The following is a 57671-nucleotide window of genomic DNA, read 5'->3' on the forward strand; positions in this document are numbered from 1 at the left end:
CAACGCCAAGTCGATGACTTGGCGTTACGCCTGAAAAAGGCAATAGAATTACGCAGCAGCGTTACCGTTTTATCTGGTGACAATAGCGAGGTGGTCCCACGCCTTCCCATACCGAACAGGACCGTGAAACGCCTTAGCGCCGATGATAGTGTGGCATTCGCCATGTGAAAGTAGGACATCGCCAGATTCCCCCATAAAAAGCCCCAGGCATCAGCCTGGGGCTTTTTTGCTTATCTCTCTCCCAAGCATGTCCCGCTGTTGTGTCATTTTCCAGTCAGCTTCATGACAGTTATTTGCGATTAAAATTAAATGTACTAGGCTGACTTGTCATTTTCAGACAGCGCTTGTTCGCTATCCGACTACGTTTGCGCGTGACAGACAACGCAATGTTGCCAAGCTGCAAAGCCTTATCTATGCGATTGGGGTGATTTTCGTCCGGATGGAATGCGAACTCATGGCCTGGCCTGCTATCGTTTTGGTAGTGTTTGGGCGCTAAAGAATATTTTATATTGTCGAACAAAACGGGATGTCCTTGTATACAATAGACGGCTTACCCGGACGCGAGGCCGGGGCTGCAAACAATATTCGGAGAAACCCATGCAATTTGAAGCTTTTGCTCATCATCAAACCGCTTTGCGCGATGCGATCACCGCCGCCTACCGGCGCGACGAACGCGAATGCGTGCAGGCCTTGCTGGCGCAGGCGGCGATGAGTCCGGAACAGGTGAAGTCGGTGCAGCAGCTAGCCAGCCGCTTGGTGACCGAGGTGCGCCGCGAGCGCACCCGCTCCAGCGGCGTCGATGCGCTGATGCATGAGTTCTCTCTGGACAGCAGCGAAGGCATCGCCCTGATGTGTCTGGCGGAGGCGCTGCTGCGCATCCCCGACCGCGTAACCGCGGACAAGCTGATTCGCGACAAGATTTCCCGCGGCGACTGGAAGGCCCACCTGGGTAACAGCTCGTCGCTGTTCGTCAACGCCGCCGCCTGGGGCCTGCTGGTGACCGGCAAGCTGGTTTCCTCGCACAGCGCCTCCGGCCTGTCGGCCGCGATGACCCGGCTGATCGCCAAGGGCGGCGAGCCGCTGATCCGCAAGGGCGTCGACATGGCGATGCGGATGCTGGGCAAGCAGTTCGTCACCGGTGAAACCATTGAGGAGGCGCTGGCCAACGGCCGCGAGCGCGAGGCGCGCGGCTATCGTTTCAGCTACGACATGCTGGGCGAAGCGGCGATGACCGAAGCCGACGCGCAGCGCTATCTGAAAGACTACGTCACCGCCATCCACGCGATCGGCAAGGAGTCGAACGGCCGCGGCATCTATGAGGGCCCGGGCATTTCGGTGAAGCTGTCTGCCATCCACCCGCGCTACGCCCGTCTGAAGCATGAGCGGATGATGAGCGAACTGCTGCCGCGCCTGAAGGATTTGTTCCTGCTGGCCAAGCAGTACAATATCGGCCTGAATATCGACGCCGAAGAAGCCGATCGCCTGGAAATTTCGATGGACCTGGTGGAGGCGCTGGCCAACGATCCGGATCTGAACGGCTTCGAAGGCATAGGCATCGTGGTGCAGGCCTATCAGAAGCGCTGTCCTTATGTCATCGACTTCCTGATCGACCTGGCGCGCCGCACCAGCCACCGCTTCATGGTGCGGCTGGTGAAAGGCGCCTATTGGGACGCCGAGATCAAGCGCGCCCAGGTGGATGGCCTGCCAGGCTACCCGGTGTATACCCGCAAGGTGTACACCGATGTGTCCTACCTCGCCTGCGCCAAAAAACTGCTGGCCGCGCAGGACGCCATCTACCCGCAATTCGCCACCCACAACGCCTACAGCCTGGCGGCGATCTATGACCTGGCCACCGGGCTGGATTATGAATTCCAGTGCCTGCACGGCATGGGGGAAACGCTGTATGACCAAGTGGTGGGCAAGGACAAGCTGGGCAAGGCCTGCCGCATCTACGCGCCGGTGGGTTCGCATGAAACCCTGCTGGCCTACCTGGTGCGCCGCCTGCTGGAAAACGGCGCCAACTCCTCCTTCGTCAACCGCATCGTCGACGAAGCGGTGTCCATCGCCGAACTGGTGACCGACCCGGTGGCCGAAGCGGCCCGCCATGCCGGCGCGCCGCACGGCAAGATCGCGCTGCCGGCCGAGCTGTACGGCAATGGCCGCCGCAACTCCAAGGGCCTGGACCTGTCCAGCGAGCACGTGCTGGCTACCCTGCAGCTGGGCCTGCAGGCGTCCGAGCAGCAACGCTGGGCGGCTTTCCCGATGCTGGGCGACGGCGATGTCAGCGACGGCCAGTTGCTGGAGGTGCGCAATCCGGCCAATCACGCCGACATCGTCGGCAAGGTGATAGAGGCCAGCCCCGCCGATGTGGAGCGCGCGCTGACGCAATCGGCCGGCTACGCCGCCGCCTGGGCCGCCACGCCGGTGGCGGAGCGCGCCGCCTGCCTGAACCGCATGGCCGACCTGATGGAAGCCAATATGCCGGCGCTGATGGGCCTGGCGGTGCGCGAAGCCGGCAAGACGCTGAACAACGCCATCGCCGAAGTGCGCGAGGCGGTGGACTTCTGCCGCTACTACGCCGCGCAGATCGCCGCCGAATTCGACAACGCCAGCCATCAGCCGCTGGGCCCGGTGGTGTGCATCAGCCCGTGGAATTTCCCGCTGGCCATCTTCATCGGCGAAGTGGCCGCGTCGCTGGCCGCCGGCAACACCGTGCTGGCCAAACCGGCCGAGCAGACCAGCCTGATCGCTGCTTACGCCGTGCGCCTGCTGCACGAAGCCGGCGTGCCGCGCGCCGCGCTGCAGTTCCTGCCGGGCCGCGGCGAGGTGGTGGGCGCGGCGCTGACCGGCGACGCGCGCATCCAGGGCGTGATCTTCACCGGCTCCACCGAAGTGGCGCAGATCATCAACCGCACGCTTGCCAAGCGCAGCGACGACACCGTGCTGGTGGCGGAAACCGGCGGCATGAACGCGATGATAGTCGACAGCTCGGCGCTGCCGGAACAGGTGGTGACCGACGTGTTGAGCTCGGCCTTCGACTCCGCCGGCCAGCGTTGCTCGGCGCTGCGCGTGCTCTACCTGCAGCACGACATCGCCGACAAGGTGGTCAAGATGATCAAGGGCGCGATGGACGAGTTGACGGTGGGCAACCCGGCCAAGCTCACCACCGATGTCGGACCGGTGATCGACGCGGAGGCGCAGGCCGGCTTGCTGGCCCATATCGAAAAGATGAAGAAGTCCGCGAGGGCGGTGCATCAGACCAGGCTGTCCAGCGAGTGCGAGCAGGGCACTTATGTCGCGCCGACGCTGTTCGAGATCGACAATCTGTCCGAACTGAAGCGCGAGGTGTTCGGCCCGGTGCTGCACGTGCTGCGCTTCGCCGCCAGCGATCTGGACCAGGTGGTGGCCGAGATCAACGCCACCGGCTACGGCCTGACCCACGGCATTCATAGCCGCATCGACGAAACCATCGCCGACATCTGCGGCAAGATCAAGGCCGGCAACGTCTACGTCAACCGCAATATCGTCGGCGCGGTGGTCGGCGTGCAGCCGTTCGGTGGCGAGGGCAAGTCCGGCACCGGCCCCAAGGCGGGCGGTCCGTATTACTTGTATCGCTTGAGCCGCGCCGCCTGGCAGCCGAAGCTGGCCGCCGTTAACGCTGCCGTCGAGCTGCCGGCGCTGGAGGCGTTGGCCGCCGCCGCCAAGGCGCAGGGGCTGGCGTTGGATGGCGCTATCGCCGCGGCGCGCAAGGAAAGCCCATTGGCGCACAGCGTGGCGCTGCCGGGGCCGACCGGCGAGAACAACACGCTGGGCTTCGCCGGCCGCGGCCGCATCGGCTGCGTGGCGGACGACGCGCAAGCACTGGCTGAACAGCTGGCCGCGGTGTTCGCCGCCGGCAACCGCGCGGTATTGGCCAAGGACGGCGCCGGCGCCAAGCTGGCTGCGCAATTGGGTAGCCATGTCGAACTGGCGGCGGACGTGCTGGCCGCCGACGTGGACGCGGTGCTGTTCGCCGGCTCTGGCGCGGAGGAGGCGCGCCGCCGCCTAGCCGCCCGCGACGGCGCGCTGGCGCAACTGATCCTGCGCGACGCGCATGGCTATAATATTCACCGGCTGGTGGTGGAGCGCGCGCTCAGCGTCAACACCACGGCGGCGGGCGGCAACGCCAGCCTGATGAGCATGAGCGAATAATCAACTTGCCAGGCTCCGGCCGCGTTGAAATAATGCGGCCAGAGTTTTTACTTTAAGAGCAAGACTGGAGCCGGCCTGCTGGCTGGTTGTGTTGAAGCAAGAGAGGAACTGAAGAGATGCAAGTATCCAAGCTGTCTACCCTGACTCTGGCGGTTGCCGCCGCTGTCGCCCTGTCCGCCTGCGGCAAGAAGGAAGAAGCCGCTCCGGCAGGCGCCGCTTCGGCTCCGGCCCAGGCGAGCGCTGGCGGCGACGTGGTCAAGATCGGCTTCGCCGCCCCCTTGACCGGTCCGCAATCGCACTACGGCGAGGAATACAAGAACGGCGTGACCCTGGCGATCGAAGACGCCAACGCCGAGAAGCCGACCATCGCCGGCAAGCCGGTCACCTTCGAACTGGACGCCCAGGACGATCAGGCCGATCCGAAAACCGCCACCCAGCTGGCGCAGAAGTTCGTCGACGAGAAAGTCGCCGGCATCGTCGGCCACTTCAACTCCGGCACTTCGATCCCGGCCTCCAAGATCTACTCCGACGCCGGCATCCCGATGATCGCGATGGCGACTTCGCCGGTATTCACCGCGCAAGGCTTCAAGAACACCTTCCGTTCGATGACCTCCGACACCCAGCAGGGCGGCGTGATGGGCAAGTTCGTGGTGCAGAACCTGAAGGCGAAGAAGATCGTCATCGTCGACGACCGCACCGCCTACGGCCAGGGCCTGGCTGACGAATTCGAGAAGTCCGCCCGCGCGGCCGGCGGCGAAGTGGTGAAGCGCGAGTTCACCAATGACAAGGCCACCGACTTCACCGCCATCCTGACCAGCATCAAGGGCGCGAACCCGGATGCGGTGTTCTACGGCGGCGCCGACGCGCAGTCCGCCCCGATGACCAAGCAGATGAAGCGCCTGGGCATCAAGGCGCCGCTGATCTCCGGCGAAATGACCAAGACCCCGACTTTCCTGCAACTGGCAGGCAAGGAAGCCGACGGCACCATCGCCTCGCTGGCCGGCCTGCCGCTGGAGCAGATGCCGGGCGGCAAGGACTACGAATCGCGCTACAAGGCCCGTTTCAAGTCCGATGTGGCCACCTACTCGCCGTACGGCTACGACGCCGCGCGCACGCTGATCCAGGCGATGAAGGACGCCAATTCGGCCGATCCCAAGGTCTACATGCCGGTGCTGGCCAAGATCACCCACAAGGGCGTGACTTCCAGCAACTGGACCTATGACGACAAGGGCGACCTGAAAGACGGCGGCATCACCGTTTACAAGGTGGAAAACGGCCAGTGGAAAGTGCTGGAAACCGTCGGCGGCGGCGTGGCCAAGGACGCATCCGCAGCCAAGTAAGCCAGCTTTCTCCATGACGAACGGCGCGGACTTCCGCGCCGTTTTTGTTTGCGCGCACAAACGGCCAGACGCGCGCTAATATCGACTACGACAATTTCAATGGGAGAGGCGAATGAAACGGACAAGCATGGAAACGCCGCCGCCATCGCCCTGTATCGGCATCTGCCGCCTGGACGAGAGCGGGCAGGTGTGCGTCGGCTGCCGCCGCACGCTGGACGAGATCGCCGGCTGGTCCAGCTATGGCAAGGAAGAGAAGGAGCGGGTCTGGCAGCGCCTGTTGGCCTTGCCTGTGCCGGTGCAGGCCAAGACCTGCGCCCGTTGCGGCGGTGGCTTCACCTGCGGGGCGGGCGGCGAGGCGGGCGGCTGCTGGTGCGCGGATCTGCCGCGGCGCTTGTCGCCAAGCGCGGCGGACAGCGACTGCCTGTGCCCGGCGTGTCTGCAGCGGCAACTGCGCGTCGAGAATTGAAGCCGCCGGGCGTCCGGCGGCGGGATGGCGCATGCTCGCCGGAGGGGGCCGCAGGTTTTGCCGCGTGGTCGTGACGCCGCTTTCTTCATCCGGACGATAAAGATAGTCTGGCCTATCACGCCTATGCTCATGTGCTATTCTGGCGGTGGATCATATCGTCGGCCAACGCGCCGCTTCCCTTCATGCCCGCCATCATCCGCCAAGCCCTTCCTTCCGATCTGGAAACCATAGTCCTGCTGCGCATGCGGCTGTTCGACGACGCGGCCGCGCTCAACGGCGTCGGCCCCGACGAAACCATCCGCGCCGCCACCATCGCGTATTTCCGCCAGGCGCTGCAAGGCGGCGATTGCGTCACCTGGGTGGCGGAGGAGGCCGGCCAGGTGGTCGCCATCGGTTCGCTGGCGGTGTTCGCTCGGCCGCCTTATCCGGGCAATGCCGCCGGGCGGGACGCGTATTTGCTGAATATGTACACGCTGCCGGATCATCGCGGCCAGGGCCATGCGCGGGCGATCGTGCGCAGCGCGCTGGCGCTGGCGCAGCGGCGGGGTTACGGCAAGGTCTGGCTGCATGCGACGGAGGCGGGGCGGCCGCTGTATCGGCAGGAAGGCTTTCTCGCGTCCGCCGATTACATGGAGTGGGCGGCGGGCTAAGCGCCGCTTCCGGTTTGACTGACGGCGGATTGGCCGCCGCTTTGCTGCGAGGAGGGCTTATGTTCGAGCAGGATGTGGTGCGTTACCAGGTGGAAGATGGCATTGGCCGGATCACGCTGAACCGGCCCGACTGCCTGAACGCGATGAACCGCCCGCTGCTGCGCCAGCTGCTGGCGGCGCTGGAGCTGGCCGCGGTGGATGAATCGGCGCGGGCACTGATCCTTTGCGGCAGCGGCCGGGTGTTTTCCGCCGGCGCGGACATCCGCTTTCTCAGCCAGGCTTCGGCGGCCGAGGTGAGGGAGCTGGCGCGGCTGGCGGTGGCTGTGACAAGCAGGATAGAGGCGCTTGGCAAGCCGGTGCTGGCCGCGATCAACGGCGACGCGCTGGGCGGCGGCCTGGAAATCGCCGAAGCCTGCATGTTGCGTCTGGCCGCGCCGCATGCCCGTTTCGGCCACCCGGAAGTGAGGATAGGCGCGGTGGCCGGTTTCGGCGGCACCACGCGGCTGCCCAGGCTGATAGGCAAGGGCAGAGCGGCGGAGCTGCTGCTGACCGGCAGGCTGATCGATGCCGAGGAGGCGTGCCGGCTGGGCCTGATCAATCGGGTGGTGGCCGCCGCAGATTTGCTGGCGGAATCGGAGGCTTTGCTGCGCGAGGTGATGGCGCAGTCACCGGTGGCGGTGCGGCTCACCTGGGAGGCGTTGCACCGCGGCCTTAGCCTGACGGAAGACGAGGCGGCGCGGCTGGGGGCCGATTATTTCGGCCTGGCGGCGCAGAGCGAGGATTTCCGCATCGGCACCCGCGCTTTTCTCGACAAGCAGGCGCCGCATTTCAAAGGACGCTGATCCGGAGGGTAGGCTTATGAAGCCGCGCATCACTTTGCTGACGCTGGGGGTGGACGATCTGCAGCGCGCGCTGCGTTTTTACCGCGACGGTTTGGGGCTGGCAAGCGAGGGCATAGTCGGCGCCGAGTTCGAGCACGGCGCCGTCGCCTTTTTCGAACTGGAAGGCGGTTTGAAGCTGGCGTTGTACCCGCGCGCCAGCCTGGCGCATGACGCGGGCCTGCCTGAGCCGCGGGCCGCCGCCGCCGGCGTGTCGATCGGCCACAATGTTTCCTCCCGGGGGCAGGTAGATGAAACGATGGCGCAGGCGGCGCGCGCCGGCGGCACCATCGTCAAGCCGGCCATGGACACGTTCTGGGGCGGCTATGCCGGCTATTTCCAGGATCCGGACGGCTATCTGTGGGAGGTGGCCTGGAATCCGCAGTGGGAGGTTCGGGATTGACGACGCGCGGGGAGGGCGGGACTGGCCTGCGCTCCCGGGCAGCGGCTTACTTGTCCCAGATATTGCCCAGCGTGCGGATGGCGGCGTCCATCTGGTCGGCCATTTTGGCGTGGTCGGATAAGTTGGGGTGCCAGTTGCAGCCGGTCAGCTCTATGTTTTGCCAGTCCACGTAGGCCACCGTCGTCCCTTGCTGTCTTTCCTCGTCGGCGATGCGGCTGACCAGCGGCCGCATCCGGTCGGCTGGCCAGAGATAAGTGGCGGCCAGCAGGAAGGCGGGGTTGTCGTAGCGCTGCTTCAGGCGGGCGATCAGGCCGTGATAGGCCTGGACGTAGTCGTCGGCCAACTGCTGCTGGCTGCGCTTTTCTCCAGGGCCGACATCGGTGCCGAAATCATTGACGCCGAGCGCGATCACCACCAGCTGCGGCCGCCAGTTGTCGCGATGCTCGGCGTTGTTGCCTGGCGCGCTGGCCGGCAGGTTCTGCAACAGCCGCGGATGATAGCTGCGGTAGTCGACTTCCGGCATATTGCCGCCCCAGTTGCGCACCATGCCCATGCCGGACATGCCGTCGTTCTGAATTTGCGCGCCGTGGCGTTTGCCGAGATAAGCGGCGAAGCTCTGGCTGGCGTCGCTGCGCTCGACGATTTGCTGATCGGTGCAGTCGCGGGTGGTGGACAGGTTGCCGTAGGCCACGGTCCAGGAATCGCCGATGAATTCAATCTGGCGGCGCGGCTTGGGCGGCTGCTCCAGCACTTGGCCCTGGCGCAGCGAAAATCCTTTGAACCAGCCGGGATTGTCCGGAGACTGGGTCAGCTTGAACAGGCGCACGATGTGCGGGCGGCGGTCCGGCAGGTCTTGCCAGAGCGTGCGCTCGCCGGCGGCCGGGCCGATTTTTTGCACCGCCTTGCCATCCACTTCCAGCGCATAGTAGTTGACCGCGTCGTCCAGCGTGACGCCCACCGCCTGGGCGGCGACGCGGACCTGCCAGTTGACGCCGGGCCAGGTGGCCTGCCAGCCGTCGGCGTGGCGGACTTGCCGCCCTTCGGCTTGCACCGCCCAGCGCGGCACCGTCGCATCGGCATGCGCCAGATGGCCGATGGCCAGCAGCCATAGCGCCGCCATTGTTTTTGCAGTTTTCATCGTCTTCTCCATTTAAATGCCATTTGAATTATTGTGCGGTATTAAATAAATTCAATGGATATTTTCATGGGGCGATGGCTGCAATGGCGGGCGCGCTCAGGCCTGGCCGGGCCAGCGGTCGTCGTAGACCAGGTCGGCCAGGTTTTGCCGGCGGGCCCAGTTTTCCTGCTCCAGCATCGGCTTCTCGTAAAACGCCTCGACATGGCCGATGCACAGTATCGCCACCGGCCGCGCGCCGGCGGGTATGGCCAGCAGCGCGGCCAGCTTGGCCGGATCGAAGATGGATACCCAGCCCAGGCCCAGGCCTTCGGCGCGGGCGGCCAGCCACATGTTCTGGATCGCGCAGGCCACCGAGGCCAGGTCCATCTCAGGCAGCGTGCGGCGGCCGAACACGTGCCGCTCGCGGCCGTCCATCAGCGCCGCCACCAGCACTTCGCCGCAATCCAGCAGGCCTTCCACCTTCAGTTTCATGAACTCGTCTTCGCGCTCGCCCAGCGCGCGGGCGGTCTGGATGCGCTCTTGCTCCACCAGCGCGTGCAGCTGGCCGCGCAGTTCGGCGCTGCGGATGCGGATGAAGCGCCACGGCTGCATGAAGCCGACGCTGGGCGCGAAGTGGGCGGCGGCCAACAGCCGCCGCATGGTTTCGGAATCGATCGGGTCCGGCAGGAAGTGGCGCATGTCGCGGCGTTCGCGGATAGCGCGGTAGATGGCGTCGATGTCGGCTTGCGGATAACGGTTCATGACAGGAACAGGCTCGCGGTGGCAAGGGGATTGGACGGAAAGTAGGCGTGGAAATAGCTGGCCAGCAGGCTGCCGCGGCGATACAGCGCCTCGCCCTGGCCGGCGCCGCTGGCGCGCTCGGCGCGGGCGATTGGCTCCAGAGCCGTTTCCAGCCGGGTGTAGTGGAAGGTATGGCCGCGCAGCGCGCCGCCGGGGAAGTCCATTTGCTGCAGGCCCAACCCGCACAGCCGCGCTTGCAGCGTGGCGTGGCCGGGCAGCAGCCCCAGCATCGCCGCGTTGTCGTTATCGCGGTTGGTCAGCCTGTCCAGCAGGTAGAGCATGCCGCCGCACTCAGCGTACAGCGGCTTGCCGGCTTCGACGTGTCCATGCAGATCCGCTTTCAGCGCCGTGTTGGCGGACAGCGTTTCAAGATGCAGCTCCGGGTAGCCGCCGGGCAGGTAGACGGCGTCGCAGTCCGGCAGCGCGGCGTCGGCCAGCGGCGAGAAGAAGGCCAGTTCGGCGCCCAGCTGGCGCAGCGTTTCCAGATTGGCTGGATAGACGAAGGCGAAGGCGGCGTCGCGGGCGATGGCGATGCGCTTGCCCGCCAGCTGCCTGGGCACGGCAGGCTGCGCGATGGCGGGAAAGGCGGCTGGCGGCGGCAGCGCGGCCAAGGCGGTGCCCGCGATCTGCGCCGCCGAACGCTCCAGCCTGGCGTCCAGATCGGCGATCTCCTGCGCCTGCACCAGGCCCAGGTGGCGTTCCGGCAGCCGCGCCGCCTCGTCGCGGCGCAGCGCGGCCAGCAGCGGCAGATGGACGGGCAACTGCTGGGCCAGCATTTCGGCATGGCGCTCGCTGGCGACGTGGTTGGCGACCAAACCGTGCAAGACCAGGCCGGGACGGAAGCTGGCCAAGCCGTGGGCGACGGCGGCGAAGGTCTGCGCCATGCCGGCGGCGTCTATCACCGCGACCAGCGGCACGCCCAGCAACTCGGCCAGGTCGGCGCTGCTGGGGGTGCCGTCGAACAGGCCCATGCTGCCCTCGATCAGGATCAGGTCCGCTTCCGCCGCGGCCTGATGCAGCCGGGCGCGGCAGTCGTCCTCGCCGTTCATCCACAGGTCCAGGCCGTAGACGGTGTGGCCGCTGGCCTGCTCCAGGATGTAGGGGTCGAGAAAGTCCGGGCCGGTCTTGAACACCCGCACCCGGCGGCCCTGCTTGCGGTGATGCCGCGCCAGCGCCGCCGTCAGCGTGGTCTTGCCCTGGTGCGAGGCGGGAGCGGTGAGAAACAGCGCCGGGCAGTGGCGGGTTTCCATCTCAGAATTCCACGCCCTGTTGCGCCTTGATGCCCTGTTCGCGGTAGGGGTGTTTGACCAGCCGCATTTCGGTCACCAGGTCCGCCGCTTCGATCAGCGCTTCCGGCGCGTGGCGGCCGGTGACCACCACGTGCAGGTCGGCCGGGCGGGCGGCGAAGGCGGCCAGCACTTCGTCCAGCGGCAGGTATTCGTATTTCAGCACCACGTTCAGTTCGTCCAGGATCACCATATCGTATTCGCCGCTGGCCAGCATGCGGCAGGCTTCGTCCCAGCCCTTGCGTGCGGTGGCGATGTCGGCGTCGCGGTTCTGGGTGTTCCAGGTATAGCCTTCGCCCATGGTGTGGAAGTCGCAGTTGGGAAAGCCGCCCAGCAGGTCGCGCTCGGCGGTGTGCAGCGCGCCCTTGATGAACTGCACCACGCCCAGCTGCATGCCGTGGCCGACGGTGCGCAGCCCCATGCCGAAGGCGGCGCTGCTTTTGCCCTTGCCGGTGCCGGTGTGGACGATGAGCAGGCCTTTTTCCTTGGTGGCGGCGGCTTTTTTCTTTTCAAAGCCCGCCTTGCGCTTCTCGGCCATGCGTTGGTGGGATGCCGGATCGGTTTTCATGTTTGGCTCCTTGAGGGAATGGCGAAGCGGCGGCTCAGCGCGCGCGCATCAGCCAGATGAAGAAGGCGCCGCCTATCGCCGCGGTGCCGACGCCTACCGGGATGTCCTCCGGCGCGATCAGCGTGCGCGCGGCGGCGTCCACCCAGATCAGGAAAATGGCGCCGGACAGCGCGCACACCGGCAGCAGCCGGCGGTGGTCGGCGCCGACGAAGCGGCGGGCGATGTGCGGAATCATCAGGCCGACGAAGCCTATCGCGCCGCTGACCGCCACCATCACGCCGGTCATCAGCGAGGAGACGGCGAACACCGCCAGGCGCAGCCGCGACACCTGTATGCCCAGCGTGACGGCGGTCTGTTCGCCCGCCATCAGCGCATTGAGCGGGCGGCCCAGCGCGGCCAGCGCCAACAGGCCGGAACCCAGCGCCAGCGCCGGCACCGGCAGCAGTTCCCAGCGCGCCTGGCCCAGGCCGCCCAGCATCCAGAACAACACCGACGAGGTGGAGCGGTGGTCGCCCAGGTAGATCAGCAGATTGGCCAGCGCCATCATGAAGAAGGACACCGCCACGCCGGCCAGCAGCAGTCGTTCGGCCTGCAGCCGGCGCTGGCGCAGCGCGACCGCCATCACCAGCGCGGTGCTGAGCAGCGCGCCGGCGAAAGCCGCCAGCGGCAAGGTGAGGCTGCCGGCCAGGTTGCCGGTGAACAGCAGCACCGACACCGCGCCCAGCGTGGCGCCGGAGCTGACGCCCAGCAGGTGCGGGTCGGCCAGCTTGTTGCGGGTGGCCGCCTGCAGCACCGCGCCCACCAGCGCGAGGCCGGCGCCGACCAGGCCGCCCAGCAGCACCCGCGGCAGCCGCAGCTGCCAGACGATCAGGTCTTGGCCGGGCTGCCAGGCGGGGGCGACCGGCGCGCCCAGCTGATGCAGCAGGATGGACCAGCTATCGGCCAGGCCGACCGGCGCGGGGCCCAGGCCCACGGTCAGCAGCACCGAGGCGGCCAGCGCCGCCAGCAGCGCCAGAAGAATGGGCGGCAGCGGCGCCGGGCCGCGCGCGAAGGCGGGCGCGCTCACCGGGCGAAGGCCTGCGGATGCAGGCCGCGCGCCAGCGCCACCACCGCGTCGGCATTGGCGATGCCAGGCGTCGCGCTGTCATAGGGCAGCACGATGAAGCGCTGGTTCTTCACGCCGTCCAGCTTGCCCAGCGCCGGGTGGTTGCGCAGGAAGGCGATCTTCTGCTGCGCGGTCACCTTGCCGTAGTCGATGATGACGATGGCCTGCGGGTTGCGGGCGATCACCGTTTCCCAATTCACCCGGGTCCAGCTGGCGTCGACGTCGTCCAGGATGTTGCGGCCGCCGGCGGCCTGGATCAGCGCGTTGGGCATCGCCAGACGGCCGGCGCTGAAGGGGCGGTCTTCGCCGCTGTCGTAGACGAAGACCGACGGCGTGGCCTGGCGCTTGGCGACGCGGGCGGACGCGCTGTCCACTTTGGCGCGCATCTCGGCGATGACTTTTTGCGCGCGCGGCTCCACGTCGAAGATGCGGCCGAGGTTGCCGATGTCGCGGTAGACGTCGGCAAGGCTGGCCGCCGGGCGCTTCATCACGTGGGCGCAGGATTCGCTCAATTCATAGACATTGATGCCCAAGGGCGCCAGCGAAGCCGGCGTCACCGGGCCGCCGACACGCATGCCGTAATCCCAGCCGGCGAAGAAGAAGTCGGCGCGGCGCGCCAGCAAGGCCTCGGCCGACGGGTAGTCGCCGGCCAGCTCCGGCAACGCGCCCAGCGCCTGCTTCAATGGGGCATTCAATTTGTTCCAGGCGCTGATGCCGCTATAGCCGGCCATGCGTTTTTGCAGGCCCAGCGCCACCATCATCTCGGTCATGTTGATGTCGTGGCTGACCGCGCGTTCGGGCGCGCGCTGGAAAGTCACCTGGCGGTTGCAGCTCTGGACGGTCAGCGGGTAATGGCCGGCGTGCGCCTGGACGGCGGACAGGGCGGCGAGGCCGGCGGCCAGCAGCAGGGGAAAGTCAAATCTCATGGCTATGCTCTTCGGTGATCAGGGTGATGCGGGGGTGGCCGGCCAGCGGGTGCGCGTCTATCAGCGCCCGCACGCCGAATACCTCGCGCAGCAGGTCGGCAGTCAGGACTTCGGCCGGACTGCCGCTGGCGACGATGCGGCCCTCTTGCAGCGCGTACAGGCGGTCGCAGAAGGCGGCCGCCAGGTTGAGGTCGTGCAGGGTGGCGACGGCGGCGATGCCCAGCCGGCGCACCAGGCGCAGCAGCGACAGCTGGTGGCGCAGGTCGAGGTGATTGGTCGGCTCGTCCAGGATCAGCAGTTCCGGCTGTTGCGCCAGCGCCCGCGCCAGCAGCGCGCGCTGCTTCTCGCCGCCGGACAGCGTGGCGAAGGACTGGTGTTGCCGCTCCAGCAGCCCCACCTGGCGCAAGGCGTCGTCGACGATGTCGGCATCGTCCGCTGGCGCGCCGCGCAGCAGCGACTGGTGCGGGATGCGGCCCATCTCCGCGGCCTCGCGCACGGTCAGGCCGAAGTCCTCCGGGAACTCCTGCAGCACCACCGCCACGCGGCGGGCGAAGGCGGCGGCGGACTGGCGCCAGATGTCGGCGCCGTCCAGCCTGGCCTCGCCGGCCAGCGGCTGGTTGAAGCGGAAGGCGCAGCGCAGCGTGCTGGTCTTGCCGCTGCCGTTGGGGCCGATGACGCCGACGAACTCGCCGGGCCGGACGGTGAGCGCGATGCCGCGCAGCAGCCGCTCTTCCGGCGCGCAGCGCGGATCGGGCGACCAGTCCAGGCCGCATAGTTCCAATGCGCTCACCGCCTAGCTCCAGTGCGCGCCGGTGATGTCGCGCAGCAAGGCCACCACGCGCGGGCGGCTGGGGTGGTAGCCGATGAACACCAGCTGCGCCTGGCGTGGCGCGGCCAGCGCCTCGTCGCGGCTCAGTTCGATGCGCTTGCGCACGCCTTGGGCCAGCAGCCGGCCGGGGCCGTCGGCGCAGGCGGCGAAGCCCTTGATGCGCAGCAGCGGCTCCTCGCGGGCGATGGCCTCCAGCGCCGCGGCCAGCTTGTCGGCATGCTGCGGCTCCTTGCTGCGTATCATGAACGATTGCCAGCCTGGGTCCTGCTCGTGGAAATGCTTGTGGGTGGACAGGCCGTGGCTGTGCGCGGCCTGGCCGCCGTGGCTGTGGCCATCGAGCAAAGTTTGGTTGGCCAGCGGCCGCATCGCCAGCCCCGGCATGCTGGCCACCGGGCCGTAATGGCGGTGCGCGGCCGGCGCGGCCTCGTGCAGATGCAGGCCCAGCGTCAGCCGGGTGTCCAGCCTGGCTTGATAGGCCAGTTCGATGAAGCGGATCGACGGCGCCTGCCGGCGCACGGTTTCCTCCGCCGCCAGCAGTTCATCTGCGGACAGCGCGTCTATCTTGTTCAGCACCACGATGTCGGCGTGGCCCAGCTGCTGGTCGAACAGTTCCGCCACCGCGTCGGCCTCGCCGCCGTTGCCGGCCGGGGAGAAGTGGCCGGCCAGCAGCAGCGGGGTGTCGACCACCGCCAGCGTCGCGTCCAGCACGAAATAGGGCGCCAGCGCCTCGCTTTGCAGCTGCGCCATCACCGCGCTGGGCAGCGCGAGGCCGGAGGTTTCGATCAGCACGTGGTCGATCTGCTGGCGGCGCTGCCACAGCGCCAGCATGGTGGGCAGGAAGTCGGCGTCGTCGTCGTAGGCGACCAGGCCATTGGCGAGGTCGTGGATTTCCACGCCGCCGGCGTCGGCGTCGCGCAGCAGCCCGCCGTCTATCGACACCTCGCCGAACTCGTTGACGAGTATCGCCAGCCGGCGTTGCTTGTTGTTTTCCAGCAGCTTGGACAGCAGCGTGGTCTTGCCGGCGCCGAGGAAACCGGTCAGCACGGTGACGGGAAGGCGCGGCGCGCTCATGCCTGGCCTCCCTGCGGCAGGACCGCCAGCACGGACTCGAAATCGTCGAAAGATTGCGGGTAGTCCAGTTGCGGCCGGTCGATGACGATGAACGGGATGCCCAGCGCCGCCGCGGCCGCGGCCTTGGCGTCGAAACCGCCGGCCTCGCCGCCGTCCTTGCTGATCACGCAGTCGATTCCCCAGTCGCGCCACAGCGCCTCGTTGGCGGCCTGCGAGAACGGGCCTTGCATCGCGCAGATGCGCGAACGCGGGAGTCCTAAGTCCAGCGCCCGCTGCAGGTGCTGCGGGTCCGGCGCCAGCCGCACGAACCATTGATGTTTGTGCTCCGCGTCGGCGGAGAGGAAGCGGTGCAGCTCCTTGCTGCCGGTGGCGAGAAATATGCGGTGTCCTTTCGCCATCGCCATTCTGGCGGCTGCATCGCTGTCGGCGCAGCGGATCACCGGATGCGCGCTGCCGCTGGCCGGCCGTTCGTAGCGCAGATAGGGCAGGGCCAGTTCCTCGGCCAGCGCCATCAGCTGCTGCGACATCTCGCTGGCGTAGGGGTGGGTGGCGTCGACGATGGCCGAAGCCCTGCTGCCGGACAGCAGCTCGCGGCGGCGCTCCACGCCCAGCCGGCCGCTGACGGTGGCGACGCCGGGCACGGCCTGCTGCGCTTGCTCGTTGCCGTAATCGCTGGCGCTGCTGACCACCACCGCGCGGCCGGTTTCGGCGATGGCGCGCGACAGCGCGTTGCCGTCGCTGGTGCCGGAAAACACCCAGGCGGCGCCGGCGGGCAGCGCGTCGGCCTTCACCGTGTCGCTGGTGTTGTCCCAGTTGAAGTAGCCGCGCGGGGTGAACATCCAGTTGCGCTTGCGGCGGGTGAAGCGGTTGCCGATGACGATGCTGGTCAGCATGTCGAAGCGGCGGGTGCGCAGCTCGGCCAGGGTGACGATTTCCACCGCCTGGTCTTCGCGGTAGGCGTTGCGGACGATGCCGCACAATGTCTCAGGCTTTTTGTGCTCCAGCATGATGTCCAGGATGCGGTAGACGCCCTCCTGGCGCTGGCGGCTTTGCACGTTGTAGAACACCACCGCCAGGTCTGCCTGGGCGATGTGGCGGGCGCGGGTTTCGATCCACTCCCACGGGCACAGCAGGTCGGACAGGCTCAGCGTGGCGAAGTCGTGCGACAGCGGCGCGCCGAGCAGCGACGCGCAGGAGTTGGCCGAGGTGATGCCGGGGATCAGCTGCACGTCGAAGCTATCGTCCTCGCGCATGTCTTCGTAGGCCAGCGTGGCCATCGCGTAGACGCCGATGTCGCCGCTGGACAGCAAGGCCACGGTCTTGCCGGCGCGGGCTTCGTCCAGGGCCAGCTGCGCGCGTTCGCGCTCCTGGGTCAGCGGCAGCGTGCGGATGTCCTTGCCGGCGATCCATGGTTGCACCCAGGTCAGGTAGAGGTCGTAGGAGACGATCACGTCGCTCGCGGCCAGCGCCTGGCGGGCAAGGTCGGGGATCAGTTCGGCGCGGCCGGGGCCGACCGAGACGAGGTAGAGTTTGCCGGTCATGGATGTGTTCTCTTAATTTTGCATTCTGTAATTGTTTTGGCGCTGTTGATGTGTGGTTCCGCCCGGTGGGCGGGTAAGGGGGCTGCGCGGCCAGCGCCCTTACAACCCCAGGCCGCCCCTGCGTCGCGCGAATTTCCGGCAAACATCAGGCTGGCAAGGCGCTGCCGAACTCGCCGCGCGCTAGCGTCGCACGGCTCAAACAAGCGGCAGCTTAAAACCTTGCCAGCCTGATTTTTACCGGCGCGCGCCAAAGGGGAGTGGGGGTGCGCCACCGACATTTCATCCTTTGCTAGGATTGCTACCGTTGCATTTATTTGTGACGCATGAATAGATAAGCGCTGGGTTTGCCCATGTGGACTGCGCCATTGATAACCTTCTGGTTGCGCAAAACATTGACGATACGCCGAGTCGTCCCCTTCGGGACGCGCCGGGAAAAACGCGGTCGGCAAGGTTTTAAGCCGCCGTCTGTTTGAGCCGCGCGACGCTAGCGCGCGGCGACGTTCGGCGGTGCCTTGCCGACCGCGTTTTTCCTGGGGGTTCGCGGCACGTAGGGGCGGCCTGGGGGCTGCAAGGGGGGCTGGCCGCGCAGCCCCCCTTGCCCCTGGCGGTGGAACTGCCCCTAAATGATGCCTGCAAAGCAGGCACAGCTTGTTTTTTGAACTCAAACAATTGGCCCATCCTCCACTACCGCCACCGTCACCCCATCCAATGCCATCTTGGGCACGATCAACCTCCCCCGCGGGCTGGCGATCAGCGCGCACGGCTCGCACACGCCGTCGACGCCGACGTTCCGCCGAACCCAGTCCGACGGCGCGCCGGTCCAGCCGCGGGCGGCGACGTCTTCGCGGGCGATGACGCGCAGCGGCAGCGCGTGGTGGGCGCAGAATGCCAACAAGCCGGCTTCGTCGGCCTTCAGGTCTATGGTCGCCACTTCGCGCACGTCGGACAGCGGCCGGCCGGCCAAGGCTTGCGATACCGCTTGTTCGATGGCTTCGGCGCTTTTGCCGCGGCGGCAGCCGATGCCCAGCGTCAGCGGCTTGATCGCTTCTGTCGCGGTGGTGACGGCCGGGATGGCGCCGGTCAGCCGCGCCGCTTCGTAGGCAAGGTCATTCGCTCCGCCTTCGTGGCCGGACAATAGCGGGATGGCGAAGCGGGCGGCTTCGTCCATCACCACCACTGCCGGGTCGCTGTATTTGCTTTGCGGCAGGCCATCCAGATAGCGGACGGCGATGCCGCTGGCCATCACCAGCACCCAGTGGCTGTGCAGGTGGAAGGCGGCGCGAAATTGCTCGCGGCCGCTGGCATCCGCATCCAGCCACGGCTGGTATAGCTTGGCGTCTAGCGCCGATGCCAGCTTTTGGCCCAAGGGCAGCGCCTCGGCACGCACCAGCCACACGGCGCGGCTCATGCCTGGTTTTCTTTCCGCAGGCTGGCCCGCTTGGTCTTGCGTTCGTCGCCGTCGCGGAAGATGTGGGTGAAGCCGGCCGCGTACAGGCTGGATTCGACGCCGCCTTCGCGCGACAGCGCCTCGCCCACCAACAGCAGCGTGGTCAGCAGCCAGTCTTTCTGCTTCACCTCGGACAGCATCTTGCCCAGCGTGGAGCGGTGGACGGATTGGTCCGGCCAGCTGGCGCGGCGCACCAGCGCCACCGGGGTGCTGGGCGGGTAGTGCAGCGACAGGTCGGCGACGGTCTGTTTCAGCCGCTGGCCGGATAGGAAGATGCACATCGTCGCGCGGTGGGCGGCGAAGCTGGCGATGGACTCGGTCTCCGGCACCGCGCTGGCGCGGCCGCTGGTGCGGGTGAGGATGATGGATTGCGACACCTCGGGCCGGGTCAATTCGCTGCCCAATGCGGCGGCGGCGGCGGTGAACGAGGACACGCCGGGGACGACCTCATATTTGATGCCCAGCGCTTCCAGCCGGCACATCTGTTCGTTGGTGGCACCGTAGATGGCCGGGTCGCCGGAGTGCAGCCGCGCCACGTCTTTGTCCTCGGCTTGGGCGCGGCGGTACAGCGCTTCCTGCTGGTCCAGGTTCAGCTCGGCGGTGTCGTGGATTTCGGCGTCCGGGCGGCAGTGGCTCAGCATCTCGGCCGGCACCAGCGAGCCGGCGTACAGCACCATGGGCACCGCGCCCAGCAGGCGGCTGCCGCGCAGCGTGATCAGGTCGGCGGCGCCGGGGCCGGCGCCGATGAAATACACTTTCATGAATGGCGTCTTTCTCTGGCTGTCTTGCGGATCAGCATGGTGGCGAGGTAGCCGCTGGCGTCGGCCGTCAATTGCGAGGCGTCGGCGCACAGCACTTCGCCGGGCAGGCCGATGCGGCGGGCGAAGGCGCACAGCTGGGCGATGCCCATATCGTTCAATAGCGCCAGCACGTCCGGCAGCCGTTTGCCTATCTTCATCAGCACCACGATGTCGTGGCTGTCGATATCGGCTTGCAGCTCGGCCATGTCGTCGGGGCAGGGCAGGATCAGGATGCGTTCCTTGCCTTCGCCCAGCGGCCAGGACAAGGCCGACGCGGTGGCGGCGAAGCTGGTGACACCGGGGAAGGTCTGCGTCTCCAGCTGCGGCAGCATTTCGCGCAGCGCCGCCAGCAGGTAGCCATAGGTGGAGTAAGTCATCGAGTCGCCTATGGTCAGGTAGGCGACGTTCCGGCCGGTTTTCAGTTCGGCGGCCAGTCGCTCGGCCAGCGCGCCGTAATGGCGCGACAGCGCGCCGCGGTCCGGATTCATTTCGAACTCGATTTCGCGGAAGCGGCTCTCGTCCAATTCCAGCCCGGCCAGGCATAGTCGGGCGACAGACGTGTCGCTGGACGTCGCGCGCGGCAGGTAGACGATGTCGGCCTCGCGCAGCGCGGCCAGCGCCGCCACCGGAATCAGCCCGGCCGGGCCGGGGCCCACGCCTATGCCTATGAGCGTGCCCAGCTTCATGCGGCTTCTCCCAGCGGGGTGCCGTCCATGCTAAAGAGGCGCACCGCCACTTGCCGCACGCTGGGCACCTTGGCCGCCATCCGCGCCGCGGTGCGGCGTTCTATTTCCATCCAGTAGCCGCGCGCGTCCGGCTGGCTGCTCATGATCTGCACTACGTTCTCCACGGTATTCGCTTGTTTGATTTGCGCCACCAGTTCGGGCGCATGGCCCAGGTCGGCTGCTACGTCGGCGACGGCGTCCATCGCCATGCCGCTCTTGCCGGAATGGGTGTCCCATACGCCGTCCAACAGCTTGGCGATCTTGCCCGGGTGGCCCAGCACCCACAGCGTGTCCAGGATGCGGCCCTGCTCGATCAGCACCGATTCGGCGAAGTCCAGCGAGTCGCCGACGAAGTTGGCGATCTGGACAACCTGTTTCTTGGCTAGCCCCAGCCTGTCGGCGGCGTAGCCGCGGCCTATCTTGCCGGGGGTGAAGGCGATGGCAGTCGGCAGCTCGCCCAGCGCCACCCGCACATAAACCTCGATCGACGCGATCCACGCCGCCTGCGACATCGGCTCGACGATGCCGCTGGTGCCCAGGATCGAGATGCCGCCGACGATGCCCAGCATCGGGTTGAAGGTGCGCTTGGCGATCTTGTCGCCGTCGACGCAGCCTATCGCCAGGTCGATGCCGGGGTCGGGCCGGCCGGCCAGCGCTTCATCCACCGCCATCCGCATCATCTGCCGCGGCACCGGGTTGATCGCCGGCTCGCCGGGCGGGATGCGCAGGCCGGGCTGGGTGACCATGCCGACGCCGGGCGCGGCCAGGAAACGCAGCGCGCCGCTGCCGTTTATCCTTACCTCGGCGAAGATCGTCGCGCCGTCGGTGTTGTCGGGGTCGTCGCCGGCGTACTTCAGCACTTCGGCGCGCACGGTGTTTTCGTCCAGCCAGGCCACGTTCTCTACCGGCACCGCCAGGTAGAAGTCCGGGTCCGGCAGGCTGATGAAGACCTCGTCGGCGTCGATGCCGTCCAGCAGCAGCATCAGCGCCGCCTTGACGGCGGCGGTGGCGCAGCTGCCGGTGGTGCGGCCGCGGCGCATGCCGTTGGGCGCGGGGGCGGCGAGGTCGTAGGGCTGGCGCACCGGGCTCATTCTTCCCGTTGCTGCTGCTGATGAACGTGTTCGATCGCGTCTATCATCAGCGCGTTGACCACGGTGGCCGCCCACGGCGAGCCGCCGCGGGTGCCGCGGTTGGTGATGCGCGGCACTTGCAGCAGCGCGCGCAGCTCTTCCTTGCATTCGCGGGTGCCGACGAAGCCCACCGGCAGGCCGACGACCAACTGCGGCCGCCAGCCGTGATCGCGCACCAGCCGCACTACCTCGCGGATGGCGGTCGGCGCGTCGCCTATCGCCACCACGCAGTCGTTGCCGAATTTCTGCCACGCCCGGCGGATGCCGGCGGCGGAGCGGGTGAGGCCGCTGGCTTCGGCCAAGAGCCGGGTTTCCTCGTCGTGCACGCCGCACCAGGTTTCCACTTCCAGCTGGCGCAGCACCTCGCGCTTGAGGCCGGTTTCCACCATGGTGACGTCGGTGACCACGCGGCGGCAGCGCAGCAGCGCGCGCATGCCGGTTTCGCAAGCGCCGGCCGAGAAGAACAGGTCGTCCACGCTGTTGAAGTCGCCGGTGGTGTGCACCAGCCGCATCAGCGCGGTGCGCTGTTCGGCCGGGAAGGCCGACCAGTCGCGGCCTTCGTCTATGATGCGCATGCTTTCGGCTTCGATCGGATGCGGGGTGTAGCGTTTCCAGGCCGGCGGCTGATTGGCGGTTGGCTCGCGTTCCAGCAGGCCGCGCACCTTGCCGTGGTGGCCGCGCTGCGGCTCGCCCACCTGCTGCTCGAAGCCGACGATCTGCACCCGGTACTTGCACAGCGCGCAGTTCATCGCCGCGCGTCCTTCCACGCCTTCCTGCGCGCGCTCCAGGAATACCTCGGCCACTTGCGGGTCCGGGCCTAGGTAGCCGGCGCTCAGCACCTCGATTTCCGGGTGGCGCGCCGCCAGGTCCGCCGCCGCGCCGTAGATGCGCTTGACCAGCACGCCGTCGAACAGGAAGTAGGGCAGCACCACGATGCGGCGGTAGCCCAGCATGGCGGCGGCGCGCAGGCCGTCGGCCACCAGCGGCTTGGCGGTGCCGGAGTAGCAGACGAAAGACGCGGCGAAGCCCAGGCCTTCCTCCAGCATCCGCGCCAGCTTGGAGATTTCGGAGTTGGCGTCCGGGTCCGAGGTGCCGCGGCCGACCACGACCAGACAGGCGTCGTTGCGCGAGATGGTGTGCGGCGACGCGGCTTCGGCCTCGACGATGCGCTGGCGGCACAGCGCCAGCAGCCGCGGATGCAGGTCCAGCGCCGCGCCGAAGTGGAAATCGACGCCCGGATGCGTCTGTTGCAGCGCCAATAGCTCGCTGGGCATGTCGTTCTTGGCGTGGGTGGCGGCCAAGAGCACGCCGGGCACCATCACCACGGTTTTGGCGCCGGCGGCGATTACCTGTTCCACCGCCTCGTCTATCGTCGGACGGGCGAACTCCAGAAAACCGTGGGCGACGGGGCGCACGCCGGCGCGCGCCTTCAGCGCGTCCACCAGCTGCATGAACTCGTTCACCCCGTCCGGGTCGCGGCTGCCGTGGCCGGCCAATACGATGGCGTAGTCTGATTGGCTCATTTGTGGGTCGGCTCGATCTGGCTGTCCATCGGCGCGAGCGTGCGGATCAGCATGATGCTCATGTCGGAGAAGCGCTGCTCGGCGCATTCGGCCAGCGTGCCGCGCCATGCCGCCTCGTTGCGGGTCAGGTTTTCCCACACTTCCACCGGCTGGCCGGCCGGGATGCCGTTTTCCAGCAGATAGGCGGCGATGTGCCAGGGCATGAAGGAGCGCGCCTCATCCCACGGGCAGGGGATGACGATGGCGTTGCGGCCGTCCTGCAGCACGTGCACCAGGTGGCGCTTGAACGGCGTCAGGTCGCCGCGGCGGTGGAAGGTGATGAAGCTGGTTTCGTCGAAGCACACCTTGCCGCGCGAGGCCAGGATCTGCGCCGACGAGATGCCGGGTATCGTTTCCACCGGGTGGCCGCAGGCGCGCTCCACCCGCTCCAGGTACTGGAAGCCGCTGAAGTGGATGTCGCCCATGAACACCACCACGCACTTTTTGCCGGCATGGTGGCGCTCGGCGACGATGTCCAGCTGGGCCACCTGGTCGCGGTAGCCCATCTGGATCACTTCGGCGCTGTCGGGGATCAGCGGGCGGACCACGTCCACCACCGCGTTGAAGCCAGCCACCACGTCGGCCTCGCGTATCAGTTGGGCCGAGCGCTGCGGCAGGTAGCCGATGTCGCCGGGGCCGGCGCCTATGCAGATGATCATGCGTATTCCTTGGTTGTTTCATTGGCGGCGGACGGACTACAGGACGCCAGCGCCACCGTCGGTCCGATGACGATCAGCGCCGGGCTGTGGATGCCGGCCGCGCGCATGTCTTGTTCCAGCGCGTCCAGCGTGCTCAGCACTTGGCGCTGCTGCGGCAGCGTGCCGTTTTCTATCGCCGCCGCCGGGGTGTCGGGTTTCAGGCCGTGGCGCAGCAGCTCCGCGCGGATCCAGGGCAGCCGCTTGACGCCCATATAGATCACCAGCGTCATGCCGCTTTGCGCCAGCGCCTGCCAGTTCGGCTCGTCGCCGTCCTGGTGCGGATGGCCGGAGACGAAGGTCACGCCGTGGACGAAATGGCGATGGGTCAACGGAATGCCCAGCGTGGCCGGCACCGCCAGGCCGGCGCTGAGGCCGTTGACGATCTCCACCTCGACGCCGGCCGCTTGCAGCGTCAGCATTTCCTCGCCGCCGCGGCCGAAGACGAAGGGGTCGCCGCCCTTGAGGCGCGCCACCGTCTTGCCGGCGCGGGCCTCGTCTATCATCCGCTGCTCGATGGCCGCCTGCGGTGTCGACGGGCAGCCGCCGCGCTTGCCTACCGGCACGATTTCGGCGTCCGGCCGCAGCATGGAACGAATGTCCGGATGCACCAGATCGTCCACCAGCGCCACGTCGGCCAGTTTCAGGCAACGCGCGGCCTTCAGCGTCAGCATGTCCAGGTCGCCGGGGCCGGCGCCTATCAGGTAAACCTTGCCCGTCATCTCAGCGGCCCAGTCTTTGTTGAATCGTCAATGTCAGCTGCTCGCCGGTGAGGGCGTCGCAAGCCAGGTATTCCGCGCCCAGCGCCTCGGCCAGCTCGCGGGCGCGGCCCAGGCGGACGAAGTCCTGTTCGGTGTCCAGCACCAGCGCCGGCGCGCCGGCCAGCTGGCCGGCCAGGTCCAGCGCCTGCCGCCACGGGTCGCCGTCGCCATCCAGCGCCACATTGGCGCGGCCGTCGCTCAGGATCACCAGCAGTGGGGCCGGGCCGCCCAGTTGGCGGGACAGCGTGTCGGCGGCCAGCGCCAGCGCGTGCGCCAGCGGCGTGCGGCCGCCGGTGGGCAGCTCGCGCAATGCCAGCTCGGCCTGTTCGACGCGGTTGCACGGCGGCAGCAGCAGTTCGGCCTGCTGGCCGCGGAAGGCGATCAGCGCCACTTGGTCGCGGCGGCGGTAGGCGTCTTCCAGCAGGCTTAGTACCGTGCCCTTGACCTGCTCCATCCGCTGGCGCGCGGCCATCGATCCCGAGGCGTCCACCACCAGCAGAATCAGATTGCCCTGCTTGGCGACGCGCACCTTGTCGTGCAGGTCGGCGCGGGTGACGGCGAAGTTGTCCGGATCGCGCAGCAGCGCGTGGCGCAGCGTGGCATCCAGCGCCAGCTGGGCCGGCTGTGGGTTGGCCTCTGCGCGCACGTAATGGCCGCGCTGGCGGCTGGCGCCGTCGCTGCGGCGGCCGGCCGCGTCGCCGGACGAGGGCGCCTGGACGCGGATGCGGGCGATGTCGCCGGCCGGCGCGGCGGCGAAGATTTGTTCCGAACCATGGCTGGCAGGATTCGGCTCCTGCTCGCCGTCTGCGTCCGGCGGCGGCTGGGTGTGATTCTGTTCCTGCGGAGAAGGAGGCGGCGGAGGGGGCGGGTTGGACGCCTGCCGCGTCATCTGCTCCAGCTTGTCCTGGTCCAGCCCGCTTTGCTCGAACGGTTTGCGGCGGCGGCGGTGCGGCAGCACCAGCCGGGCGGCGTCGCGGATGTCTTCGGCGCTGGCGTCGGCGCGGCCGTCCAGCGCGGCCAGCGCGCGGGCGGCCTTGTTCAGCACGATGTCGGCGCGCAGGCTGCTGACGTCGAATTCGCAGCACAGCTCGCTGACGAAGTGGAACAGGCTATCGCTGAGCCGGGTTTGCGGCAGCAGCGCGCGCGCGGCGGCGATGTTGGCGCGCAGCGCTTCGCTGTCGGTTTGCCATTGGGCGGCGAAGCCGGCTGGGTCGGCCTCGAAGGCCAGGCGGCGGCGCACCACCTCGGCGCGCAGGGCGGGCTCGCGCGGCGCGGCCACGTCCACCATCAGGCCGAAGCGGTCCAGCAACTGCGGCCGCAAATCGCCTTCTTCCTGGTTCATGGTGCCAAGCAACGTCACCCGCGCCGGGTGGCTGACCGCCAGGCCCTCGCGCTCGACGGTGTTGACGCCCATCGCGGCGGCGTCCAGCAGCACGTCGACCAGGTGGTCGGCCAGCAGGTTCACTTCGTCGATGTAGAGCATGCCGCGGTGGGCCGCCGCCAACAGGCCGGGCTTGAACGCCTGCTTGCCGCCCTGCAGCGCCTTTTCGAAGTCCAGGCTGCCCAGCACGCGGTCCTCGGTGGCGCCCAGCGGCAGGTTGATGAAGGGCACCGGGCCGTCATGCAGCGCGCGCGCGTCGCCGGAGCACACCGGGCACAGCGGCAGCGGATGGTCGGGCTCGCAGTTGTAGCCGCAGCCGGTCGCCCGGCGTATCGCCGGCAGCACGGCGGCCAGGCCGCGCGCGGCGGTGCTCTTGGCGCTGCCCTTGTCGCCGCGCACCAGCACGCCGCCGACCGTCGGGTCGACGGCGCAGATCAGCAGCGCCTGCTTCAGTTGTTCCTGGCCGACGATGGCGGCGAAGGGGTAAATCGGGCTCATGCTTTGTTTTCTCCGCGCGCTTCCAGCAGCGCTTCGCTATCCAGGTGCAGCTGGCGCAGGGCGGCCAGCGTGTCCGGGTCCGGCTCCGCCCACAGTTGGCGCTGCGCGGCTTCCAGCAGGCGGTCGGTGATGGCGTTCAGCGCCCACGGGTTGCTGTCGGCGAAGAACTGCTGCATCGCCGGGTCCAGCGCGTAGCTTTGCGCCAGTTGTTCATAGACCCAGTCGTCCACCACCTGGGCGGTGGCGTCGTAGCCGAACAGGTAATCGACGGTGGCGGTCAGCTCCAGCGCGCCCTTGTAGCCGTGCTTCTGGATGCCGGCTATCCACTTCGGGTTGGCCACCCGCGAGCGGAACACCCGCAGCACTTCCTCTTTCAGACCGCGCACGGCTGGCGCTTCCGGATTGTGGCTGTCGCCGAAGAAGGCGCGCGGCTGGCGGCCGCTGAGGCTGCGTATCGTCGCGATCATCCCGCCGTGGTATTGCAGGTAGTCGTCGCTGTCGAAGATGTCGTGTTCGCGGTTGTCCTGGTTGTGCAGGGCGACTTCCACGCCCGCCAGCCGATGGCGCAGCGCGTCGCGGGCGTCGGCGCCGTTGGCCGCGCGGCCGTAGGCGTAGCCGCCCCAGTTGACATAGGCGGTGGCGAAATCGGCGTCGTTCTGCCAGTTCTGCTCGTTGATCAGCGGCAGGATGCCGGCGCCGTAGCTGCCCGGTTTGGCGCCGAACACGCGGTACAGCGACTGCGCGTCGGAGTCGGGCAGCTTGCCTAAGAGTTCGTTCTTCAGGTCGGCCAGGTAGTGCTTGCGCAGGAAGTTCTGCTCCGCCGGCTCGTCCAGCCGCGCCACGGTGTGCACCGCCTCGTCCACCAGCGCAATCAGGTGGGGGAAGGCGTCGCGGAAGAAGCCGCTGATGCGCACGGTGACGTCGATGCGCGGCCGGCCCAGCTCGGCCAAGGGGATCACTTCCAGCCCCTGCACGCGGCGGCTTTCCTGCTGCCAGCGCGGCTTGACGCCGAGCAGCGACAGGATTTCGGCGATGTCGTCGCCATGGGTGCGCATCGCGCTGGTGCCCCACACGCTGATGGCGACCGATTCCGGATACTGGCCGGTTTCCTTCAGATGGCGGGCCAGCATCTCGCGCGCCAAGCCGTCGCCTATGCGCCAGGCGGCTTGCGAGGGCAGGCTGCGTGGGTCCACCGAATAGAAATTGCGGCCGGTGGGCAGAATGTGGGCCATGCCGCGCGTCGGCGCGCCGCTGGGGCCGGCCGGCACGTAGCCGCCTTCCAGGCCGCGCAAGAGATTGTCTATCTCCTCGGCGGTGCGGGCGAGCTTCAGGCACAGTTCGGCGCAGACGAAGTTCAGCACCCGCTCCAGATCGGCATGCGGCTCGATGCCGGGCAGGATGTTTTCGACGGCGGCCGGGATGGCGGCGGCGTGGTAGCCGCGCGCGGCCAAATCGGCGATCAGCGCGCGCGCCAGCTTCATCACCGCGTCATGGGCGTCGGCGCGGGTGACCAGCGCCTGGCCGGCCAACGCTTGCAAGGACGCGGGGGCTTCGGCCAGCCGCTTGCCCTGGTCCTGCTGCCACAGCGGCCAGTCGCCGCCGCAGGCCGCCGCCACGCTGGCGGGCAGGCCGGGGATGCCCAGATTGGGCAGCCGGGTCAGCGCCAGCAGCATGTCGACCAGCGCCTCGCCCTGCGGCGCGTTGCCGAGCACGTGCAGGCCGTCGCGGATCTGCGCCGCGCCCAGTTCGCACAGATAGCCGTCTATGTCCTCGATCAGGTGGGCGACGTCCACGCCATCCATCTTGGCCAGGCTCAAGGGCACGCCGTCCTCGTTCAGCGTGTCGTCCCAATCGTGGTCATGGTCGTGGTGGTCGTGGCTGTGATGATCATGATGATGGTGGTCATGGTGGCCGTGGTGATGGTCGTGGTCGCCATGATGGTGATGATGGTGTCCATGATCGTGGCTGTGCGCGGCCTTGGCTGGGCGGTATTTCGCCGCCGCGGCCGCCGCCGGCTTCATCGCGGCCGCCGGCTTGGCCGCCTGCGCCCGGTACTTGCCGTGGACGGCGGCGGGCGCGTGCTGGTGTCCGCCATGCGGGTGGTCGTGGCTATGGTCATGATCGTGGTGATGCTCGTGATCGTGATCGTGATCATGGTCGTGCTTCAGCATCGCGGCCAGGTCGGTGTCGAGCTTGGCCTCCTTGATCAGGTCCCAGATCTGCTGCTGCAGCAGCGGCAGCTTGTTCGGGTCCAGCAGTTCCACCTGGTAGTACTCATCCACCAGCTGGGTCAGCTGCGCCAGCGGGCCGTAGCTGTCGGCGGTGGTCATCGTCGGCGTCAGGTGGTCGATGATCACCGCGTGGCCGCGGCGCTTGGCCTGTGAGCCTTCGCCCGGATCGTTGACGATGAAGGGGTAGAACAGCGGCATGTCGCCCAACAGCGCGTCCGGGAAGCAATTCTGCGACAGGCCCACGCCCTTGCCCGGCAGCCATTCCAGCGTGCCGTGCTTGCCGACGTGGACGATGGCGTCGGCCCGCCAGTCGTCGCGCAGCCAGCGGTACAGCGCGTAGTAGTGGTGAGTGGGCGGCAGGTCCGGCGTGTGGTAGATGGCGTCCGGGTCCATGCCGTAGCCGCGCGGCGGCTGCAGCGCGACGAAGACATTGCCGTAATCCAGGCCAGAGAATACCAGTTCGTCGCCGTCGACGTAGGCGCCGCCCGGCGGCTGGCCCCAGCGCTGCAGCATCTTGTCGCGCAGCGCCTCAGGCAGCTCGTCGAACCAGGCCTGGTAGCGCTGGGCCGGCACGCGGGCGGCGGCGTTTTTCATCTGCTCGGCGCTTAGATAGTCCTGGTCGTAAGCGCCGCGGTCTATCAGCTCGTGCATCAGCGCGTCGCTGTCCGGCGGCAGCGGATCCATCCGGTAGCCGCGGCCTTGCATGCCGCGCAGCATAGCGTATAGAGACGCGGGCGAATCCAGGCCCACTGCGTTGCCTATCTGCGAGGCCTTGCTGTTGGAGTTGGTGAAGATGAAGGCGATGCGCTTGCCGGCATTTTCCAGATGGCGCAGCCGCGCCAAGCGCGCGGCGATGCCGGCCAGGCGGCGGGCGCGGTCCGGCAGCGGCGCGTATTGCTCGGCCTGGCCGGCCTCGGCCGGCTGCTTGAAGCTCAGCGGCACGCCGATGATGCGGCCGTCGAATTCAGGCAGCGCGACGTTCATCGCTGTGTCCAGCGGGTTGAAGCCGCGGTCGGACGCTTCCCATTGCTCGCGGGTCATGCTGCTGGTGATGGCTTGCAGCACCGGCAGATCCAGTTGGTCCGAAGCCTCCACCGCCCAGCCGGGCTGGGTGGGGCCGTCGTTGTTGATGTCGCCCATCGCGAACGAGGTGGTGTTGATCAGCAGCGAAACATTCGCGCGCGGATCGGCTAGCAGCGTCAGCGCCGCCGGCAGGCCGCCCTGGTCTATGGTCCGCAAGGACGAGGTGAACACCGGCAGCGCGTTGACGCCGCGCTCGGCCAAGCAGTCCACCAGCAGATCGATGAAGCGGGTGTTGCCGGACAGCCAGTGGGCGCGGTAGAAGCACAGGCCGACGGTGGGCCAGTCCGGATGGCGGATTTCGAGCCAATCTTCCAGCGAGCAGGGCGCGGCCAGCTCCGGGTGGTAGACGCCGTGCTCGGGCAGCGGCTGCGGGCTCTGGTAGCCAAAGCCGGTCAGCAGCAGCCTGTCGGCCAGGCAGCGCATCATCTCGCCCAGGTTGACGCTGCCGCCGGCCTGCAGATAGGCGTGGACGTCCTGCTGCAGCGATACCGGCGCGCTGCACAGCGCCTGCAGCTCCGGGTCCGGCTCGCCGGTGCCGCTGACCACGATGACCGCGGCCTGCAGCCGGCGGGCGTGGGCCAGCAGCCGCTCCAGGCCGGGTATCGCGTCGGCGCGGCCCAGCACGCGCAGCACGATGGCGCGGGCGCTGGCAAGCTGGCCGTCCAGCAGCGCCCGCATCGCGGCCTCGTCGGTTATGCCTTGCAGCGCGATGCCGGTGACCGCGGGGAAATCCTCAGGCCAGCGCGCGCGCGACAGCGCGGCGAGGTCGGTGCCGGCGTGGCTCAATAGTGCGATTTCGGCGCTCATGCCTGGGGTTCCGTTTCGATGTCGCCGCTGCCGGTTTTATGGAACACCAGCTCTTCAACCGGGACGCCGCCCTTCAGATGCTGGCAGACGATGCGCTCGACGTCGGCTTCGCTGACTTTGCGATACCAGACGCCGTCCGGGTACACCACCATCACCGGCCCCTCCTTGCACACGGCGAAGCAGTGGCTGCGGGTACGCTTGGCGCGCAGACCGTCGCAGGCGTCTATCGTGCGGCCCAGGTGCAGGAACATCGCCTCCGAGCCCTCGCCGTCAGGGGTGCAGCGCGGGCCGGTGCACATCAGCACGTGTTTGTCGTGCGTTCTCATTGCGCCTCCGGGGCCATTTGGTCGAAGCGCTTCCATTTGTAGATGGCGGCGGAAGCGAGCCAGGTGAACAGGAACACGCCGACCACGAAATAGCCGAAATGGGCCAGGTCGTCGTTGAGGGCGGCAATCACATCCCACAGGCCGCCGCTGAGCTGCAGCTTGTCCACCAGCAGGCCCAGGCCTTCCAGCCCGCCGATGCCGACTGCCACCACGACCGAGACGAAGGTGATGGTCAGGTTGTACCAGAGCTTGCGCACCGGGTTGATGAAGGCCCAGCCGTACACTTCCACCATCATCATGCTGTCCAGCGTGTCCACCAGCGCCATGCCGGCGGCGAACAGCACCGGGAACACCATGATGTGCCACAGTGCCACGCCGTTGGCGCTTTGCGAGGTGGCGATGGCGAACAGGCCGATCTCGGTGGCGGTGTCGAAGCCCAGGCCGAACAGGAAACCGATGGGCAACATATGCCAGCTTTTGGTCACCATCTTGAACAGCGGGCGCAGCATGCGCGCGATCAGGCCGCGGTTGTTCAGCAGCAGGTTCAGTTGCTCGTCGCAGATGGGCTCGCCGGCGCGGGCGCGGCGGAAAGCCGCCCAGACCGCGCGCAAGGACGACAGATTGATCAGCGCCAGCGCCAGCAGGAAGAAGGCCGACACGCTGGTGCCGATGACGCCGCCTATCTCCTTGAAGCCGGTGACGCGGCTTTGCAAGGCGCTGGCGGCGAACACGATCAGCGCCACGGCGATGACCACCACCGCGGAGTGGCCGACAGAGAAGAACAGGCCCACCGCCGACGGGTGGCGGCCTTCCTGCATCAACTTGCGCACGGTGTTGTCGATGGCGGCGATATGGTCGGCGTCCACCGCGTGGCGCAGGCCGAACAAATAGGCGAGCAGGGCGGTGGCGAGCTGGGCCGGGTGGTCGGCGAAAGCGGCGAAGGCCCAGGCCCAGGCCAACAGATTGGCCAGGATCAGCCCGGCGAGTATGGGAGCGTGGCGCGCCAGACGGCGGCCCGTGGACAGCGTGGTGGATGGATGCATGGTGCCCTCGTAGACGATACTCGTCGCGCAAGCGAGGGCACATCCTTCCGTCTTCTTATCCATGAGCGGAGCTTGTGCGTATCCCCCGGTACACCCCGCCCGGTTTCTGCTTGCGTCGACACGTATGACGGCCGGTCTCCTGGCTCGCGCGTCGCCGTCCGGGCGCCGCCTTCCCGACCTTGCTAAGGGCCAGTGGCGTCAGGCGTGGACTCTGCGCTTACAGTTGCGGGGGCAGCCGCGGTTTTTCACCGCGTTCCCGTTTCACCCTCTAGGGGCACCGTCATGATGGAATCGGATGATACGTGACAAAAACCGGGCTGTGAACATCAGTAGTTTTGATTAAAACCGATTCCAGTCCGCTAGCGCCTGTTCCAGCCGCACCCAGTCCTGATCGGTTTTGGGCAGGCCGAAGCGCAGGCTGGGGATGGATTCGAAGTAGCGGGTCAGGATGCCGCGGCCGGCCAGGTAGCGGTGCGTCGCCAGGCTGTGCGCATCCGGCACCCATTGAAACAGCTCGGAGCCGCCGGCCGGCGGCAGGCCGTGCCGCTCCAGGCAGCGTTGCAGTCTTGAGCTGTCGCGCTGCAGCTTGCTGGCCATGTCCCGCTGCCATTCCACATCTCGCAGCGCCAGCTTCACCGCCTCGCGCGCTGGGCCGGCCACCGTCCATGGCCCCAGCTCCTCGGCCAGCGCCTGGAGCAGCTCCGGCCAGCCGAAGACGAATCCGGCGCGCGCGCCGGCCAGGCCGAAGAACTTGCCGATCGAGCGCAGCACGATCAGTCCCGGCTTGCCGATGTGCGGCAGCATGCTGTCCTCCGGGGCCGCGTCCAGAAACGCCTCGTCCACCACCAGCCAGCCGCCGCGCGCGGCCAGCCGCTGCCGCCAGCTTTCCAGCAGCGCCGCATCGAAGCGGTCGCCGGTGGGGTTGTTGGGATTGCACAGCAACACCACGTCCAGTTGGTCTATGCCGGCGGCCAGCTCATCCGGCGACAGGCGGAACAGCTGGTGCCCGCGCTTCTGCCAGTGGTGGGGGTGCTCGGCGTAGCACAGCGCCAGCATGCCGACGCGGCAGGGCGCGCGCAGCCTGGGCAATAACTGGATGGCCGGCTGGGAGCCGGCCACGGCCAGCAGCTTGTCGCTGCCGTAATAGTCGGCGGCCGCCGCTTCCAATCCGTCGCCGTTCTGCGGCAGCCGCAGCCAGCTGTCGGCCGACAGCGGCGGCACCGGCCAGCCGTTGGGATTGACGCCGGTGGACAGGTCCAGCCAGTCGCCGGCCGGAATGCCGTATTCGGCCGCGGCGCGCAGCAGGCCGCCTCCGTGTTCAAGCATGGATCGCTCCGATCAAGATGGCGGCCGCCAGCGACAGCCCGGCCCACAGCCACATGCCCCGGTTGACCAGCCGCACCGCGCGGCCGATGTCTTCATGCGTGGGGGTGGGACCGCAACCGAGCGGCGGACGTTCCTTCCATTGGCCGTGATAGCGCGCGCCGCCGCCCAGGCTGACGCCCAGCGCGCCGGCGCCGGCCGCCATCACCGGGCCGGCGTTGGGGCTGTACCAGGTAGGCGCCTGGGCGCGCCAGCAGCGCCAGCCGTCGGCGGCATGGCCCAGCAGCAGATAGGTTAGGGCGGCCAGCCGCGCCGGGAGATAGTTCAGCGCGTCGTCGAAGCGGGCGGCGGCCCAGCCGAAGTGCAGGTAGCGATCGTTCTTGTAGCCCCACATCGCGTCCAGCGTGTTGGACAGCCGATACAACACCGCGCCGGGCGCGCCCAGAACCAGAAACCAGAACAGCGCGGCGAAGACGGCGTCGCTGCCGTTCTCAAGCACCGATTCGATGGTTGCGCGCGCCACGCCGGCTTCATCCAGCTCGCTGGTGTCGCGGCTGACTATCCAGCCCACCCGTTCACGGGCCAGGGCCAAGTCGCCGTCGGCCAAGGCTTTTCGCACCACTTCGGCGTGCTGGGCCAGGCTCCGAGCGCCGACGGCCAGATACAGCAGGGCGATGGGAACGATGGCGCCCAGCCACGGCAGCCTCGCCAGCCCCCAGGCGATCAGCGTGGGCGGGGTCAGCAGCAGCGCGATGGCTGCAGCGCCGCGCAAGCGCATCCGCCAGACCGGCTCAGCCTGTGGCGCGGCCGGGTAGGCCAGCCGCTCCATGGCTTTGACCAGCCGGCCGAAGCCGACCAGCGGATGCCAGCGCGGCGGCTCGCCCAGCAGACGGTCCAGCAGCAGCGCGATCGGCAGAAACAGTGCGGAATTCAACGAACAGCCCTATATAATGGCCGGCCGCCGCTCAGTATTATCCAATGCGCAATTCTGTCGCGCTTTGGGCGGCCGGAATGAATCAAGCCGCCATTCTAAGCGTTGTCAGCCATCCATGCGCAGGGAGATCGCCATGACCGCCAAAACCATCATGATCCAGGGCGCCACGTCCGATGCCGGCAAGAGCGCGCTGGCCACCGGCCTGTGCCGTTTGCTGGCCCGGCGCGGCGTGCGGGTGGCGCCGTTCAAGCCGCAGAACATGGCGCTGAACAGCGCGGTGACGGCGGACGGCGGCGAGATCGGCCGCTCGCAGGCGGTGCAGGCGCTGGCCTGCCGCGTGGAGCCGCACACCGACATGAACCCGGTGCTGCTCAAGCCCAACAGCCACACCGGCTCGCAGGTGATCATCCAGGGCCGCGCCATCGGCAATATGGAGGCGCGCGGCTATCACGGCTACAAGCCCATCGCGATGCAGGCGGTGCTGGAGTCGCACGCGCGGCTGGCCGAGCAGTATCAATGCATCGTCGCCGAAGGCGCCGGCAGCCCGGCCGAGATCAATCTGCGCGACGGCGACATCGCCAATATGGGCTTCGCCGAGGCTGTGGACTGCCCGGTGATCCTGGTGGCCGACATCGAGCGCGGCGGCGTGTTCGCCCACCTGGCCGGCACGCTGGCGCTGCTGTCCGAATCGGAGCGCGCCCGGGTGGTCGGCCTGGTGATCAACCGTTTCCGCGGCGATCCGTCGTTGCTGAAGACCGGCGTCGACTGGCTGGAGCAGCACACCGGCAAGCCGGTGCTGGGCGTGCTGCCCTATCTGTACGACCTGCACCTGGAGGCCGAGGACAGCATGGGTCTGGACAAGCTCGGCGGCGCATCGGGCGGCGGCGACAAGCTGCGCGTGGCCGCGCCCGCCGCGCCGCGCGTCAGCAATCACACCGATTTCGATCCGCTGCGCCTGCATCCGCAAGTGGAGTTCACCCTGGTGCGCGCAGGCGAAACCATTCCGCCGGCCGACCTGATCGTGCTGCCCGGCAGCAAGAGCGTGCTGGCGGACCTCGCCTGGCTGCGCGCCCAAGGCTGGGAGGAGGCGATACGCCGCCATCTGCGCTACGGCGGCAAGGTGCTGGGCATTTGCGGCGGCCTGCAGATGCTGGGCAAGAAGCTGCACGATCCGGATGGATTGGAAGGCGAGCCGGGCAGCGGCGACGGCCTGGGCTGGCTGGACATGGAAACCACGCTGGCGCCGGAGAAGCGGCTGACGCGGATGCGCGGCCGGCTGACATTGGGCGACGCCGAGGCCGCCGGCTACGAAATCCACATGGGGGTGAGCCAGGGGCCGGCCCTGGCGCATCCCGCCGTTCGGTTTGACGATGGCTCGGTGGATGGCGCGCGCTCGGAAGACGGCCAGATCTTCGCCACCTATCTGCACGGCGTGCTGGACGAACCGGCCGCCTGCCAGGCCATCCTGCGCTGGGCGGGGCTGAAAGAGCCGGAAGCGTTGGACTATCCGGCGCTGCGCGAGGCCAATATCGACAAGCTGGCCGACATGCTGGAGAAGCATCTGGATCTGGCGCTCATCCGCGACTGTCTGCCGCGCTGAGCTAGAAGTATTCGACGCCGGGCCGCGGCGACTGGTCCGGCCTTTGCAGGATGAAGGCTTCCACCTGCGCCGCCGGCAGCGGCTTGCACAGCAGATAGCCTTGCACCACGTCGACGTGGATGCTGGTGAGGAAGGTCAGCTGCTCATCGGTTTCCACGCCTTCGGCCACCACCTGCAGGCCCATCCGGTGCGCCAGATAGGCGATGGTGTCGCACAGGGCGGTGTCGCGTTCGTCGCTGGAAATATTGCGGATGAACGATTGGTCTATTTTAAGCGTGTCCAGCGGGAAGCGGGTGAGGTAGGCCAGCGACGAATGGCCGGTGCCGAAATCGTCTATCGAACTGAGCACGCCCATCTGGTGGAATTGCCGCATCATGTCTATCGACTGCTGCGGCGACAACATCGCGCAGGACTCGGTGATTTCCAGCTCCAGGCTGCTGGGCGGGATGCCGGTTTGCTTCAGGATGCCGGCGACGAATTCCGGCAGCTCGTGGTCGGTGAATTGCGCCACGCTCAGGTTCACCGCCATGCGGATGCGGGTTGGCTCCTTGGCCTGCCAGCGGCTGAGCTGCCGGCAGGCTTCCTGCAGAACCCAGCGTCCCAGCGGCAGGATCAGGCCGGACTGTTCGGCGATCGGGATGAACTGGGCCGGCGGGATCATACCCTTCCGCGGGTGTTGCCAGCGCACCAGCGCCTCCACGCCCACCACCCGGCCGCTGGCCAGCTCGATCTGCGGCTGGTAGTGCAGCACCAGCTGGTTTTCCTCGATGGCGTGGCGCAGCTCCTTTTCCAGCTCCACCCGTTCCCGCATCTGCTGGCTGAGGGCCGCCTCGAACACCTGGACGCGGCGCTTGCTTTGCTGCTTGGCCTTGTACAGCGCCATGTCGGCGTTGCGCAGCAGTTCCTGGCCGCTGGCGCCGTGTTCCGGACCCAGGCTGACGCCTATGCTGACGGTGATGTTCAGCGTCATCTCGTCGATGATGAACGGGCGGGACAGGGCCTCCAGCGCCTCGTCGGCCGCCTGTTCCGCTTTTTCGCGGCTGTGGATCCCGCTGAGCACCGCCACGAATTCGATGCCGGCCAGCCGCGAGATCAGATTGCCGGCGCCGGCCAGCCGGCGCAGCCGTTCCGCCACTTCGCACAGCAGCAGGTCGCCGACGCTGTTGCCGTAGACGTCGTTGATGGACTTGAAGTCGCCCAGATCGATCAACAGCATGGCGAAACCCTGCAGATTGGCTTCCTGGCGGATGTTGAACAGATTGTCCAGCTTCTCCAGCAGGCCGCTCTGGCTCAGCAGGCCGGTCAGCGCGTCGAAATAGGCCAGGCGGTTGATCTTCTCCTGGGCGGCGACGCGGGGCGAGATGTCGATGTAGCTGACGCGCAGCAGGCGGCCGGTTTCGCTGGGCAGCTTGCTCAGCCGCACTTCGCAGGGCATGTTGCTGCCATCGGGCCGGGCGATGACGCGCTCGAAAACCTGCACCTCGCCTTTCATCGCCCTGGCGGCGTGCAGGCGCACGCTTTCGGCAGTAGGCAGTCCGTCCGGTTGTTCCGGCGAATACAGCTGCACCGGCGTCATGCCGATCAAGTCCTTCTGCTGCCGGCCAGTCAGCGCCTCGGCCTGCTGGTTGGCGTCGACGTAGCGGCTGCTGTCCAGGTCGTACACCATGATGGCTTCCGGCGCTTGTTCGATCATCGCGCGAAAGCGCTGCTCGCTCAGCCGCAGCGACTCGGTTTTTTCGTCCACCAGCTTGCTCAGGCGCTTTTTCAGCCGGGCGAGGTCCAGGTGGGTGTTGACGCGCGCCAACAGCTCGCTGCGCTCGAACGGCTTGCCGATGAAGTCCACCGCGCCGGCGGCGAAGCCGTCCACCTTGGCCTGGGTGTCGGCGATGGAGCTGAGGAACAGGATGGGGATGTCGCGGGTGCGGGAGCTGGCCTTGAGCTGGCGGCATACCTGCAGCCCATCCATGTCCGGCATGCTGAAATCCAGCAGGATCAAATCCGGAGGATGCTTGCGCACCAGTTCCAGCGCCTCGGCGCCGCTCTGCGCGGAGCTTGCCTGATAACCCTCGGTGGACAATAGCGCCAAGAGCATCATCAGGGTTGTCATGGTGTCGTCAACCACCAGAATGTCGCCTGGCGCCGGCATCGGCTTCCTCCCTGTTCATGCTATTCCGCTTAACAGCCTGCCTCCAGTCTAGTTCCTTTTTAAAGCCTTAGTAGTTTCGCTGATTGTCTAAACTGCAAAATTGAATGCGGCGCCGCGCAGGCCTTATCCGGAGAGACTCGCATGAAACTCACTGTCGGCAAGAATATGGCCTTGCTGGTGGCCACCGCTTTGCTGGGATTGGCCATGCTCACCGCGCTGGAGCAGTATTTGCTGGAGAAAGTCTACGACGGCGCCAATTTCGGCAATATCAACGCGGTGCCCAGCTTGAAAGTATTGGGCGAGCTGCGGCGCGCTTTTCTGGAAGTCAATATCCAGGTCGGCCGCCTCGATTACGACGAGGACCGGGCTTTGCGGCTGAAGATAGAGCAGCGGCTGCAAACCGCCCGCGAACAAGTCAGCGACGCCATCCGCAGTTATGAAACCAATGGCTGCGATGGGGGCAGCTGCTTTGCCGACGCGACCGACAAGGATTGGCTGGAGCGGGAAAAACCGGTGTGGCAGAAATTCCAGTCCGTTCTGGAGCCCATTCTCGCCATTCGCGGCAACGACGCGCAAAGCGTCGCCAACGTTCATCAGATGCTGCTGGCGCTGGACCCGCTGTCCATCCAGCTGCAAAAAATGATAGACGGCCATATCGACTACAACATGGTGATCGCCCGCAAGTTTTCCGATGAGGCGGCGCAGACCAAGCGCGGCGCCATTCAGCTGACGCTGGTCATCAGCGCGGCGATGTTGCTGGCGATTGGTTTGTTGGGCTGGCTGACCAGCCGTTCCATTCTCAGCCGGCTGGGCGGCGAGCCGACCGAAGCGGCCGATATCGCCTCCCGCTTGGCTGAAGGCGACCTGAGCATGGACATCCGGCTGCGGGAGGGCGACGGCAACAGCCTGATGGCCAGATTGCAGGAACTGGTCGACGCGCTGGACAGGCTGGCCAGCCGGGCTTACGCGATCGGCCAGGGCGACCTGAGCCAGGAGGTGCAGCTGGCGTCGAACCAGGACAAGCTCGGCATCGCCATCAACGAGATGATACGGATGCTGCGCGGCGCCCGCAGCGAGGACGAGCGCCGCAACTGGCTGAAGGACGGCTATGGCCAGATATCCGCGGCGCTGACTGGGGACCTGACCACCGAGCAGCTAGCCGACTCGGCCATCGGCATGATAGGCCGCTACCTGGACGCCGGCCGCGGCGTGTTCTACCTGTACCAGGAGTCTGAACAGGTGCTGCTGCTGATCGGCAGTTATATGTATACCGAACGCAACCACATCGGCGCCAGCTTCCAGCTGGGCGAGGGCGCGGTGGGGCAGGTGGCGCGCGAGAGAAAGCCCATCATCCTCGAGGTGTCGAATGAAGACGTGGCGCCCATCGTCACCGGCACCCTGCTGGAGACGCCGCGCTTTACCTACACCTACCCGCTGCTGCACGAAAAAGAGCTGGTCGGCGTGATAGAACTGTCCAGCTTCGAGCGTTTCGACGACAAAAAGCAGGAGTTCCTGGCCAATGTCGGCGGCATGCTGGCGTCTTTCCTGTTCGTCGCCGAGCAGCGCGCGCACATCCGCAAGCTGCTGGCGGCCAGCGAAGCGTCGGAAAAGGAAATGCGGCAGCAGAGCGAGCAGCTGCGCGAGAGCAACGCCAGGATGGAGGAGCAGCAGCAGTTGCTGCAGCAGCAGGCCGAGGAGATGCAGCAGACCAATGCTCAGATGGAAGAAGCGCAGCAGCTGCTGCGCCAGCAGACCGAGGAGCTGCAGCAGACCAACGCGCAGATGGAGGAGTCGCAGCAGCAGCTGGAGCAGCAAAACCTGGAGCTGGACGAGGCGCGGCGGCAGCAGGAGGCCAAGGCCAGGCAGCTGGACCAGGCCAGCCAGTACAAATCGGAATTCCTGGCCAATATGTCGCACGAGCTGCGCACGCCGCTCAACTCCATCATCCTGCTGTCCAAGATGATGGTCAGCGACGAGGACGGCAAGGTGGAGGGCGAGGCGCTGAAGTGGGCGCAGGTGATCCACCGCTCCGGCGAAGACCTGCTGCGGCTGATCAACGACGTGCTGGACCTGTCCAAGGTGGAGGCCGGCCGCATGGACGTGCACCTGTCGCCGGTGAGCAGCCGCGATCTGTGCTCGGAATTGCAAGGCATGTTCGAACACGTGGCGCGGGACAAGGGCCTGAGCTTCACAGTGGAGGACGAGCTGCGGCGGCACTTCGTGTCCGACCCCGACAAGCTGTCGCAAATCCTGCGCAATCTGCTGACCAACGCCATCAAGTTCACCCGCCAGGGCGGCGTCACCTTCCGCCTCAGCCATCATCCCGACCAGCCGCTGCCGATCCGGCTGAGCGTCCGCGACACCGGCATCGGCATCCCCGAGGAAAAGCGCAATGTGATCTTCGAAGCCTTCCAGCAGGCCGACGGCTCCACCTCGCGCGAGTTCGGCGGCACCGGCCTCGGCCTGACCATCAGCCTGCGCTTCGCCCAGATGCTGGGCGGCACCATCGAGCTGCTGAGCGCGCCGGGCGAGGGCAGCGAGTTCATCGTGCTGTTGCCGGAGGCCGGCGCGGCGGCCGAGCCGCAGCCGGGCCACGCGGCCAGCCATCCGGCAGCCGCGCCGCGCCCGCGGCTGGACGCGCCGGGCGACGACCGCGGCGCGGTGAGCCCCGGCGACCGCATCATCCTGCTGATAGACGACGACCCGGTGTTCGGCCAGATGCTGGTCGGCATGAACCGCCGGCTGGGCTACAAGACGCTGCTGGCGCAGAACGGGGCCGATGGGCTGGCTCTGGCCGGACAGTACCGGCCGCACGGCATTCTGCTGGACCTCGGCCTGCCCGACATGGACGGCGCGCAGGTGCTGCATGAAATCAAGACCCGGCCGGCGCTGTCCAGCCTGCCGGTCTACATCGTTTCCGCGCGCGACCGCGACGAAGCCTTGCTGCAGCAGGGCGCCATCGGCTTCTTGAGCAAGCCCGCCGCCGACCACCTGCTGGCAGCCGCCGAGGCGACGCTGATCAGCGCGGTGGGCAGCAAGGGCGGCGAGCGCATCCTGGTGGTGGAAAACGGCGGCATCCGCGGCGACGAGGTGCAGTCGCTGCTGGGCCGCGACGGCGGCGCCATCGTGGCGGCCGCGCCGGACGCCGACTGGCCGGCGCTGTTGCGGCAAAAGCCCTGCCAGCTGGCCATCATCGACTTGGGCGCCGGGCCGGCGGCCGACGCGCTGGTGACGGCGGCGGCGCTGCGCGAAGCCGACGCCGCGATCTCGCTGGTGTTTTACGCCGACAGCCATCCCGGCGACGAGGAGGAGGCGGCGCTGCGCGCCTATTCCGATTGCGTGATCGTCAAGGCGCCGCAGGCCGGCCAGCGGCTGATGGAAAACGTGGAGCGCTTTTTGCAGGACGTGCCCAGACAGCACGCGGCGCGCAAGACGCCGGCGGCGGGCGGCGACAGCAAGCTGCTGTCCGGCAGGCAGATCCTGGTGGTGGACGACGACCCGCGCAATCTGTTCGTGATCACCGCCGCGCTGGAGCGGCACGGCGCCAAGCTGTTTTCCGCGGTCAACGGCCGGCGCGCGCTGGAGTTTCTGCCGCAGCAGCCGGTGGACCTGGTGCTGATGGACATCATGATGCCGGAAATGGACGGCTACCAGGCGATCGCGGCCATCCGCGCCGACCCGGCCCTGGCCGCCATCCCGGTGGTGGCGATCACCGCCAAGGCGTTGCCGGCCGAGCGCGAGAAGATTCTGGCTACCGGCGCCGACGACTACCTGTCCAAGCCGGTGGATTACGACGTGCTGGTGGCCAAGGCGGCGCAGTGGTGCGCGGGGCGCAAGACGTGAGCGTCAATCTCCAGCATCAAGGCGAACTGTGCCGGGCGGCGATCCTGGGCCGGCTGGACGCCGCCGACGAGCGCGCGGCCTTGCAGGAGCTGCTGCGCGGCCCGGCCGACGACATGCTGGAGCTGTGCTTCTACGACGCCGACCTGCTGCCCGCGGAATTGATCGCGGCGTTGGCGGCCAGGCTGGACTCGGGCGGCAAGCTGAAGATCGTCGCCTACCACGCGCTGCTGGCGCACAGCCTGATGCGGCTGGGGCTGCCGGTGCGGCAGGTGTCCGCCCAGCCGCCCGCGGCCGGGGAGCGGCCGCCGCTGCGGGCGCTGGCGCTGGCGGGATCGGCGCTCAGCCTGGAGCGCATCCTGCACATCGTCGAACATCTGCCCTTGTCCGATATGGTGGTGTTCGTCGCCCAGCATGTGCAGGAAAACCAGATCAATCTGCTGGATCAGCTGCTGAAATCGCGCACCGAATACCGGGTGCTGATGCCGCAGCATCTGACGCCGGCGCAAGCCGGCACGCTGTATGTGGCGCCGCCCGGCCACCACATGCGGGTGGCGCACGGCCTGGTCTACCTCACCCGCGACCGGCAGATCCAGTTCGCTCGGCCGTCGATAGACGCGTTGTTCGAATCGCTGGCCGGCGAATACGGCGACGGCGTGCTGGCGGTGCTGCTGTGCGGCTACGGCAGCGACGGCGTGGACGGCTGCGCCGCCTTGCGCGCCGCCGGTTCCTGCGTCATCGTCGAGGACGGCGACGAATGCGCGCCGGCGCGAGTGATGCCGGACAACGCCCGCAACGCCGGCCATTACGATTTCCTCATGAAGCTGCCGGCCATCGCCAGCGTGGCGGCCGCGGCGGCGATGGGCGACGCCGCCAGGCCCGACGGCGCGCTGCTGGAATTGTTCCTGCAGGCGCTGGTCAGCCATTACGGCTACGATTTCCGCCATTACCAGCGCGAAAGCCTGAAGCGGCGCATCGTCAATCTGATGGGGCAGTTCAATCTGCGCGGCTTCGCCGAATTCCAGCGCGCGGTCTTGTGCGACGCCGCCCTGTTCGAGCGGTTGTGCGCCGAGCTGCCGGTGGGCGTCACCAGTTTTTTCCGCCACCCGGCGCAGTTGAAGCAACTGCGCGAGGAGATCCTGCCCTATCTGGCCAGCTTTCCGATGATCAAGCTGTGGTCGGCCGGCTGCTCCACCGGCGAGGAGGCGTATTCGCTGGCCATCGTGCTGGACGAGCTGGGCCTGCTCGACCGCAGCCATCTGTTCGCCACCGACCTGAATCCCTATCTGCTGGAGCTGGGAGCGAGCGGGCTGTTTCCCAGCGCGCCGCTGGCGCTCAACCGCCAGCACTACCTCGCCAGCGGCGGGCCCAGGCTGTTCGACGCCTATCTGGCCGGCAACGGGCGCTACCTGGCCATGGACGACAGGCTGCGCCAGCGCATTCTGTTCCACCGCCATTCGCTGACCGACGAAGGCATCTTCAATGAATTCCAGCTGATACTGTGCCGCAATGTGCTGATCTATTTCGACGCCGAACTGCAGCGCCAGGTGCTGCGCCGCTTCGCCCGCTCGCTGCACGCGGAGGGTTTTCTGGCGCTGGGGCCGCAGGACGGCTTGCACCGGCTGGCGCTGGAGGAGGGCTTCGAGCCCTGCCGCGGCGGCAGCCATATCTATCGCATCGGCAGGAGCGCGGAAGCATGAGCAAGCGGTTTGCCATCCTGGTGGTGGACGACAACGAGAGCAACCGGGTGACGCTGCGGGCGCTGCTGTCCCGCCTGTCCGGCTGCGAGGTGCTGGAGGCGGGGTCGGGCGAGGACGCGCTGCTGCGCACGCTGGAGCGCGATGTCGACCTGATTTTGCTGGACGTTCAGATGCCCGGCATGGACGGCTTCGAGACCGCCAGCCATCTGCAGATGACGGAACGCACGCGGGGCATTCCCATCGTCTTCGTCACCGCCATCTTCAAGGCCGAGGAGTTCATCGGCCGCGGCTATGGCCTGGGCGCGGTGGACTACCTGATGAAGCCGCTGGACGACAACCTGCTGCTGAACCGGGTGCGGATGTACCAAACCCTGCACGACCGCGAGGCGGCGCTGGAAAAACGCCGCCTGGCGCTGGAAGAGGCCAATGGCCAGCTGCAGCAGGCGCTGGGCGAACTGCAGCGCCAGTCGGTGGCGCTGTCCGAGGCGCGCGACGCCTCCGAGGCGGCCAATCGCGCCAAGAGCGAATTTCTGGCGGTGATGAGCCATGAGATCCGCACGCCGCTCAACGGCGTGATCGGCATGGCCGACCTGCTATTGAAAACCCGGCTGGACGAGCGCCAGCGGCATTACGTCAACGTGGTCCACCGCTCCGGCGAAAACCTGCTCAGCATCATCAGCGACATCCTAGACTTTTCCAAGATCGAGGCCGGCAAGTTCGAACTGGACCGCCAGCCTTTCTGCCTGAGCCTGTTGGTGGAGGAGATCGTGGAGCGGCTGGCCCCGGTGGCTTACGGCAAGGGGCTGGAGCTTTTGTGCGCGCAGCCGGCGTCGGCGGTGGAGGTGATAGGCGACAGCAAGCGGCTGGGACAGGTGCTGACCAATCTGATCGGCAACGCCATCAAGTTCACCCAGGCCGGCCAAGTGGTGGTGCGGGTGGCGCTGGAGGGGCGCGGCGAGCGGGAAACCAGCTGCCAGGTCAGCGTGGAGGATACCGGCATCGGCATCACGCCGGAGCAGCAGAGCCGGCTGTTCCAGCCCTTCGCTCAGGCCGACAGCTCCACTACGCGCCGCTTCGGCGGCACCGGCCTGGGGCTGGTGATCTCGCAGCGGCTGATGGCCATGATGGGCAGCCGCATCGAGCTGGCCAGCCAGCCGGGCGTGGGCACCCGCTTCCATTTCCGGCTGACCCTGCCCAATGGCCCGCAAACCCAGCCGCCGCCGCCGGTCGAGCGGCTGAGCCGGCTGCGGGTGCTGGTGGTCGACGACAACGCCACCAATCTGGAAATCCTGGAGCAGCAGCTGACGGCCTGGCATTGCCGGGTATGCGCGCTGCAAAGCCCGCTGGCGGCGCTGGACCGGCTGGCAGAAGCGAAGGGAGAGCAGCAGTTCGACCTGGTCTTGTCCGACATGATGATGCCGGAGCTGGACGGGTTGATGTTCCTGTCTCAGGCGCGGCAGCGGCTGGGCGAGGCGATGCCGCCCGCCATCATCCTCAGCTCGGCGGCCGATGACTTCCAGCAACTGAAGGACGCCGCCAGCCTGGCGCGCCAAGTACTGACCAAGCCGCTGCGGCGCTCGGAGCTGTACAACGCGCTGATCCAGGCGCGCGAGCCCGACGCCCAGCCGGCCGGCCGCGGGCCGGCGCGCCAGGAGCGCCAGGAGCGCGCGTTCGGCAAGCTGAGCGGCCATGTGCTGCTGGTGGAGGACAATCTGGTCAACCAGGAAATGGCGCAGGCGATGCTGCAGAACATGGGCTGCAGCGTCAGGGTGGCCAGCAACGGGCAGGAGGCGCTGGCTCTGCTGGGCGAGGAAAAGTTCGACCTGGCGCTGATGGACTGCGAGATGCCGGTGATGGACGGCTGGCAGACCACCCGGGCGATACGCGACAAGGAGCGGGGCGCCGACGCGCGCCTGGCCATCGTGGCGCTGACCGCCAACGCCGGCCTGGGCGACAAGGAGCGTTGCCTGCAGGCGGGCATGGACGATTACCTAGCCAAGCCGTTCACGCAGCGGGAATTGGCTGCCACGCTGGCGCGCTGGCTGCGCGCGGCGGGCAAAGAGGCCGCGCCGGAGAGCGAGGCGCCGGCCGAAGCCTCGGTGGCGGGCGGCGAGTGGATAGAGCCGCAGGTGTTGCAGGCGATACGCGACATCCGCGCCGGACTGCTGCCCAGGATGCTGGAGGCCTGGATGCAGGAGTGCCCGGGCATTCATATGGCGGTGCACGAGGCGGTGAAGAAAGCGGACGGCGGCGAGCTGTTCCGCACCGCCCATTCGCTGAAGAACAGCGCCAGCAGCGTCGGCGCGCTGCAGCTGGCGGCGCTGTGCGCGACGCTGGAGCAACTGGGCCGCGCAGGCGATCTGCCGGCGGCCGCCTGCCTGATCGACCAGCTCGACCAGGCTTTCTATTACTCGATGGAGGCGTTGAAGAAGCTGCTGGCGGCTGATCCGCCGCCGCCCGCCTGAGCGGCGGCGCTCAGGCGGATTCGGCCTGGGCGCGGGCGATGGCGTCCAGCAGCGCCGGCGCCAGCTCGCGCCGGCAGATCAGCAGGTCGGGCATGAAGGGATCGGGCTGGTTGTAGCGGCAGGGGCTGCCGTCCAGCCGCGACGCGTGCAGGCCGGCGGCCAGCGCCACGCCGACCGGCGCGCAGGAGTCCCACTCGTATTGCCCGCCGCTGTGCAGATAGGCGTGGGCTTCGCCGCGCAGCACCGCCATCGCCTTGGCGCCGGCCGAGCCCATCGGCGCCAGTTCGGCGCCCAGCATCCCGGCCACGCGCTCGGCGATGGCCGGCGGCCGGCTGCGGCTGACCAAGATCCGGATCGGACCCGGCGGCGCGCCGGCCAGCGCCGGCGCGGCGGTGGAGAACAGCTGGCCCAGCGCCGGCAGGGCCACCGCGCAGGCGGTGGGCAGGCCGTCTTCGGTCAGCGCCACATGCACCGCCCAGTCGGAGCGATCGCGCTCGCGCTCGCTGTATTCACGGGTGCCGTCCAGCGGGTCGATGACCCAGACCCGGCGCAAGCGCAGCCGGGCGTCGTCGGGCGCCGACTCTTCCGACAGCAGGCCGTCATCGGGCCTGGCCTGGCGCAGCAGATGCGCGATCAACGCGTCGGATTTGGCGTCGCCCAGCGCGCCCAGCGCCTTGTCGCCGGCGGTGTTGCCTTGCCGCAGCTGGTTCAGCAGCTCGGCAGCCTGGGCCGCGATATCGGCGGCCAGCTGATGGTCGTTGTCGGGCATGTCGTCTGTCGGTGATCCATTCCAGGGTTGGCCGGCGGGAAAATCCGGCGCGCGGCGATGTAGTGATACACCGCTTCGCGCCGCCGGGCAATGCCAACGTGCTGGGTTGTCAGCGCAGGCGCATTTTCAACTCCTCGCTGGCCTGGTGCAGCGCCGCGCGGGTGGCCGGCAGGCCGGACAGCGCGTTGAGCAGGCCGAAGTCGTGGATCATGCCGTTGTAGCGGGTGGCGACCACGTCTACGCCGGCGGCGTCCAGTTGGCGGGCGTAGGCCTCGCCCTCATCGCGCAGCACGTCCTTTTCCGCGGTCTGGATCAGCGCCGGCGGCAATCCGCGCAGTTGCGCCGGCGCCGCCCGCAGCGGGGAGGCATAGATGTCGCTTCGCTGCCGCGGGTCGGGCGTGTAGGCGTCCCAGAACCATTTCATCATGTTCCGGGTCAGGAAGTGGCCATCGGCGAATTCGCGATACGAGGCGTCTTCGAAGTCGGCATCGGCCACCGGCCAGAACAGCACCTGGGCGCGCAATGCCGGGCCGCCGCCGGCTTTGGCCATCAGGGCGACCGCCGCCGCCATATTGCCGCCCACGCTGTTGCCGGCCAGCGCCAGCCGCTTGCCGTCCACCTGGATTGCCGCGCCGTGTTCCGCCACCCATCGGGTGGCGGCGTAGGCTTGGCGGATGGCCACCGGGTAGCGGGCCTCCGGCGACGGCGTGTAGTTGACGAAGACCGCGGCGGCGCCGGAGTCGGCCACCAGGTCGCGGACGAAGCGCTCGTGGGTGGGGTAGTCGCCCAGAATCCAGCCGCCGCCGTGGAAGAACATGAAGGCGGGCAGCGCGCCGCGGACGCCTGCCGGGCGCACCACGGTGAGCTTCAGCGGCTGGCCGTCGACGGAGATGATTTTCTCGCTGACGTCCGCCGGCGCCAGTTTGGCGCCTTTTTGCGCGCGGGCCAGCGCATCGCGCGCCTCGGCCGGCGACAAGGTTTCCAGCGGCTGGCCGCCGCCTTGGGCCAGGGTTTCGAGAAAAGCCTGGGTATGGCGTTCCACTCCGGGGCTGCCGGCGGCCAGCGCGGAGCCGGCGCAAAGCGCGGCGAGCGACGCCGCGACGATATGGAGCTTGGTTTTCATGAGGGTTCTCCGCTTGGGGATGGGCGCGGCTCAGGCGAGGCGCAGGCGCACGTCGAGGTTGTTGCGGGTAGCGTGCGAATAGGGGCAGACCACATGGGCCTTTTCCACCAGCGCCTGCGCGGTTTCCGGCGGCAGGCCGGGCAGCGAGATCAGCAACTCCGCCTCGATGGCGAAGCCGGTGGGCACGGTGCCGATGCCGACAGAGGCGGCGATGCTGGCGGCGGCTGGCAGCGCGACTTTCTCCCTGGTGGCGACGAATTTCAGCGAGCCGAGGAAGCAGGCGGCGTAGCCGGCGGCGAACAGCTGTTCGGGATTGGTGCCGGGGCCGCCGGCGCCGCCCAGTTCGCGCGGCATGGACAGCTGGACGTCCAGGGCACCGTCGGAAGAGGCGGCATGGCCTTCGCGGCCGCCGGCGACGGTGGCGTGGGCGCGGTACAGGATGGTGTCGATCGACATGGGGTGCTCCTTTGCATGTTGGCGAATGGCTGGTGCCGGTTGGCAGAACGAACTTTACGCTTGGGTTGAGTACTAAAAGTCACGTAAAGTATCGAAAACTTGATATGGAGTATGAATGTGGCCGACGCATGCACCGATAGGCTGGAGGCTTTGTTGAATCACTTTCCGGTGCGCGCGCGGATGTTCCATTCCGGAGCCTTGTGCGGCGTCACCGATTTCGCCGCGCCGGGCGAGGGCGGCCAGTTGCACCTGATCCGCTCCGGCGCGCTGGAGATCATGCGCGCCGGCCAGCCTGCGCTGCGGGTGGACGTGCCCAGCCTGCTGCTCTACCCCCGGCCGGTGGCCAGGCGTTTCGTCGCGGACGCCGGGCGCGGCGCCGATCTGGCTTGCGCGGAGCTGAGTTTCGACGGCGGCGCTGACAACCCCATCCTCGGGGCGCTGCCGGAAATGGTGTGCCTGCCGCTGGCGGCCATCGCCGGCGCCGACAGCGTGCTGGCGCTGCTGTTCGAAGAGGCGTTCGGCGCCAACTGCGGCCGCCACGCGTTGGTGGACAGGCTGTTCGAGGCGGTGCTGATCCTGGTGCTGCGGCAGTTGATGGAAAGCCGGCAGGTACAGGGCGGCATGCTGGCCGGGCTATCCCATCCCCGGCTGCGCAAGGCGCTGGCGGCGATGCACGCGCAGCCGGGGCGGGCGTGGCCGTTGGAGGCGCTGGCGGAGCTTGCCGGAATGTCGCGCAGCGTTTTCGCCGGCGCGTTCCGCGACGTGGTGGGCAGCACGCCCGGCGCTTATCTGCAGGCCTGGCGCGTCCGGCTGGCGCAGCAGGCGCTGCTGCGGGGCCGGCAGTTGAAGATGATCGCGAGCGAGGTGGGGTATGGCAGCGAGGCCGCGCTGTCGCGGGCGTTCAAGGCGCAATGCGGTTTGACGCCGCGGGAGTGGCGGCAGGGGCGGCTGGCGGATTGAGCGGGAGCCGCGGGCAATGCGAAGCGGGGCAAACCCTGATCCAGGATTGCCCCGCTTCGCATCGCCATCCGCCGGTTGGCGGGAAGCTTATTCCGGCACGTTCAGTGCGTTGATGCTGTAGCCGGCGTCCACGTAGGTGATTTCGCCGGTGATGCCGGACGACAGGTCCGACAGCATGAAGGCGGCGGCGTTGCCGACTTCCTCAGTGGTCACGTTGCGGCGCAGACAGGCCTGACTGGAGGCCATGTTCAGCAGCTTGGAGAAGCCGGAGATGCCGGAAGCGGCCAGCGTTTTGATCGGGCCGGCGGAGATGCCGTTGACGCGGATGCCTTCCTTGCCCAGGCTGGCGGCCATGAAGCGCACCGACGCCTCCAGGCTGGCCTTGGCCAGGCCCATCACGTTGTAGTTCGGGATCGCGCGCACCGCGCCCAGGTAGGACAGGGTCAGCAGCGAAGCCTTGCGGCCCTGCATCATCGGGCGCGCGGCCTTGGCCAGCGCCGGGAAGCTGTAGGACGATACGTCGTGGGCGATCTGGAACGCTTCGCGGCTGAGCGAATCCAGGAAATCGCCTTCCAGCGCCTCGCGCGGGGCGAAGCCGATCGAGTGCACCAGGCCGTCCAGGCCGTCCCACTCCTTGGCCAGCTCGACGAAGAGCTGGTTGATTTCGTCGTCATTCTGCACGTCGCAGCGGAACACCAGCTTGGAGCCGAAGTCGGCCGCCATTTCGCGGACGCGGTCCTCCAGTTTGTCCACCACGTAGGTGAACGCCAGCTCGGCTCCTTGCCGGTGACAGGCTTGGGCAATGCCGTAGGCGATCGAGCGGTTGGAGATCATGCCGGTGATCAGGATTTTCTTGCCTTGCAGAAAGCCCATTTGGAGTCCTTCTCATATAAACAGTGGGGCATTATACCGAATGATGGCCGTTTTCAGCACTTGCCGAGTGGGAGGCGGCGCGGACCCGGAGGCCGCAGCGGCGCGCAAAGCCCCTTGGCGAGCGGGGATTTTCGCCGCGGTTTGACCGGTTGCCGCGGCCGCCGCCGCTTGTTACCATCGGGAATTAAGCAGGCTTGAATCCATTAGCGAGGAAATCATGAGCGATCTCATCCACCATGTAAGCGATAACTCTTTTGAACAGGAAGTGCTGCAGTCCGATCTGCCGGTGCTGGTTGACTACTGGGCGGAATGGTGCGGTCCGTGCAAGATGATCGCCCCGATCCTGGACGAAGTCTCCAAGGAGTACGAAGGCCGCCTGAAAGTCGCCAAGCTCGACATCGACCAAAACCAGGCCACGCCGCCGAAATTCGGCATCCGCGGCATCCCCACCCTGATGATCTTCAAGGGCGGCCAAGTGGTGTCCACCAAGGTCGGCGCGCTCACCAAGAGCCAGCTGACGGCCTTCGTTGACAGCAACATCTAAAGCGTCTATTCTCCACGCACAATCTTCAAGACGGGTGGCATAAAATTCAGGCCGCCCGTTTCGTTTCCGCTTCCACACCCTCAAATTAGCGTTCCGCCTAATTGTTACCGAGTCGACCTCACGACCGCTATGCACTTATCTGATCTCAAACATCTTCACGTATCCGAACTCGTTGAAATGGCCATTTCCAACGAGATTGACGGGGCCAGCCGGCTGCGCAAGCAGGATCTGATTTTCGCGCTTTTGAAAAACCAGGCCAAGAAAGGCGAGAGCATTTTCGGCGAGGGTACGCTGGAGGTGTTGCCGGACGGTTTCGGTTTCCTGCGCAGTCCGGATACTTCGTATCTGGCGGGGCCGGACGACATCTACGTCAGCCCGTCGCAGATCCGCCGCTTCAATCTGCATACCGGCGACTCCATCGAGGGCGAGATCCGCACCCCGAAGGACGGCGAGCGCTATTTCGCGCTGGTGAAGGTGGACAAGGTAAACGGCGAGGCGCCGGAGAATTCCAAACACAAGATCCTGTTTGAGAACCTCACTCCGCTATTCCCCACCGAACAATTCAAACTCGAGCGCGACATCCGTGCCGAGGAAAACATCACCGGCCGCATCATCGACCTGATCGCGCCGATCGGCCGCGGCCAGCGCGCGCTGTTGGTGGCGCCGCCGAAGTCCGGCAAGACGGTGATGCTGCAGCATATCGCCCACGCCATCACCGCCAACCATCCGGACGCGGTGCTGATCGTGCTGCTGATCGACGAGCGTCCGGAAGAAGTGACGGAAATGCAACGCTCGGTGCGCGGCGAAGTGGTGTCCTCCACCTTCGACGAGCCGGCCACCCGCCACGTGCAAGTGGCGGAAATGGTGATCGAGAAGGCCAAGCGCCTGGTCGAGCACAAGAAGGACGTGGTGATCCTGCTGGACTCCGTCACCCGCCTGGCCCGCGCCTACAACACCGTGGTGCCGGCTTCCGGCAAGGTGCTGACCGGCGGCGTGGACGCCAACGCGCTGCAACGCCCGAAGCGCTTCTTCGGCGCCGCGCGCAATGTGGAAGAGGGCGGCAGCCTGACCATCATCGCCACCGCGCTGATCGACACCGGCAGCCGCATGGATGATGTGATCTACGAAGAATTCAAGGGCACCGGCAACTGCGAAATCCACCTGGACCGCAAGATGGCGGAAAAGCGCATCTTCCCGGCGATGAACATCAACCGCTCCGGCACCCGCCGCGAAGAGCTGCTGATCCCGCAGGACCAGCTGCAACGCATCTGGGTGCTGCGCAAGCTGCTGTACCCGATGGACGACCTGGAGGCGATGGAGTTCCTGCAGGACAAGATCAAGGCCACCAAGTCCAACCAGGCCTTCTTCGACTCGATGCGCCGCTGAGCGCCGTAGTCGCAAAACATGCCAGACCATGCCGGTCTGGCATTTTTTTTGGTACATTGAGGCATGGAATGGAGCGGCCGGTTTTTCCAGATGGAGTGGTTTTCGGCGATCGGCACCGCGGCTTTCGCCTTTTCCGGCTACCTGGTGGGGATACGCAAGCGGCTGGACCTGCTCGGCGTTTCCATCGTGGCGCTGGTGACGGCTATCGGCGGCGGCGTGATCCGCGACCTGCTGGTCGGACGGGTGCCGCTGGTGTTCTACGATTACACCAACCTGTTCATCATCGCCGGCGCGGTATGGATCGCCTGGCTGGCCGGCCTGCACCGGCGCAAGAGCCGCACGCTGGAGCGGCTGTTCATCGTCGCCGATTCGCTGGGGCTGGTGGCCTTCAGCCTGGCCGGCGCCCAGGTGGGGCTGCTGTTCGGCCTGAACGCCTTCGGCGTGGTGTCGTTGGGTTTCGTCACCGCGGTGGGCGGCGGCGTGGTGCGGGACATGATGGTCAATGAAGTGCCCTTCATTCTGCATCGGGATTTCTATGGCACGGTGTCGATACTGGCGGCCGCCGGATTGTTTCTGGCCGACCGGCTGGGCTGGGTCAGCGTCGCGTCGTTGCAGGCGCTGTTCTGGTCCGGACTGGCGCTGCGCCTGTTGGCGCACCGAAATGAAATGACCTTGCCGACGCTGGGCGGGCGCGGGCGGTAAAAGGATAACGATATGTGGTCGATGGAGGCAGACGCTGCCGCCGCGCTGATTGCCCGGCGGCTTGAGTCCTATGATTTCACCGGCAAGGTGGCGGATCTGCCTTGCCGGCCGGCGGGGCCGGAATTGCGGCCGGCGGCGGTGCTGCTGCCGCTGGTGTGGCACGACGATGGCGCGACGGTGCTGTTCACCCGCCGCACCGAACATCTGTCCAGCCATCCGGGCCAGGTGAGCTTTCCCGGCGGCAAGGTGGAGAGCGGCGACCGCTCGACGCTGGACGCCGCCTTGCGCGAGGCGAGCGAGGAAACCGGGCTGGACCCGGCCGGCGTGCGGGTGTTGGGGCGGCTGCCCGACTACGTCACCATCACCGGCTACGTGGTGACGCCGGTGGTGGGGATGCTGACGCCGCCGCTGGCATTGGCACCGGCGCCGGACGAGGTGGCCGAGGTGTTCGAGGTGCCGCTGCGCCTGTTGCTGGATCGCGCCGCTTACAGCCGGCACGACTATGTCCGCGACGGCATCGCCGGGCGCTACCTGTCCTTCGAGTGGCAGCGCTACACCATTTGGGGCGCCACCGCGGCGATGATGTGGATGCTGGCCGACGCGCTGGCGGCCGGCGGCGCCTAGCGACGGCGTTTCAGGGCGTTTCCTGGTCGCACAGGATGATGTTGCGGCCCGCCAGCTTGGCCTCGTACAGCAGCTTGTCGGCGCGCGACGCCATCTGCGACGGCGTGTCGCCGGGTCGCCAGTCGGTGATGCCGCCGCTGAAGGTGATCGGTTGCTCGACCACCGACACGGTGGAGCGGGTCAGCGCCATCTGCATGCGGCTCATCACTTTCTGGGCGTCGCGCAGGCGGGTGTAGGGGAAGATCACCATGAATTCCTCTCCGCCGATGCGGGCGTTGATGTCGGTGTTGCGGGTGGTGTCGCGCAAGGCGTTGGCCACCGCCACCAACACGTTGTCGCCGGCCTGATGGCCATGCTGGTCGTTGAATTTCTTGAAGTGGTCGATATCGAACACCGCTATCGCCATGGTCTGGCCATAGCGTTCGCAGCGGCTGATTTCGTCGCGCAGCACCGTGTCGGCGTGGCGGCGATTGTAGAGGCGGGTCAGCGGGTCGGTCACCGCCATCTCGGCCAGCTGCAGATTGCTCTCGTGCAGTTGCTGCTCCAGCAGCTTGCGGCCCGAGATGTCATACAGCGCGATCAGCGACGACGGGTGGTTGCCGCGGCCCAGTTTCTGCAGCGAGACGATTGCCCACAGCCGGCTTTGGTCTTCCAGCTCCAGCTCCACCTCGCGCTGCATCACGTCTTCGTTTTCCGCCAGCCATTGCTCGACCGGCTGCAGCTTCAGCGGCAGGTTCAGTTCGTGGCTGGCGCTTTCGTCCGGCGCGCGCGGCGGCAGCCGCAGCAGCTCGCGCGCCGGCGCGTTGGCGTGCTGGATGCGGCAGGTGCGCGGGTTGACCAGCAAGAGCGCCAGCGGCGCGGTGTCCAGCACCAGCCGGGCCTGCTCCTCGCTGTCGCGGATTCTCTCGCTGCCGCGCAGCAGCTGCTGGTGCTGGCGCAGATTGGACAGGTGCTTGCGCAGCGCCAGCAAGGTCAGCGCGGCGACGAACAGCCAGCCGGGCAGGGCCAGCCAGGCCTTGTCCCAGACGTAGCGGGTGAAGTCCTGCCGCGAGATGCCCACCGCCACCTGGAACGGATAATTGCCGGTCTGGCGCATGCTGTACAGCCGCATCGAGCCATCGAAGCTGGACGGCGCGCTGAACAGGGTCTGGTTGGCGTCGTGCGACAGGATCATGTGCGCCTGCAGCGGGCGGTAGCTTTGCGGGTCGTGCCCGGCTACCTGCGGCCAGCGCGCCACGGTGAGCTGGCGCTGGTCCAGCACCAGGATTTCGCCATGCTCGCCCACCGTCAGCCGGCTGACCTCGTCCTGGAAGAAGTTGTGGTTGATCAGGCCGGTGGCCATGCCTATCAGGTTGCCGTCGCCGTCGTGCAGCTTGTTGGCCAGCACGATGCCGCCCTCGGTGGGGCTGTGCGTGACGGCGGTGTAATTGCTTTCCTGCGGGTCGATGCGGTGCAGCCAGCGGCAGAATTCGTTGTGGCGCGAGCGCGGCAGGCTGCTGCGGCTGCTGCTGAAGATGGTCTGGCAGGCGGTGTCGACGATCTCGATTTGGCTGAGGTAAGGCGCCAGCTGCAATTGCTGCTGCAGCTTCTGTTGCAGCTTCTGCTGCGCCTCGGGGCTTTGGCCGCCGCTGCGCAGCAGGTGTTGGACTTCCGGAATCTGGTTGCTGCTTTGCAGGATCAGCCCGGCTTCGTGGATGCCGGAGCTGAGTCGTTCCGCCAGCAGCTGGCTCAGGCCGCTGGCCTGGTGCCCGGCCTCGTTTTCCACCTGGCGGTAGCTGACGGCGAGATCGAGCAGCACCAGCCCGAGGGTGACCAGCAGAAACAGCGCCGCCCCCCACTTGGCATGGCGGGCGGAGCGTGAGCCGTGTTTGCGCGGGGTCAGGTCCATGGGCGGCGGCAGACGTATGCTTGGCTTGTGGAAGGCATCCCTTCAGTATGACAGCTAACGCCGCCGCTGCGTAGTCGCTTACAGGGTGAAGCGCATGGACAGGTCGACGGCGCGGATGTCCTTGGTCAGCTTGCCGACCGAGATGCGGTCGACGCCGGTGGCCGCGATGGCGCGCACGCTGTCCAGGTCGATGCCGCCCGAGGCTTCCAGCTGGGCGCGGCCGGCGCTCAGGGCGACGGCGGCGCGCATCTGCTCCAGCGACATATTGTCCAGCAGCACCAGCTTGGCGCCGTTCTCCAACGCGTCCTCCAGTTGCGCCAGCGTCTCGACTTCGATTTGCAGCGTCACGCCGGGCGGCAGGTCTTGCAGCGCCTGCCGCATCGCTTCGGCCACGCCGCCGGCCGCCATGATGTGGTTTTCCTTGATCAGGATGCCGTCGAACAGGCCGACGCGCTGATTGTGGCCGCCGCCGGCGGTCACCGCGTATTTCTGCGCCAGACGCAGGCCGGGAACGGTTTTGCGGGTGTCCAGGATGCGGGCGCGGTGGCCGGCCGCGGCCTCGACGTAGCGGCGGGTCTCGGTGGCGACGGCGGACAGCAGCTGCAGGAAGTTGAGCGCGCTGCGCTCGGCGGTGAGCAGCGCGCGCGCCGGGCCGGAGATACGGCACAGTTCGCTGCCGGCGGCGACCGACTCGCCTTCGGCCACCCGCCATTGCACAGCGCAGCGGCTGTCCACCTGGCGGAAGCATTCATCGAACCAGGCCTGGCCGCAGATCACCGCGTCCTCGCGCGCGATCACCCGCGCCGCGCCGGTCTTGTCCGCGTCTATCAGGCGGGCGGTCCAATCGCATTGGCCGATGTCTTCGGCCAGGGCTTGGCCAACTTGCTGGGCAATCAGGTGCTGAGCGGGTAGGGCGGGCATGCGGGTCTCCATCCAAAAGCGTATTGTACCGGCCCGCGCGGCAAAAGGGAGGGCTTTGCGGCGACGAAGCGCGCCAGTTTGTCCGGCGGCTCTGTTATGCTGAAGGCAGTCTGATCGCAAGTGTATCGTCATGGATCTATCGGCTTTGCAGTTTGGCGCGTGGCCGCTCGGGCTGGCCAATGCGCTGGCGCTGGCGGCCCTGGCCTGGGCCGGCGCCGGGGTGCGCTGGCGCGAGCTGGAGCACGGCGCGCTCAACGCCTGGATGGGCGCCTGCGTGCTGGACCTGGCGCTGTGGCTGTTGCGCGCCGGCCTGCTGCCCGGCCTGTCCTTCCATCTGCTGGGCGGCGCCCTGTTCGCCTTGCTGATGGGGCCGCGGCTGGCGCTGCTGGCCCTGGCCGCGGTGCAGGCGGCGCTAGCGGCCGGCGGCCACGCCGACTGGCGGGCGCTGGGCTTGAACTGGCTGCTGACCGCGTTGCCGGCGGTGGGCGTGGCGGCGTCGGCTCTGGCCCTGGCGCGCCGTTTCCTGCCGCCGCATTTCTTTGTCTATGTGTTCGTCAACGGCTTCCTGGCCGCCGGCGCCAGCCTGTTCGCTGCCGCCCTGTGCGGCATGGCGGCCTTGGCGGCGGCGGGGGCGTATCCGTGGGAGACGCTGCTGGACGACGCCGTGCCTTACTATTTTCTGCTGTCGTGGTCGGAGGCCTTCACGACCGGGCTGCTGCTGGCGGTGCTGATTGTTTACAAACCGCAGTGGGTGGCGACGTTCGATGACGGCCGTTATCTCGGCGACAAGCCGGGCAATCGTTGAGGGAGGATCGCCATGCCGTTCGTATTGTGGAGTCTGTTGTTGGCGGCGCTGCTGCCGCTGATCTGGGCCGGCGTCGCCAAGGCCGGGGTGAAGTACGACAATCACCGGCCGCGCGAGGAGGCGGCGCGGGCCAGCGGCTACCGGCAGCGCGCCGGCTGGGCGCAGCAAAATGCCTGGGAGGCGCTGCCGACCTGGACCGCCGCGGTGGTCGCGGCCTGGCTGATGAAGGTGCCGGAGGCGGCGATGAACGCCGCCGCCGCCGTGTTCATCCTGGCGCGGGCGACGCATGGCTTGCTGTATCTGGCGGACAAGGCCTCGCTGCGTTCGTTGTCCTGGCTGATAGGCTTGCTGGCGGCGCTGTACCTGTTCCTGCGCGCCAGCGGCGTGCTGGGCTGAGGCCGGCGGCGGAGCGCGGGCCGCTCCGCCCGAAGCCTTACAGCCAGCCTTGCTCGCGCAGCGTGCGCTGCAGGCTGTCGAAGCCTATGGTGTGGAATGCCTGCCAGCCTTCGGCGCGGGCGGCCGCCACGCATTCGATGTTGTCGTCGAAGAAGGCGATGTCCGCCGGCGCCAGCCCCAGCGTCTGCTGCACGTGGCGGTAGATTTCCGGCTGCGGCTTGCGCAGGCGCAGCTGGAACGAGGCGAAGGTGTGGCCGAACAGGTCCAGCAGCTGGAATTCCTCGCTCACCTGCTGCCAGTGCAGGCTGTTGATATTGCTGAGCGCCGCCAGCTGCCAGTCGGCGGACAGCTTTTCCAGCAGCGCCCGCGCGCCGGGGAAGGCGCCGCGGTTCCAGCTGCGCAACTGGGCCTGCATCGCCTCGGCCGACAGGTCGAGCCGCAGCTCGTCCGCCATGGCGGCGCTGAATTCCAGCGGCGTGCATGCGCCCAGATCCAGCTTTTCCGTCCAGTGGAAATGCATCCAGAACAGCCTGGCCTCTTCGCGGCTGAGGCGGC

Annotated in this window: 47 protein-coding genes, 1 rRNA gene and 1 riboswitch (1 of these 49 running past the window's edge); of the genes, 18 read left to right on the plus strand and 30 right to left on the minus strand. The window is 67.5% G+C overall.

The window, feature by feature from the left end; genetic code table 11:
* The first annotated feature begins 72 nt into the window (after positions 1-72).
* From rrf to MY55_RS04110, 7 genes are all read left to right on the plus strand, one after another.
* A 5S ribosomal RNA gene (rrf, locus tag MY55_RS04080) occupies positions 73-187 on the plus strand.
* A gap of 410 nt (positions 188-597) precedes the next feature.
* Positions 598-4191, plus strand: a complete 3594-nt coding sequence (putA, locus tag MY55_RS04085) for a trifunctional transcriptional regulator/proline dehydrogenase/L-glutamate gamma-semialdehyde dehydrogenase (protein ID WP_065202003.1) — start codon at positions 598-600, stop codon at positions 4189-4191.
* 116 nt (positions 4192-4307) lie between these two features.
* Positions 4308-5531 (plus strand): branched-chain amino acid ABC transporter substrate-binding protein, encoded by a 1224-nt coding sequence (locus MY55_RS04090; RefSeq protein WP_043574138.1) that lies wholly within the window; start codon positions 4308-4310, stop codon positions 5529-5531.
* 112 nt (positions 5532-5643) lie between these two features.
* Complete coding sequence (locus MY55_RS04095; protein ID WP_244270648.1) at positions 5644-5997, plus strand: DUF1289 domain-containing protein; 354 nt, start codon at positions 5644-5646, stop codon at positions 5995-5997.
* 182 nt (positions 5998-6179) lie between these two features.
* Entirely contained in the window at positions 6180-6647 is a 468-nt protein-coding gene (locus MY55_RS04100; RefSeq protein WP_043574133.1) for a GNAT family N-acetyltransferase, read from the plus strand.
* Positions 6648-6706: 59 nt separating this feature from the next.
* Positions 6707-7489 (plus strand): enoyl-CoA hydratase/isomerase family protein, encoded by a 783-nt coding sequence (locus tag MY55_RS04105; RefSeq protein ID WP_047237277.1) that lies wholly within the window; start codon positions 6707-6709, stop codon positions 7487-7489.
* A gap of 16 nt (positions 7490-7505) precedes the next feature.
* On the plus strand, positions 7506-7928 hold the full coding sequence (locus MY55_RS04110) for a VOC family protein (protein WP_047237276.1): 423 nt from the start codon (positions 7506-7508) through the stop codon (positions 7926-7928).
* A 46-nt stretch (positions 7929-7974) separates the two neighbouring features.
* On the opposite strand, the gene MY55_RS04115 is transcribed toward MY55_RS04110, so the two are convergent.
* From MY55_RS04115 to cbiB, 22 genes are all read right to left on the minus strand, one after another.
* Positions 7975-9066, minus strand: a complete 1092-nt coding sequence (locus tag MY55_RS04115) for an SGNH/GDSL hydrolase family protein (protein ID WP_160310674.1) — start codon at positions 9064-9066, stop codon at positions 7975-7977.
* 96 nt (positions 9067-9162) lie between these two features.
* Positions 9163-9807 (minus strand): 5,6-dimethylbenzimidazole synthase, encoded by a 645-nt coding sequence (gene bluB, locus MY55_RS04120; protein WP_043574124.1) that lies wholly within the window; start codon positions 9805-9807, stop codon positions 9163-9165.
* Entirely contained in the window at positions 9804-11096 is a 1293-nt protein-coding gene (locus MY55_RS04125) for a cobyrinic acid a,c-diamide synthase CobB (RefSeq protein WP_043574122.1), read from the minus strand. The genes bluB and MY55_RS04125 overlap by 4 nt, the downstream gene beginning before the upstream one ends.
* 1 nt (position 11097) lies before the next feature.
* The gene (gene cobO, locus MY55_RS04130) at positions 11098-11700 is read right to left on the minus strand and encodes a cob(I)yrinic acid a,c-diamide adenosyltransferase (RefSeq protein ID WP_043574118.1); all 603 of its coding nucleotides are present in this window, start codon (positions 11698-11700) and stop codon (positions 11098-11100) included.
* 34 nt (positions 11701-11734) lie between these two features.
* Complete coding sequence (locus tag MY55_RS04135; protein WP_047237274.1) at positions 11735-12766, minus strand: FecCD family ABC transporter permease; 1032 nt, start codon at positions 12764-12766, stop codon at positions 11735-11737.
* Complete coding sequence (locus MY55_RS04140; RefSeq protein WP_047237273.1) at positions 12763-13731, minus strand: ABC transporter substrate-binding protein; 969 nt, start codon at positions 13729-13731, stop codon at positions 12763-12765. Before MY55_RS04140 ends, MY55_RS04135 begins: the two co-directional genes overlap by 4 nt.
* Positions 13721-14521: an ABC transporter ATP-binding protein gene (locus tag MY55_RS04145; protein WP_065202004.1), complete on the minus strand. Its 801-nt coding sequence runs from the start codon at positions 14519-14521 to the stop codon at positions 13721-13723. The genes MY55_RS04140 and MY55_RS04145 overlap by 11 nt, the downstream gene beginning before the upstream one ends.
* Before the next feature lie 3 nt (positions 14522-14524).
* Positions 14525-15631, minus strand: coding sequence for a CobW family GTP-binding protein (locus MY55_RS04150; RefSeq protein WP_065202005.1), 1107 nt, complete (start codon positions 15629-15631; stop codon positions 14525-14527).
* On the minus strand, positions 15628-17172 hold the full coding sequence (cobJ, locus tag MY55_RS04155; protein WP_065202006.1) for a precorrin-3B C(17)-methyltransferase: 1545 nt from the start codon (positions 17170-17172) through the stop codon (positions 15628-15630). Before cobJ ends, MY55_RS04150 begins: the two co-directional genes overlap by 4 nt.
* A 661-nt stretch (positions 17173-17833) precedes the next feature.
* Positions 17834-18580, minus strand: a complete 747-nt coding sequence (locus MY55_RS04160; RefSeq protein ID WP_065202007.1) for a cobalamin biosynthesis protein — start codon at positions 18578-18580, stop codon at positions 17834-17836.
* A complete protein-coding gene (gene cobM, locus MY55_RS04165; protein WP_065202008.1) occupies positions 18577-19380 on the minus strand; it encodes a precorrin-4 C(11)-methyltransferase in 804 nt (267 codons plus the stop codon). The genes MY55_RS04160 and cobM overlap by 4 nt, the downstream gene beginning before the upstream one ends.
* Positions 19377-20105, minus strand: a complete 729-nt coding sequence (gene cobI, locus MY55_RS04170; RefSeq protein ID WP_065202009.1) for a precorrin-2 C(20)-methyltransferase — start codon at positions 20103-20105, stop codon at positions 19377-19379. Before cobI ends, cobM begins: the two co-directional genes overlap by 4 nt.
* On the minus strand, positions 20102-21235 hold the full coding sequence (cbiD, locus tag MY55_RS04175; protein WP_047244300.1) for a cobalt-precorrin-5B (C(1))-methyltransferase CbiD: 1134 nt from the start codon (positions 21233-21235) through the stop codon (positions 20102-20104). Before cbiD ends, cobI begins: the two co-directional genes overlap by 4 nt.
* Positions 21232-22797: a precorrin-8X methylmutase gene (locus MY55_RS04180; protein WP_065202010.1), complete on the minus strand. Its 1566-nt coding sequence runs from the start codon at positions 22795-22797 to the stop codon at positions 21232-21234. Before MY55_RS04180 ends, cbiD begins: the two co-directional genes overlap by 4 nt.
* Positions 22794-23495, minus strand: coding sequence for a cobalt-precorrin-7 (C(5))-methyltransferase (locus MY55_RS04185; protein WP_065202011.1), 702 nt, complete (start codon positions 23493-23495; stop codon positions 22794-22796). The genes MY55_RS04180 and MY55_RS04185 overlap by 4 nt, the downstream gene beginning before the upstream one ends.
* Positions 23492-24253, minus strand: coding sequence for a uroporphyrinogen-III C-methyltransferase (gene cobA / locus MY55_RS04190; RefSeq protein WP_065202012.1), 762 nt, complete (start codon positions 24251-24253; stop codon positions 23492-23494). Before cobA ends, MY55_RS04185 begins: the two co-directional genes overlap by 4 nt.
* 1 nt (position 24254) lies before the next feature.
* Positions 24255-26171 carry a putative cobaltochelatase gene (locus MY55_RS04195; RefSeq protein WP_065202013.1) on the minus strand — a complete coding sequence of 639 codons (1917 nt, stop codon included), beginning with the start codon at positions 26169-26171 and terminating at the stop codon, positions 24255-24257.
* Entirely contained in the window at positions 26168-30292 is a 4125-nt protein-coding gene (locus MY55_RS04200; protein ID WP_065202014.1) for a cobaltochelatase subunit CobN, read from the minus strand. Before MY55_RS04200 ends, MY55_RS04195 begins: the two co-directional genes overlap by 4 nt.
* Positions 30289-30618, minus strand: a complete 330-nt coding sequence (locus tag MY55_RS04205; protein ID WP_043574087.1) for a (2Fe-2S) ferredoxin domain-containing protein — start codon at positions 30616-30618, stop codon at positions 30289-30291. The genes MY55_RS04200 and MY55_RS04205 overlap by 4 nt, the downstream gene beginning before the upstream one ends.
* Entirely contained in the window at positions 30615-31661 is a 1047-nt protein-coding gene (locus MY55_RS04210) for a HoxN/HupN/NixA family nickel/cobalt transporter (RefSeq protein WP_065202015.1), read from the minus strand. The genes MY55_RS04205 and MY55_RS04210 overlap by 4 nt, the downstream gene beginning before the upstream one ends.
* A 112-nt stretch (positions 31662-31773) precedes the next feature.
* Positions 31774-31958, minus strand: a riboswitch (cobalamin riboswitch).
* A 42-nt stretch (positions 31959-32000) separates the two neighbouring features.
* On the minus strand, positions 32001-32987 hold the full coding sequence (gene cobD, locus MY55_RS04215; protein WP_043574082.1) for a threonine-phosphate decarboxylase CobD: 987 nt from the start codon (positions 32985-32987) through the stop codon (positions 32001-32003).
* Entirely contained in the window at positions 32980-33918 is a 939-nt protein-coding gene (cbiB, locus tag MY55_RS04220; RefSeq protein ID WP_047244293.1) for an adenosylcobinamide-phosphate synthase CbiB, read from the minus strand. The genes cobD and cbiB overlap by 8 nt, the downstream gene beginning before the upstream one ends.
* A gap of 133 nt (positions 33919-34051) precedes the next feature.
* Here cbiB and MY55_RS04225 point away from each other — a divergent pair, with 133 nt between their 5' ends.
* Positions 34052-35518: a cobyric acid synthase gene (locus MY55_RS04225; protein WP_065202085.1), complete on the plus strand. Its 1467-nt coding sequence runs from the start codon at positions 34052-34054 to the stop codon at positions 35516-35518.
* Between the two features lies 1 nt (position 35519).
* On the opposite strand, the gene MY55_RS04230 is transcribed toward MY55_RS04225, so the two are convergent.
* Positions 35520-37664 (minus strand): putative bifunctional diguanylate cyclase/phosphodiesterase, encoded by a 2145-nt coding sequence (locus MY55_RS04230; RefSeq protein WP_043574077.1) that lies wholly within the window; start codon positions 37662-37664, stop codon positions 35520-35522.
* A 141-nt stretch (positions 37665-37805) separates the two neighbouring features.
* On the opposite strand from MY55_RS04230, the gene MY55_RS04235 reads away from it, so the two are divergent.
* From MY55_RS04235 to MY55_RS04245, 3 genes are read left to right on the plus strand one after another with little or no spacing between them, the layout of a single operon-like run.
* Positions 37806-41507, plus strand: coding sequence for a response regulator (locus MY55_RS04235; RefSeq protein ID WP_065202016.1), 3702 nt, complete (start codon positions 37806-37808; stop codon positions 41505-41507).
* Positions 41504-43204: a chemotaxis protein CheB gene (locus MY55_RS22445; protein WP_146008459.1), complete on the plus strand. Its 1701-nt coding sequence runs from the start codon at positions 41504-41506 to the stop codon at positions 43202-43204. Before MY55_RS04235 ends, MY55_RS22445 begins: the two co-directional genes overlap by 4 nt.
* Positions 43201-45669: a response regulator gene (locus tag MY55_RS04245; RefSeq protein WP_065202017.1), complete on the plus strand. Its 2469-nt coding sequence runs from the start codon at positions 43201-43203 to the stop codon at positions 45667-45669. The genes MY55_RS22445 and MY55_RS04245 overlap by 4 nt, the downstream gene beginning before the upstream one ends.
* A 10-nt stretch (positions 45670-45679) precedes the next feature.
* On the opposite strand, the gene MY55_RS04250 is transcribed toward MY55_RS04245, so the two are convergent.
* From MY55_RS04250 to MY55_RS04260, 3 genes are all read right to left on the minus strand, one after another.
* Positions 45680-46438, minus strand: coding sequence for a 3'(2'),5'-bisphosphate nucleotidase CysQ (locus tag MY55_RS04250; RefSeq protein WP_043574072.1), 759 nt, complete (start codon positions 46436-46438; stop codon positions 45680-45682).
* A 109-nt stretch (positions 46439-46547) separates the two neighbouring features.
* On the minus strand, positions 46548-47561 hold the full coding sequence (locus MY55_RS04255) for an alpha/beta hydrolase (protein WP_043574070.1): 1014 nt from the start codon (positions 47559-47561) through the stop codon (positions 46548-46550).
* A 30-nt stretch (positions 47562-47591) separates the two neighbouring features.
* On the minus strand, positions 47592-48017 hold the full coding sequence (locus MY55_RS04260) for an organic hydroperoxide resistance protein (RefSeq protein ID WP_043574068.1): 426 nt from the start codon (positions 48015-48017) through the stop codon (positions 47592-47594).
* Between the two features lie 111 nt (positions 48018-48128).
* On the opposite strand from MY55_RS04260, the gene MY55_RS04265 reads away from it, so the two are divergent.
* Positions 48129-48977, plus strand: coding sequence for an AraC family transcriptional regulator (locus tag MY55_RS04265; protein ID WP_043574065.1), 849 nt, complete (start codon positions 48129-48131; stop codon positions 48975-48977).
* Positions 48978-49064: 87 nt separating this feature from the next.
* On the opposite strand, the gene fabI is transcribed toward MY55_RS04265, so the two are convergent.
* Positions 49065-49850 carry an enoyl-ACP reductase FabI gene (gene fabI, locus MY55_RS04270; protein ID WP_043574063.1) on the minus strand — a complete coding sequence of 262 codons (786 nt, stop codon included), beginning with the start codon at positions 49848-49850 and terminating at the stop codon, positions 49065-49067.
* Positions 49851-50064: 214 nt separating this feature from the next.
* On the opposite strand from fabI, the gene trxA reads away from it, so the two are divergent.
* The 4 genes from trxA to MY55_RS04290 all read left to right on the plus strand — a co-directional run bounded on the left by trxA (position 50065) and on the right by MY55_RS04290 (position 53106).
* A complete protein-coding gene (gene trxA / locus MY55_RS04275; RefSeq protein ID WP_197465998.1) occupies positions 50065-50394 on the plus strand; it encodes a thioredoxin TrxA in 330 nt (109 codons plus the stop codon).
* Between the two features lie 129 nt (positions 50395-50523).
* Complete coding sequence (gene rho, locus MY55_RS04280; RefSeq protein ID WP_043574056.1) at positions 50524-51780, plus strand: transcription termination factor Rho; 1257 nt, start codon at positions 50524-50526, stop codon at positions 51778-51780.
* A 90-nt stretch (positions 51781-51870) separates the two neighbouring features.
* Positions 51871-52482, plus strand: a complete 612-nt coding sequence (locus tag MY55_RS04285; protein WP_043574174.1) for a trimeric intracellular cation channel family protein — start codon at positions 51871-51873, stop codon at positions 52480-52482.
* A 21-nt stretch (positions 52483-52503) separates the two neighbouring features.
* Positions 52504-53106 carry a CoA pyrophosphatase gene (locus MY55_RS04290; protein ID WP_236687604.1) on the plus strand — a complete coding sequence of 201 codons (603 nt, stop codon included), beginning with the start codon at positions 52504-52506 and terminating at the stop codon, positions 53104-53106.
* A gap of 10 nt (positions 53107-53116) precedes the next feature.
* Here the strand turns inward: MY55_RS04290 and MY55_RS04295 are convergent, their stop codons facing one another.
* Together MY55_RS04295 and nadC are read right to left on the minus strand one after the other, a co-directional pair.
* Complete coding sequence (locus MY55_RS04295; RefSeq protein ID WP_052257998.1) at positions 53117-54994, minus strand: sensor domain-containing diguanylate cyclase; 1878 nt, start codon at positions 54992-54994, stop codon at positions 53117-53119.
* Positions 54995-55072: 78 nt separating this feature from the next.
* Positions 55073-55915, minus strand: coding sequence for a carboxylating nicotinate-nucleotide diphosphorylase (gene nadC, locus MY55_RS04300; RefSeq protein ID WP_047236902.1), 843 nt, complete (start codon positions 55913-55915; stop codon positions 55073-55075).
* Between the two features lie 130 nt (positions 55916-56045).
* Here nadC and MY55_RS04305 point away from each other — a divergent pair, with 130 nt between their 5' ends.
* Positions 56046-56720: an energy-coupling factor ABC transporter permease gene (locus MY55_RS04305; RefSeq protein WP_043574048.1), complete on the plus strand. Its 675-nt coding sequence runs from the start codon at positions 56046-56048 to the stop codon at positions 56718-56720.
* A 12-nt stretch (positions 56721-56732) separates the two neighbouring features.
* Positions 56733-57116, plus strand: a complete 384-nt coding sequence (locus MY55_RS04310; protein ID WP_065202018.1) for an MAPEG family protein — start codon at positions 56733-56735, stop codon at positions 57114-57116.
* A gap of 37 nt (positions 57117-57153) precedes the next feature.
* On the opposite strand, the gene MY55_RS04315 is transcribed toward MY55_RS04310, so the two are convergent.
* Positions 57154-57671: the 3' portion of an HAD family hydrolase gene (locus MY55_RS04315; protein ID WP_052257997.1), read on the minus strand. It continues 91 nt past the right edge of the window; only the last 518 of its 609 coding nucleotides appear in the window; the start codon falls outside the window, past its right edge; its stop codon occupies positions 57154-57156.

The organism is Chromobacterium subtsugae (assembly GCF_001676875.1).
In the GTDB taxonomy this organism is placed as follows: Bacteria; Pseudomonadota; Gammaproteobacteria; order Burkholderiales; family Chromobacteriaceae; genus Chromobacterium; species Chromobacterium subtsugae.

Excerpts from the sequence above, each read along its gene's own strand:
- putA (WP_065202003.1), top strand. The coding sequence starts at position 598 with ATGCAATTTGAAGCTTTTGCTCATCATCAAACCGCTTTGCGCGATGCG.
- MY55_RS04090 (WP_043574138.1), top strand. The coding sequence starts at position 4,308 with ATGCAAGTATCCAAGCTGTCTACCCTGACTCTGGCGGTTGCCGCCGCT.
- MY55_RS04095 (WP_244270648.1), top strand. The coding sequence starts at position 5,644 with ATGAAACGGACAAGCATGGAAACGCCGCCGCCATCGCCCTGTATCGGC.
- MY55_RS04100 (WP_043574133.1), top strand. The coding sequence starts at position 6,180 with ATGCCCGCCATCATCCGCCAAGCCCTTCCTTCCGATCTGGAAACCATA.
- MY55_RS04105 (WP_047237277.1), top strand. The coding sequence starts at position 6,707 with ATGTTCGAGCAGGATGTGGTGCGTTACCAGGTGGAAGATGGCATTGGC.
- MY55_RS04110 (WP_047237276.1), top strand. The coding sequence starts at position 7,506 with ATGAAGCCGCGCATCACTTTGCTGACGCTGGGGGTGGACGATCTGCAG.
- MY55_RS04115 (WP_160310674.1), bottom strand. The coding sequence starts at position 9,066 with ATGAAAACTGCAAAAACAATGGCGGCGCTATGGCTGCTGGCCATCGGC.
- bluB (WP_043574124.1), bottom strand. The coding sequence starts at position 9,807 with ATGAACCGTTATCCGCAAGCCGACATCGACGCCATCTACCGCGCTATC.
- MY55_RS04125 (WP_043574122.1), bottom strand. The coding sequence starts at position 11,096 with ATGGAAACCCGCCACTGCCCGGCGCTGTTTCTCACCGCTCCCGCCTCG.
- cobO (WP_043574118.1), bottom strand. The coding sequence starts at position 11,700 with ATGAAAACCGATCCGGCATCCCACCAACGCATGGCCGAGAAGCGCAAG.
- MY55_RS04140 (WP_047237273.1), bottom strand. The coding sequence starts at position 13,731 with ATGAGATTTGACTTTCCCCTGCTGCTGGCCGCCGGCCTCGCCGCCCTG.
- MY55_RS04150 (WP_065202005.1), bottom strand. The coding sequence starts at position 15,631 with ATGAGCGCGCCGCGCCTTCCCGTCACCGTGCTGACCGGTTTCCTCGGC.
- cobJ (WP_065202006.1), bottom strand. The coding sequence starts at position 17,172 with ATGACCGGCAAACTCTACCTCGTCTCGGTCGGCCCCGGCCGCGCCGAA.
- MY55_RS04160 (WP_065202007.1), bottom strand. The coding sequence starts at position 18,580 with ATGAGCCGCGCCGTGTGGCTGGTGCGTGCCGAGGCGCTGCCCTTGGGC.
- cobM (WP_065202008.1), bottom strand. The coding sequence starts at position 19,380 with ATGAAAGTGTATTTCATCGGCGCCGGCCCCGGCGCCGCCGACCTGATC.
- cobI (WP_065202009.1), bottom strand. The coding sequence starts at position 20,105 with ATGAAGCTGGGCACGCTCATAGGCATAGGCGTGGGCCCCGGCCCGGCC.
- cbiD (WP_047244300.1), bottom strand. The coding sequence starts at position 21,235 with ATGAGCCCGGTGCGCCAGCCCTACGACCTCGCCGCCCCCGCGCCCAAC.
- MY55_RS04180 (WP_065202010.1), bottom strand. The coding sequence starts at position 22,797 with ATGAGCCAATCAGACTACGCCATCGTATTGGCCGGCCACGGCAGCCGC.
- MY55_RS04185 (WP_065202011.1), bottom strand. The coding sequence starts at position 23,495 with ATGATCATCTGCATAGGCGCCGGCCCCGGCGACATCGGCTACCTGCCG.
- cobA (WP_065202012.1), bottom strand. The coding sequence starts at position 24,253 with ATGACGGGCAAGGTTTACCTGATAGGCGCCGGCCCCGGCGACCTGGAC.
- MY55_RS04195 (WP_065202013.1), bottom strand. The coding sequence starts at position 26,171 with ATGAGCCCGATTTACCCCTTCGCCGCCATCGTCGGCCAGGAACAACTG.
- MY55_RS04200 (WP_065202014.1), bottom strand. The coding sequence starts at position 30,292 with ATGAGCGCCGAAATCGCACTATTGAGCCACGCCGGCACCGACCTCGCC.
- MY55_RS04205 (WP_043574087.1), bottom strand. The coding sequence starts at position 30,618 with ATGAGAACGCACGACAAACACGTGCTGATGTGCACCGGCCCGCGCTGC.
- MY55_RS04210 (WP_065202015.1), bottom strand. The coding sequence starts at position 31,661 with ATGCATCCATCCACCACGCTGTCCACGGGCCGCCGTCTGGCGCGCCAC.
- cobD (WP_043574082.1), bottom strand. The coding sequence starts at position 32,987 with ATGCTTGAACACGGAGGCGGCCTGCTGCGCGCCGCGGCCGAATACGGC.
- MY55_RS04225 (WP_065202085.1), top strand. The coding sequence starts at position 34,052 with ATGACCGCCAAAACCATCATGATCCAGGGCGCCACGTCCGATGCCGGC.
- MY55_RS04230 (WP_043574077.1), bottom strand. The coding sequence starts at position 37,664 with ATGCCGGCGCCAGGCGACATTCTGGTGGTTGACGACACCATGACAACC.
- MY55_RS04235 (WP_065202016.1), top strand. The coding sequence starts at position 37,806 with ATGAAACTCACTGTCGGCAAGAATATGGCCTTGCTGGTGGCCACCGCT.
- MY55_RS04245 (WP_065202017.1), top strand. The coding sequence starts at position 43,201 with ATGAGCAAGCGGTTTGCCATCCTGGTGGTGGACGACAACGAGAGCAAC.
- MY55_RS04250 (WP_043574072.1), bottom strand. The coding sequence starts at position 46,438 with ATGCCCGACAACGACCATCAGCTGGCCGCCGATATCGCGGCCCAGGCT.
- MY55_RS04255 (WP_043574070.1), bottom strand. The coding sequence starts at position 47,561 with ATGAAAACCAAGCTCCATATCGTCGCGGCGTCGCTCGCCGCGCTTTGC.
- MY55_RS04260 (WP_043574068.1), bottom strand. The coding sequence starts at position 48,017 with ATGTCGATCGACACCATCCTGTACCGCGCCCACGCCACCGTCGCCGGC.
- MY55_RS04265 (WP_043574065.1), top strand. The coding sequence starts at position 48,129 with ATGAATGTGGCCGACGCATGCACCGATAGGCTGGAGGCTTTGTTGAAT.
- fabI (WP_043574063.1), bottom strand. The coding sequence starts at position 49,850 with ATGGGCTTTCTGCAAGGCAAGAAAATCCTGATCACCGGCATGATCTCC.
- rho (WP_043574056.1), top strand. The coding sequence starts at position 50,524 with ATGCACTTATCTGATCTCAAACATCTTCACGTATCCGAACTCGTTGAA.
- MY55_RS04285 (WP_043574174.1), top strand. The coding sequence starts at position 51,871 with ATGGAGTGGTTTTCGGCGATCGGCACCGCGGCTTTCGCCTTTTCCGGC.
- MY55_RS04290 (WP_236687604.1), top strand. The coding sequence starts at position 52,504 with ATGGAGGCAGACGCTGCCGCCGCGCTGATTGCCCGGCGGCTTGAGTCC.
- MY55_RS04295 (WP_052257998.1), bottom strand. The coding sequence starts at position 54,994 with ATGGACCTGACCCCGCGCAAACACGGCTCACGCTCCGCCCGCCATGCC.
- nadC (WP_047236902.1), bottom strand. The coding sequence starts at position 55,915 with ATGCCCGCCCTACCCGCTCAGCACCTGATTGCCCAGCAAGTTGGCCAA.
- MY55_RS04305 (WP_043574048.1), top strand. The coding sequence starts at position 56,046 with ATGGATCTATCGGCTTTGCAGTTTGGCGCGTGGCCGCTCGGGCTGGCC.
- MY55_RS04310 (WP_065202018.1), top strand. The coding sequence starts at position 56,733 with ATGCCGTTCGTATTGTGGAGTCTGTTGTTGGCGGCGCTGCTGCCGCTG.